General features: G+C 71.0%; 33 protein-coding genes and 1 pseudogene (2 of these 34 only partly in view). 24 read left to right on the top strand and 10 right to left on the bottom strand.

Annotated elements, in window-relative coordinates; all coding sequences use genetic code 11:
• The 11 genes from KGD87_RS17100 to KGD87_RS17050 all read left to right on the top strand — a co-directional run.
• Positions 1–7 carry the 3' end of a c-type cytochrome gene (locus KGD87_RS17100; protein WP_284668468.1) on the top strand. The gene continues 836 nt to the left of window position 1, outside the view, so the window shows 7 of its 843 coding nt (coding positions 837–843); its start codon lies beyond the left edge, outside the window; the stop codon is at positions 5–7.
• The gene (locus tag KGD87_RS17095) at positions 4–612 is read left to right on the top strand and encodes a respiratory nitrate reductase subunit gamma (protein WP_284668467.1); all 609 of its coding nucleotides are present in this window, start codon (positions 4–6) and stop codon (positions 610–612) included. Before KGD87_RS17100 ends, KGD87_RS17095 begins: the two co-directional genes overlap by 4 nt.
• 18 nt (positions 613–630) lie before the next feature.
• On the top strand, positions 631–1,248 hold the full coding sequence (locus tag KGD87_RS17090; RefSeq protein ID WP_284668466.1) for a cytochrome c3 family protein: 618 nt from the start codon (positions 631–633) through the stop codon (positions 1,246–1,248).
• A 12-nt stretch (positions 1,249–1,260) separates the two neighbouring features.
• The gene (locus KGD87_RS17085; RefSeq protein WP_284668465.1) at positions 1,261–4,233 is read left to right on the top strand and encodes a TAT-variant-translocated molybdopterin oxidoreductase; all 2,973 of its coding nucleotides are present in this window, start codon (positions 1,261–1,263) and stop codon (positions 4,231–4,233) included.
• Positions 4,230–5,678 (top strand): NrfD/PsrC family molybdoenzyme membrane anchor subunit, encoded by a 1,449-nt coding sequence (nrfD, locus tag KGD87_RS17080; protein WP_284668464.1) that lies wholly within the window; start codon positions 4,230–4,232, stop codon positions 5,676–5,678. Before KGD87_RS17085 ends, nrfD begins: the two co-directional genes overlap by 4 nt.
• Positions 5,675–6,196: a DUF3341 domain-containing protein gene (locus tag KGD87_RS17075; RefSeq protein ID WP_284668463.1), complete on the top strand. Its 522-nt coding sequence runs from the start codon at positions 5,675–5,677 to the stop codon at positions 6,194–6,196. Before nrfD ends, KGD87_RS17075 begins: the two co-directional genes overlap by 4 nt.
• Positions 6,193–6,762, top strand: a complete 570-nt coding sequence (locus tag KGD87_RS17070; RefSeq protein ID WP_284668462.1) for a c-type cytochrome — start codon at positions 6,193–6,195, stop codon at positions 6,760–6,762. Before KGD87_RS17075 ends, KGD87_RS17070 begins: the two co-directional genes overlap by 4 nt.
• Entirely contained in the window at positions 6,759–7,955 is a 1,197-nt protein-coding gene (locus KGD87_RS17065) for a hypothetical protein (RefSeq protein WP_284668461.1), read from the top strand. The genes KGD87_RS17070 and KGD87_RS17065 overlap by 4 nt, the downstream gene beginning before the upstream one ends.
• Before the next feature lie 127 nt (positions 7,956–8,082).
• Positions 8,083–9,156, top strand: a complete 1,074-nt coding sequence (locus tag KGD87_RS17060; protein ID WP_350102410.1) for an oxidoreductase — start codon at positions 8,083–8,085, stop codon at positions 9,154–9,156.
• A 123-nt stretch (positions 9,157–9,279) separates the two neighbouring features.
• The gene (locus tag KGD87_RS17055) at positions 9,280–10,575 is read left to right on the top strand and encodes a YecA family protein (RefSeq protein ID WP_284668459.1); all 1,296 of its coding nucleotides are present in this window, start codon (positions 9,280–9,282) and stop codon (positions 10,573–10,575) included.
• A 1,541-nt stretch (positions 10,576–12,116) separates the two neighbouring features.
• A complete protein-coding gene (locus KGD87_RS17050; RefSeq protein WP_284668458.1) occupies positions 12,117–17,624 on the top strand; it encodes a beta-ketoacyl synthase N-terminal-like domain-containing protein in 5,508 nt (1,835 codons plus the stop codon).
• A gap of 19 nt (positions 17,625–17,643) precedes the next feature.
• Here the strand turns inward: KGD87_RS17050 and KGD87_RS17045 are convergent, their stop codons facing one another.
• On the bottom strand, positions 17,644–18,861 hold the full coding sequence (locus KGD87_RS17045) for a cytochrome P450 (RefSeq protein ID WP_284668457.1): 1,218 nt from the start codon (positions 18,859–18,861) through the stop codon (positions 17,644–17,646).
• A 137-nt stretch (positions 18,862–18,998) separates the two neighbouring features.
• Here KGD87_RS17045 and fabD point away from each other — a divergent pair, with 137 nt between their 5' ends.
• On the top strand, positions 18,999–21,281 hold the full coding sequence (gene fabD / locus KGD87_RS17040; protein ID WP_284668456.1) for an ACP S-malonyltransferase: 2,283 nt from the start codon (positions 18,999–19,001) through the stop codon (positions 21,279–21,281).
• Positions 21,282–21,303: 22 nt separating this feature from the next.
• Here the strand turns inward: fabD and KGD87_RS17035 are convergent, their stop codons facing one another.
• The 5 genes and pseudogenes from KGD87_RS17035 to trhA all read right to left on the bottom strand — a co-directional run bounded on the left by KGD87_RS17035 (position 21,304) and on the right by trhA (position 41,296).
• Positions 21,304–22,941 (bottom strand): FAD-dependent monooxygenase, encoded by a 1,638-nt coding sequence (locus KGD87_RS17035; protein ID WP_284668455.1) that lies wholly within the window; start codon positions 22,939–22,941, stop codon positions 21,304–21,306.
• The gene (locus KGD87_RS17030; RefSeq protein WP_284668454.1) at positions 22,941–23,741 is read right to left on the bottom strand and encodes a hypothetical protein; all 801 of its coding nucleotides are present in this window, start codon (positions 23,739–23,741) and stop codon (positions 22,941–22,943) included. Before KGD87_RS17030 ends, KGD87_RS17035 begins: the two co-directional genes overlap by 1 nt.
• A gap of 43 nt (positions 23,742–23,784) precedes the next feature.
• Positions 23,785–39,825: an SDR family NAD(P)-dependent oxidoreductase gene (locus tag KGD87_RS17025; protein WP_350102560.1), complete on the bottom strand. Its 16,041-nt coding sequence runs from the start codon at positions 39,823–39,825 to the stop codon at positions 23,785–23,787.
• Positions 39,826–39,852: 27 nt separating this feature from the next.
• Positions 39,853–40,119, bottom strand: a pseudogene (locus tag KGD87_RS36945) (hypothetical protein); the annotation flags it as partial.
• Positions 40,120–40,642: 523 nt separating this feature from the next.
• Positions 40,643–41,296, bottom strand: coding sequence for a PAQR family membrane homeostasis protein TrhA (trhA, locus tag KGD87_RS17020; protein ID WP_284668452.1), 654 nt, complete (start codon positions 41,294–41,296; stop codon positions 40,643–40,645).
• Positions 41,297–41,461: 165 nt separating this feature from the next.
• Between trhA and KGD87_RS17015 the strand changes: the two genes are divergently transcribed.
• The 3 genes from KGD87_RS17015 (at position 41,462) to KGD87_RS17005 (ending at position 44,258) form a co-directional block, all read left to right on the top strand.
• Complete coding sequence (locus tag KGD87_RS17015) at positions 41,462–42,103, top strand: TetR/AcrR family transcriptional regulator (RefSeq protein WP_284668451.1); 642 nt, start codon at positions 41,462–41,464, stop codon at positions 42,101–42,103.
• 82 nt (positions 42,104–42,185) lie between these two features.
• Positions 42,186–43,592, top strand: coding sequence for a TrkH family potassium uptake protein (locus KGD87_RS17010; protein WP_284668450.1), 1,407 nt, complete (start codon positions 42,186–42,188; stop codon positions 43,590–43,592).
• A 9-nt stretch (positions 43,593–43,601) separates the two neighbouring features.
• A complete protein-coding gene (locus tag KGD87_RS17005) occupies positions 43,602–44,258 on the top strand; it encodes a potassium channel family protein (protein ID WP_284668449.1) in 657 nt (218 codons plus the stop codon).
• 14 nt (positions 44,259–44,272) lie between these two features.
• On the opposite strand, the gene KGD87_RS17000 is transcribed toward KGD87_RS17005, so the two are convergent.
• Positions 44,273–45,574, bottom strand: coding sequence for a DUF2254 domain-containing protein (locus KGD87_RS17000; RefSeq protein WP_284668448.1), 1,302 nt, complete (start codon positions 45,572–45,574; stop codon positions 44,273–44,275).
• A 48-nt stretch (positions 45,575–45,622) separates the two neighbouring features.
• Positions 45,623–46,342, bottom strand: coding sequence for a sulfite exporter TauE/SafE family protein (locus tag KGD87_RS16995; protein WP_284668447.1), 720 nt, complete (start codon positions 46,340–46,342; stop codon positions 45,623–45,625).
• A 49-nt stretch (positions 46,343–46,391) separates the two neighbouring features.
• Between KGD87_RS16995 and KGD87_RS16990 the strand changes: the two genes are divergently transcribed.
• The 9 genes from KGD87_RS16990 (at position 46,392) to KGD87_RS16950 (ending at position 56,483) form a co-directional block, all read left to right on the top strand.
• The gene (locus tag KGD87_RS16990; protein ID WP_284668446.1) at positions 46,392–48,848 is read left to right on the top strand and encodes a heavy metal translocating P-type ATPase; all 2,457 of its coding nucleotides are present in this window, start codon (positions 46,392–46,394) and stop codon (positions 48,846–48,848) included.
• Positions 48,845–49,036, top strand: a complete 192-nt coding sequence (locus KGD87_RS16985; RefSeq protein WP_284668445.1) for a cytochrome oxidase — start codon at positions 48,845–48,847, stop codon at positions 49,034–49,036. The genes KGD87_RS16990 and KGD87_RS16985 overlap by 4 nt, the downstream gene beginning before the upstream one ends.
• A 4-nt stretch (positions 49,037–49,040) precedes the next feature.
• Positions 49,041–51,416, top strand: a complete 2,376-nt coding sequence (gene ccoN / locus KGD87_RS16980; RefSeq protein WP_284668444.1) for a cytochrome-c oxidase, cbb3-type subunit I — start codon at positions 49,041–49,043, stop codon at positions 51,414–51,416.
• Positions 51,416–51,595: a cbb3-type cytochrome oxidase subunit 3 gene (locus KGD87_RS16975; RefSeq protein ID WP_284668443.1), complete on the top strand. Its 180-nt coding sequence runs from the start codon at positions 51,416–51,418 to the stop codon at positions 51,593–51,595. The genes ccoN and KGD87_RS16975 overlap by 1 nt, the downstream gene beginning before the upstream one ends.
• A complete protein-coding gene (locus KGD87_RS16970) occupies positions 51,588–52,136 on the top strand; it encodes a c-type cytochrome (RefSeq protein ID WP_284668442.1) in 549 nt (182 codons plus the stop codon). The genes KGD87_RS16975 and KGD87_RS16970 overlap by 8 nt, the downstream gene beginning before the upstream one ends.
• Before the next feature lie 22 nt (positions 52,137–52,158).
• Positions 52,159–53,586, top strand: coding sequence for a cytochrome c oxidase accessory protein CcoG (gene ccoG, locus KGD87_RS16965; RefSeq protein WP_284668441.1), 1,428 nt, complete (start codon positions 52,159–52,161; stop codon positions 53,584–53,586).
• Between the two features lie 388 nt (positions 53,587–53,974).
• Positions 53,975–54,328 (top strand): DUF2019 domain-containing protein, encoded by a 354-nt coding sequence (locus KGD87_RS16960; protein WP_284668440.1) that lies wholly within the window; start codon positions 53,975–53,977, stop codon positions 54,326–54,328.
• 191 nt (positions 54,329–54,519) lie between these two features.
• Positions 54,520–55,893, top strand: a complete 1,374-nt coding sequence (gene hemN / locus KGD87_RS16955) for an oxygen-independent coproporphyrinogen III oxidase (RefSeq protein WP_284668439.1) — start codon at positions 54,520–54,522, stop codon at positions 55,891–55,893.
• 11 nt (positions 55,894–55,904) lie between these two features.
• Positions 55,905–56,483: a hemerythrin domain-containing protein gene (locus KGD87_RS16950; RefSeq protein WP_284668438.1), complete on the top strand. Its 579-nt coding sequence runs from the start codon at positions 55,905–55,907 to the stop codon at positions 56,481–56,483.
• 72 nt (positions 56,484–56,555) lie between these two features.
• On the opposite strand, the gene KGD87_RS16945 is transcribed toward KGD87_RS16950, so the two are convergent.
• Positions 56,556–57,212: a proline and serine-rich protein 1 family protein gene (locus tag KGD87_RS16945; protein ID WP_284668437.1), complete on the bottom strand. Its 657-nt coding sequence runs from the start codon at positions 57,210–57,212 to the stop codon at positions 56,556–56,558.
• A 106-nt stretch (positions 57,213–57,318) separates the two neighbouring features.
• Positions 57,319–57,671, bottom strand: the 3' portion of a protein-coding gene (locus tag KGD87_RS16940) for a 2,3-bisphosphoglycerate-dependent phosphoglycerate mutase (RefSeq protein WP_284668436.1). Its footprint extends 256 nt past the window's final position; the window shows 353 of its 609 coding nt (coding positions 257–609); the start codon falls outside the window, past its right edge; it ends in the stop codon at positions 57,319–57,321.

Genomic DNA, 57,671 nt, shown 5'->3' with positions numbered 1-57,671 from the left:
GCCGTGAGTGAAGCCCTCTTCTCCGCCATCCCCTACGTGGCGGCGGGCGCGGCCGTGGCGGGCGTGGCGCGCCGGCTGATGGCACGCGCGCCCGCGAGCGCCCCCACGCCCTGGACGCCTTCGGGACGGGCCATCCTGGCGGGGGGCGTCGTCGTGGCCCTCAACCACCTGCTGGGGCTGCTGGCGCCGCGGGTGATGCAGGCCTTCAACGCGTCGCCGGGACGCCTCTTCACGCTGGAGGCGGTGAGCCTGATTGGCGCGCTGCTGCTCGCCTGGGGCCTGGTGGGCCTGACGCTGCGCCGCGCGCGGGAAGGGCAGTGGCGCACCGCCGCGCTGCTGGGGTTGCTGCTCTTGCAGTCGTGCTCCGGCCTCTACCTGGCGGTGGCGCTGCGCTGGGGCTCGGCCTGGTACGTCCATGTGGTGGTGCCGTACCTGCGCTCGGTGCTGGCCTTCCAGCCGGACGCGTCGCTGCTGGCGCAGGCGCCCTTCGTCGTCCAGTTCCACACCTTGTTCGGGATGGTGGTGCTGGCGCTGGCGCTCTTCATCCGCGCGCGGCCCGAGCCCGTCACCGCGCCCCTGCTCGTCACGCCTCGGGAGGAGACCGCCCGCTGACGCGGCGGCACACCCGTCATGAAAGACGCCTCGACTCGCTTTCCCTTCCGCGCCCTGGCCGCGCTCTTCCTGGCGGGCTGTAGCGGCCCGGTGAACAACCAGCAGGGCTACATGCCCGAGCAGCCCGTGGCCTTCTCCCACGCCGTCCATGCCGGGCAGTACGGCCTGGATTGCCAGTACTGCCACGTGGGCGCGGAGAAGAGCCGCCACGCCGGCGTGCCCTCCACCAGCGTGTGCATGAACTGCCACACGCAGGTGAAGACGGACTCGTCCGAAATCAAGAAGGTCGCGGCCGCGGTGGCGGAGAACAAGCCGCTGGCGTGGGTGCGCATCCACCGCCTGCCGGACCACGCGTACTTCAACCACGCCAGCCACGTGGGCGCGGGCCTGGAGTGCCAGACGTGCCACGGGCCCGTGCAGGAGATGGTGCGCGTGGAGCAGCAGGAGCGCATGACGATGGGCTGGTGCCTGGACTGTCACCGCGACACGGCGGCGAAGCAGGTGTCCGCGCCGCCGCCCTCCGCGCCCCGCGCTGGAGAGCTGTTGGCCCTGTCGTCCGGCGCGCCCGCGCCGGAGCCGCTGAAGGCCCCTCGAATCCTGCAGCCCCCCACGGACTGTTCGAGCTGCCACCGCTGAGGAGTCCCATCCATGTCCGACCCACTTCCCAAGTACTGGCAGAGCCTGGCGGAGCGCGCTGGCGACCTTGGCGCCTTCCCACAGGATGAGTTCACGGAGCCGCTGCCGGTGGGCGTCGCCGCCACGCCGCCGGATGCGAACAGCCGCCGTGACTTCTTCAAGCTGATGGGCCTGAGCGCCGCGGCGGCCATGGTGGCCTGCCAGCGCGCGCCGGTGCAGCAAATCATCCCCTACGTGGCGCGCCCGGATGAAGTCACGCCGGGGTTGGCGCTCTGGTACGCGTCCACCTGCGACGGGTGCGGCGCCCGGTGCGGCCTGCTGCTGAAGACGCGCGACGGCCGCCCCATCAAGGTGGAGGGGAACGACGAACACCCCGTGTCGCGCGGCGGCGTGTGCGCGGTGGGCCAGGCGTCGGTGCTGTCGCTCTACGACGCGAGCCGCGCCCGCTACCCCACTCGCGGCGCCACGCGCGTTGCCTGGACGGACCTGGACGCGGAAGTCACGCAGGCCCTGCGCGAGGCCACCGAGGCGGGGAAGGGCATCCGCGTGGTGTTGCCCTGGCACCTGGGCCCCACGGCGGAGGCGGCCGTGAAGCGCTTCCTGGCCGCGTACCCCACCGCGCGCACCGTACGCGACGAAGCCCTGGGCGAGCTGTCCGCCATCGCCGACGCCCACCGTGTCACGCACGGCGTGCGCGCCGTGCCGGACTACCGCTTCGACAAGGCCGCCGTCATCGCCAGCTTCGGCGCGGACTTCCTGGGGACGTGGGTGTCGCCCGTGGCCTTCACGCGGCAGTACGCGGAGTCGCGCGACGCGGCCCGGCGCCGGACGATGTCGCGGCACTTCCAGGTGGAGCCGGTGATGACGCTCACCGGCGCCGCCTCGGACCGCCGCTTCGTGGTGGCGCCTTCCGACCTGGCGCTGGTGCTGGCGGACCTGGTGCGGCGGCTGGCGGTGAAGGCGGGCCGGCAGGTGCCGGGACTGCCGTCGCTGCCGCCGCCCGCGCTGGACGAGGCCGCGAGGGTGGAGCTCGCGGACGCGCTGTGGGCCCAGCGCCAGGACGCACTGGTGGTGGCGGGCGGCGATGACGTGGCCACGCAGGTGCTGGCCAACACCGCCAACGCGCTGCTGGGCAACGAGGGCCGCACGGTGTCGCTGGCGGACGGCACGGTGCTGGACGCGGACGCGCTGCCCTTGGGGACGCTGTTGACGGAGCTGCGCGCGGGCGCCGTGGGCGCGGTGCTCTTCCTGGGCGCCAATCCCGTCTACAGCGACCCGCGTGGCGCGGAGCTGGCGGCGCTGCTGAAGGGCGTGCCGCTCACGCTGTCCACCAGCGACCGGCGGGACGAGACGGCCGTGCACGTGGGGCTCCATGCACCGGAGGCCACCGCGCTGGAGTCGTGGGGCGACGCGGAGGTGCGCCGGGGCGTCGTGTCCCTGCGCCAGCCCGCGGTGGCGCCGCTGCACGAGACGCGCAGCGGGGTGGAGTCGCTGCTCCAGTGGGCGGGCGTGCCCCAGCCGCACTACGACTTCCTCCGCGCGCGCTGGGAGGCGGAGGTCTTCCCTCGTGCGAGCGGCCTGGGGCAGGGCTTCAGCGCCTTCTGGGACGATGCCCTCCGCCGGGGCGTGGTGACGCTCAGCGCCGCTTCGGAGGAGGCACCGGCCTTCCGCGAGGACGGGCTGGCGGAGGCGCTGGCCGGCGTGGCCCGCCAGGCCGCGGAGTGGGAGCTGGTGCTGTACCCCACGGTGGCGCTGCGTGATGGCGCGCCCGCGAACAACGCCTGGCTCCAGGAGGTGGCGGACCCCATCACCAAGGTGACGTGGGGCAACCCGGCGTGCATCGCCCCGGCCCGCGCGAAGGCGCTGGGACTGAAGGACGGCGACGTCGTCCAGGTGCGGGCGGGGAGCGCGACGCTGTCGGTGCCCGTGCTGGTGCAGGCGGGGACGCACCCCTCCGTCATCGCGGTGGCGGTGGGCTACGGCCGCACGCAGGCCGGGCGCGTCGCGGACGGCATCGGCGTCAACGGCTACCCGCTGTCGGCGGTGGTGGACGGGCGCGCGCGGCGCGTGGTGCCCGGCGTCACGGTGCGGGCCACGGGCGAGCAGCAGCCCCTGGCGCTGACGCAGACGCACCACCGGCTGGAGGGACGGCCGCACGTGCGAGAGGCGGAGCTGGCGGCCTTCCTGGCCAACCCGCGCGCGGGCAACGAGGTGCAGGCGGGGCACGGCGGGGGAGGGCACGCGCTCTCCCTGTGGTCGGGCCACGAGTACAAGGGGCACCGCTGGGCGCTGGCGGTGGACCTGAGCGCCTGCACGGGGTGCTCGGCTTGCGTGGTGTCGTGCCAGGCGGAGAACAACATCCCCAGCGTGGGGCGCGACGAGGTGCTGCGCCGACGGGAGATGCACTGGATGCGCATCGACCGGTACTACCAGGGTGACGAGGCCAATCCCCAGGTCGTCCACCAGCCGATGATGTGCCAGCACTGTGAGAACGCGCCGTGCGAGACGGTGTGCCCGGTGCTGGCCACGGTGCACTCCAGCGAGGGCCTCAACCAGCAGGTCTACAACCGCTGCGTCGGGACTCGGTACTGCGCCAACAACTGCCCCACGAAGGTCCGCCGCTTCAACTGGTTCGACTACGAGCACGCCGAGCCGCTGGAGCGGATGGTGCTCAACCCGGACGTCGTGGTGCGCAGCCGGGGCGTCATGGAGAAGTGTTCCCTGTGCGTGCAGCGCATCCAGGAGTCCAAGGCCGCCGCGAACCGGGAGGGCCGCCCGCTGCGTGACGGGGACATCCAGACGGCGTGCCAGCAGAGCTGCCCGGCGAAGGCCATCCACTTCGGCGACGTGAATGACGCGGACAGCCAGGTGGCGCGGCTCGCGAAGGACGGGCGCGCGTTCCGGTTGCTGGAGGAGCTGAACATCGGGTCGTCCATCACCTACCTCACGAAGATCCGGAACACCGGGTCGGGAAGCGGCACATGAGCAACTCGCATCTGTCCCCGCTGCGTGAACCGCTCGTCACCGAGCCGCGCTCCCTGGGCCAGCTCACCGAGGAGATCTGCGCCCCCATGGAGCGGGCCCCTACGTGGAAGTGGTGGGTGGCCTTTGGCATCGCGGTGTCGGTGCTCGGAACGGGCGCCGGCATCGTCGCCTACCAGGTGGGCACGGGCATCGGCACCTGGGGCCTGAACAAGAGCGTCGGCTGGGGCTTCGACATCACCAACTTCGTGTTCTGGGTGGGCATTGGACACGCAGGCACGCTCATCTCCGCCATCCTCTTCCTCTTCCGGCAGAAGTGGCGCACCAGCATCAACCGAGCTGCGGAGGCGATGACGCTGTTCGCCGTCATGTGCGCGGCGCTCTATCCCATCATCCACCTGGGGCGGCCGTGGCTGGCCTTCTGGGTGCTGCCCTATCCGAACGACCGCGGCAGCCTGTGGGTGAACTTCCGCTCGCCGCTCTTGTGGGACGTGTTCGCCATCTCCACGTACTTCACCGTGTCCGCGGTGTTCTGGTACGTGGGCCTGATTCCGGACCTGGCCACGGTGCGCGACAGGGCGAAGGCGGGGCTGCGCAAGGCCGTCTTCAAGGTGATGTCGCTGGGGTGGACGGGCTCGCACCGGACATGGAGCCGCTACGAGACGGTGTACCTGCTGCTGGCGGGCCTGGCGACGCCGCTGGTGCTCAGCGTGCACACCATCGTCTCCATGGACTTCGCCACGTCGGTCATCCCCGGCTGGCACACCACCATCTTCCCGCCGTACTTCGTCGCGGGCGCGGTGTTCAGCGGCTTCGCCATGGTGCTGACGCTGATGATCATCACCCGCGTGGTGCTGGGCTACGAGCACCTCATCACCCTGCGCCACCTGGAGAACATGACGAAGATCATCATCGTCACGGGGGGCCTGGTGTCGCTGGCGTACGCGACGGAGTTCTTCATCGCCTGGTACTCGGGCAACCCCTACGAGCGCTTCGCCTTCATGAACCGCGCCTTCGGGCCCTACGCCTGGGCGTACTGGATCATGGTGACGTGCAACGTGGTGTCGCCGCACCTCTTCTGGTTCAAGAAGGTTCGCACCTCGCCCGTGGCCATCTTCGTCCTGTCGCTGGTCATCAACGTGGGCATGTGGTTCGAGCGCTTCGTCATCATCGTCACCAGCCTCCACCGCGACTTCCTGCCGTCGAGCTGGGCCATGTACACGCCGACGATGGTGGAGGTGGGCACCTTCATCGGGACCTTCGGCCTCTTCTTCACGCTGTTCCTGCTCTTTGTCCGCGTGCTGCCCATCATCTCCATCGGCGAGGTGAAGAGCGTGCTGGGCTTCGCTCGCGAAGGCCATGACGCCCAGCCGCACCTGCCCGCGAAGCCGGTCGCCGAGGAGGCGCACCCCGTGGCCATCGCCATTCGAAAGGATGCACCCGTATGAGCGCCCCGGTTCTCATCGGCTACTTCGACAGTGAGGCGCAGGTGCTCGACGCCACCCGGGCGGTGCGCGAGGCGGGCTTCGTCCTCCACGACGTGTACACGCCGTACGCGGTGCACGGGCTGGATGACGCCATGGGCCTCAAGCCCAGCCGCCTCACCTGGGTGTGCTTCGGCGCGGGCCTCCTGGGCTGCACGCTGGCGCTGTCGCTCCAGTACTACACCAGCGTGGTGAGCTGGCCCCTCAACGTGGGCGGCAAGCCGTTCAACTCGTTCCCCGCGTTCATCCCCGTGACCTTCGAGCTGACGGTGCTGTTCGCGGCGCTGGCGACGGTGGCGGCCTTCCTGGTGCGGGCGAAGCTCTTCCCCGGGAGGCGCCGCCCGGTGCTCCCGCGTGTCACGGATGACCGGTTCGCCATCGCGGTGGCGCCGCGCGAGGCCCCCTCGGAGCTGGACGCGGCCGAGGACCTGATGCGCCGCCACGGCGCGGTGGCGACGGACCTGCTGGAGGTGGCGTCGTGAAGAGGCTTCACGTGGGCGCGGTGGTGCTGGGGCTGGCCGTCACGGGCTGCGAGCAGGACGAGACGCGGCCCAACTTCGAATACGCGCCGGACATGGTGTCGTCCGTGCCGTTCGACACCTTCGCGGCCAACCCCGTCACCGTGGACGGCAAGACGTTGCTGGCGCCGGTGAAGGGGACGGTGCCGCGAGGCCACCAGCCGCTGCACCTGGCCGCGGGGCCGGAGGAGGCTGCTCGCGCGGGGCGGGAGCTTCAGAATCCGTACCCGGCCTCTCCGGAGGTGCTGGCGCGGGGAAAGGTGACCTTCTCGCGCTACTGCGGGCCGTGTCACGGCACGGAGGGCCTGGGCGACGGGCTCGTCACCGCGCGCTTCCCCATGCCGCCGTCGCTGCTGGCGGAGCACGCCCGGCTGCTCCCCGACGGGCAGGTGTTCCACATCATCACCCACGGGCAGGGCCTGATGCCGGCCCATGGCTCGCAGGTGGCTCCGGAGGACCGGTGGAAGATTGTCCACTACGTCCGGACCTTGCAGGACCCCGCGCGGACGGCGCGGAAGGACGTGCCATGAGTGCTCGACTGCATGAAGTGACCACCGCTCCGGCGGCTGGCTTCGAGGTTCCTCCCGCCGTGCACCGCGCGGCGCAGGTGCTGGCCGGCGTGGGCCTGGGCATCCTGGTGGCGGGCCTGGCCATCGCGCGCGAGCGGGCCCTGACGAGCCTGCTCACCAGCGGCTTCTACTTCCTGTGCCTGGGCCTGGGCGGCGCGGTGTTCCTGGCGCTGATGTACGTGGCGAACGCGGGGTGGTTCACCGTGTTCAAGCGCATCCCCGAGGCCTTCGCCGCCTACGTCCCCTGGGGCGCGGTGACGATTCTGGCGCTGCTGCCCTTCGTGTCCTCGCTGTACCCGTGGGCGAAGCCGGGTGTCATGGAGACGGACCACCTGCTGCACGAGAAGGCCGCCTTCCTCAACGTGCCCTTCTTCGCGGCGCGCATGGGGGTGGTGCTGGCGGTGTGGGTGGGCTTCACGTGGGTGTTGCGGCGCATCTCCCTGCGGCAGGACGCGGAGCGCTCGCCGGAGCTGGCCGGGCGCAACGTGAAGGTGTCGGCGGTGTTCCTGGTGCTCTTCGCGCTGACCTTCTGCCTGGCCGCGTTCGACTGGCTGATGACGTTGGAGCCGCACTGGTTCAGCACCATCTACGCGCTCTACAACTTCGCGGGCCTGCTCAGCTCCACGGTGTGTGCCATGACCATCGCGGCAATCCTGCTCCACCGCGCGGGCGCGCTGCCGCAGCTCAACACCAGCCACCTGCATGATTTGGGCAAGTTGATGTTTGCCTTCGCCACGTTGTGGGCCTACCTGTGGTTCTCGCAATACCTGCTCATCTGGTACGCGAACATCCCGGAGGAGACGGTCTACTTCGTCACCCGGCTGCACGGGACGTGGGCGGTGGCCTTCTACGCCAACGTCGTCCTCAACTGGGCGCTGCCCTTCGTGTTGCTATTGCCAAGGCCCGCGAAGCGCAATCCGTCTCACTTGCTGCGCGTGGCGGCCATCCTCCTGGTGGGGCGCTGGTTGGACCTGTACCTGATGGTGGTGCCCGGGCTTCAGCCGGACGGCGTGGCCGTGGGTGTGTTCGAACTGGCCGGCTTCGTGGGCATGGCCGCGCTCTTCACGCTGGCGGTGACGCGCACCGTGCGCTCTACGCCCATGTTGCCGGTGGGTGACCCGTACCTGGTGGAGAGCCTGCACCACCACACCTGAGCCCGTTTCAGAGAAAAGGAGCGGTGGGAGCCTCGGTGCCGAGGACTCCCCGGAAGCCCGCTCCCGACCGCGACGCCGCCCGTCCTCCTCGACGGGCGGCGTTGCCCTTTCCACGGTAGGGTGCGCCATGGCCTTTTCCTCTCCTGGACGCGCACCCCTCCGAGTGGCCTTGCTGGGCTTCGGCATCGCGGGCAGGTACATCCACACCCCGCTGCTTCAAGGCGTGGACGGGCTGGTGCTCCAGGTCGTGGCCTCGCGCCAGGAAGAGGCGGTGCGCTCCACGTTGCCGCAGGTCACCCGCTGCGACTCGCATGAGGCCGGGGCGACGCACCCCGACGTGGACCTGGTCGTCATCGCCACGGCGAATGACCTTCACGCGCCATTGGCGGAGGCCGCGCTCAAGGCGGGGAAGCACGTCGTCGTCGACAAGCCCTTCACCATCACCCTTGCCGAAGCCCGCGCGCTGCGGGCCCTGGCGGCGTCGCGTGGCCTGCTGCTCTCGGTGTTCCACAACCGGCGATGGGACACCGACTTCCAGGCGCTGAAGGCGCTGCTCGCGGAGGGCACGCTGGGCCACGTCGCGCATGTCGAGTCGCGCTTCGACCGGTTCCGTCCGGAGGTCCGCAAGCAGTGGCGGGAACAGGTGGTGCCGGGCGCGGGCGTGTGGTTCGACCTGGGGCCGCACCTCGTGGACCAGGCGCTGCATCTGTTTGGATTGCCTGAGTCCGTGGCCGGTACTCGCGAAGCCCTGCGCGAGGGCGCCTTCGTGGATGACTGGTTCCAGTACACGCTGGCCTATCCCCGGCGGCGGGTGGTGCTCCAGGCGTCCATGAGCATCGCGGCGATGACGCCTCGCTTCGCCGTGCATGGCTCACGGGGCTCGTGGCTCACGTTGGGCAGGGAGCAACAGGTTCCTCGTCTGGTGATGGGCGGCCCACCCGAAGGGCTCGCCTGGCACGACGCTTCGCTGCATGGGCAGCATGGCGCGCCCACCGTCGCTTCGGCAGGGGACTACCGGCAGTACTACGCGGGCATCCGGGATGCGCTCCTGGGCGGCGCACGCAACCCCGTGACGCCCATCCAGGCCGTGGCCGTCCAGGCGGTGTTGGAGGCGGGCATCGAGGCGCAGGCGAGCGGCCGTGCCCAGCCGCTGGCGCTCACAGCGGAGGAGCGCGCTGCCTTCGACGCGGGCGTGGATTGATTCGCGCGGCACGGGCAGTTCGGCGTTTTCGGTGCAGGCGCGCTTGATTCGCGCACAAGGGGATGCCTACTCCTAGCGGCGTCGTGGACTCTCCCTGTCGCCCGCGCGACCCCCGAGGACCCCTTGAGCTCGAAGAAGCCCGGCCGTAACGACCCGTGTCCCTGTGGCAGTGGCAAGAAGTACAAGGTCTGCCATGCCTCCGAGGACCGGGCTCGCGCCGCGCCTCCCGCCGCCCCGGCTTCGTCCGCGAGGGCCGACCTCGAAGCGGCGATGGAAGTGTTGGGCGACCCCGATGTGTCCAAGCTGTCAGGCGCCCTGGAGCGGCTGGCGGAGTTGCTGACGGACTGGGGCCCGGTGCCCAGCCTGCGCTTTGACGTGAAGGCGTTCTCCGAGCACGTGGGGAAGGAGCTGGCCCGGCTGTCCGAGAACGCAGACCAGGATGCCTCCAGCGCCCGGCGCGAGCTGCTGGTGGGGACGGTGCGCGCGCTGGGGACGCCCGCGTTCCTGGAGGCGCTCGGCGCCGCGCTGATGTCCAAGATGTCCACACCTGGATTGTCCGCCGAGGACCGGAGGGCGATTGGCGTGGGCACGCTGCTGGCCTCCGCGTCCAAGCGGATGGGCAAGGCCCGGCCGGAGGACATCCCCGTGCTGGACGTCGTCTTCGACGTGCAGTTCCGTGAATGGAGCGCCAGGCACAAGGAGCTGTCCCAGAAGTACGAGGCGCTGGTGAAGGGGCTGGAGGAGGAGTCCCTCTCCGATGAGGCCAAGGCCGCGCTTCAGCAGGCGCGCGGCGGTGACGTGGGCGCGTTGCTCAAGTACGTGCAGGAGGACCCGGAGCTGGCCGAGCGCATCGCCCGCGAAGCCAAGGAGCGCGCCGCCCGTGTGGAGGCGTGGCTGCGCGCGTCGACGTCGCCGGCCGTCTTCTCTCCCGAAGAGGAGCTCTGGCTCACCTGCGCGCTCTGGGAGCTGATGCAGGCGCTGAAGAACCTGCCCGCGGGCACGGAGCCCGCGGTGCGCAGGGAAGCGGTGACGGCGCTGATGCGGGCGGTGAAGGGCGCGCTGGACGACGACTTCCTCGCCGGGCTGCTGGACCGGCTGCGCGCGAAGGCGAAGGCCGCGGCGGCGGATGAGGACGTCCGCACGGCGTTCATGGATGCCGCCATCGCCTTCGAGGCGGAGCCCGCGCGGATGACGCTCGCCGCGCTGCTCACGGCGCGGAAGGAAGCCGAAGGGCGCTCGCCCGAGGAGATGGTGGCGCTGGCCGACCTCAAGGCGCTCACTGCCTGGACGCCGGAGTCCTTCGAGTCCTACCGCGCGTTGCTGCTGAGCATGGGCCTGCCGGTCGCCGCCGCGCGTGTCCAGCGCTGCCAGGAGTGGCTGAAGGGGCATCCGGTGACGCTGCGTCCCGAGCCGGCCTGAGTCAGGACGCCTCGGGTCGGCGACGGCACGGGGCGTCAACGGGGCGCACGGTGTTCGGGGCGAGCAGGTGCGTCGTGGGCTCTTTCGTCGTAGCGCACGGTGGGGACAGGTCTCCCAGCCGCCTTCCCAGGCGGGGCGAGGCAGGGGCCTGGCGCTCTTGGGCGGTGTCCTCTCCTTCATCCGCTCCTTCCTGGCCGCTGCCTCAAGCCCCTCACTCGCCACCTCCGCACCTGCTTGAGGGAGCAGAAATGGCCACAGTCTGGCGCCTGGAGTGAAGACTCCGTGGAGCATGCCTGCCGCACGACGCCTGGCAACACGCGACAGCGAATCACTGTCTTGTTTTATCAGCAGGGTGTGAATACACGCTCAAAGGGAGGCGCAGGCAAGCGCCAGCGGCAACGCCCATTCATTGGCAAGCCAATTTCAAGGGCGGCGCCTGCCCAGTGAGGGCGCTGGCATCGAACCGATGACGCCTGCATGCCGTCAATGGATGGAAGCAACCCGGCACGCCCAGGCACTCCGAAAGTCATCGCAGCCTTTGTGCAACATTCCTCAAAGGCTGTCCGATTGAAGGGTGACTTGCAATTGAGCGGCGCAGTCCACTAAACCCACTCAAAGCAAGAATCTAGACTTCGGAGATCCCCATGAGGTTCATTCCCGTTGTTTGCCTGACGCTCTCGCTGATTGCGTGTGGCTCGCCGGACGCCGTGCAGCGCGAGGACGCCTTGGAGGCGGTCACACACGAGGAAGCAGCGGCATCAGAAGAGGCGCGGAGTCGGGCGGAGTGCCCCGGCGCAGGAGACGAGGTGTCCGCTCAGGCATGCGTCAAGCGCTGCTCAGGGGGCCTGCAGGCGGGCCAGCACTGCAGCATCGACTCCAACTGTGGCAAGACGTGCTCGGGGGGCCTGCAGGCGGGCCAGCACTGCAGCATCGACTCCAACTGTGGCAAGACGTGCTCGGGGGGCCTGCAGGCGGGCCAGCACTGCAGTATCGACTCCAACTGTGGCAAGACATGCTCGGGGGGAACCTCCGCGGGCCGGGCCTGTAATACCGACGCCAACTGCCCCAATGGGCTCTGCAATTCGCACCTCTGCAATTCGCACCTCTGCAACTCGCACCTCTGCGTGACGTACTGCTGAGTCACTCGACTCGGCAACACCGCCTCCCCACGAACTGGGTGACGGTGCATGCGCGGTCGAGCTGGATGCGGATACTCCAGATTTGCGTCTTGGCGAGCCGGTCCACGAGCGACATCGGTAAAGGGCCCACGGGTGGCTGTGGAGGTCCCGGAGCCCGCGCGTCCAGCGCTGCCAGGAGTGGCTGAAGGACCATCCGGTGACGCCGCGTCCCGAGCCAGCCTGAGCGCTTCGTGGTTTGAGCCCCGGGCCTTGATGCCGGGCCCGGGTGGGTGCGCAGCTTCGAGCTTCCACGGATTGCACGTTGGAGATGGAGTTCACTATGCTCGAAAATTGACATTTCGGCTGGATTTCACCGGGGCATGGGGGTTGTTCGTGGGTGAGTACCGCAGCGCTGTGGGTGGAGTGACTGAGGGGGAGCGTCGTCCGGTTGCCATCGTTGGTGCATCGGGGCGGTTTCCAGGGGCGAAGGACCTGGAGACCTTCTGGGCCAACCTGAGCCAGGGTATCGACTCGGTGACCGAGGTGCCTCGGGAGCGCTGGACGTGGGGCGCCCCGCCGTTCGCCGCTTCGAGCGCGCGGGCGGGGTTCCTCGACGAGGTTGACCGGTTCGATCCGGGCTTCTTCGGCATCTCGAGGGAAGACGCCGCGGTGATGGATCCGCAGCAGCGCCTCGTGCTCATGCACTGCTGGAAGGCCCTCGAGGACGCGGGGCACTCCGTCCCTGTGCTGGAGGGCGGCGGCAAGGCAGGTCTCTTCGTCGGGATGCGCCCCTCGGACTACCTGCCCGGGCTGCACGAGCGGGGGCTGGTGGAGAACGCGCAACACCTGCTGGGCAATGACCCATCGATGGTGCTGCCGCGGGTGTCGCGGATGCTCGGCGTCCAGGGCGCGAGCCTCGTCGTGGACGCGGCCTGTGCGTCCTCGCTTGTCGCCATCCACCTGGCCTGCCAGCAGTTGCAGTCAGGCTCCGTCGAACTGGCGCTGGCGGGAGGCGTCTTCGTCATGGCCACCGCCCGGTTCCATCGCCTGGCGGCCGAGGTGGGCCTGCTCTCGCCGGGTGGACGGTGCCGGCCCTTCTCCCTGGAGGCGGATGGCTTCGTCCCCGCGGAGGGTGTCGGCGTGGTGGTCCTCAAGCTGCTGGAGCGGGCCGTGGCGGATGGGGATCGGATCCTCGGGGTCATCCGGGGCAGCGGCAGCGTCCAGAGCGGACGGCTTCCAGGCGCTCTCGTCACGAACGCGCTGGGCGCCGGTTGGGCGGACTTCATCCGCGACGTCCAACAGCAGGCGGACGTCGAGCCCGAGACGATTTCCTATGTGGAGGCGCACGGCAGTGGCATCCGCGGCGAGGATGACCAGGAGCTAGAGGCCCTTCGAGCAGTGTTCCATGAGCGGGCTCCGAGGGCGGGCTTCCGCGCCATCGGCTCCGTCAAGGGGAACGTCGGGCACGCCGTGCCCGCCGCGGGCATGGCGGGGCTCCTCAAGGTCCTCCTCGCCTTCGAGCATCAGCAATTGCCGCCCTCGCTTCACGCGGACGAGGCGGGCGACCACGAGCGCTTCACGACGACGCCCTTCGAGGTCAACACCCGGTCGCGGCCCTGGGTGAGCGAAGAGGGCGCACCCCGCCGCGCCGCCATCAACGCCTTTGGGATGGGGGGCACGGATTGTCACCTCGTCGTGGAGGAGGCGCCCCCGCTTCCGCCTCGCGTGGATGCGCCGGAGCGGCCGGCCTACCTGTTCTTCTTGTCCGCGCGAAGTGACGAAGCGCTCCGGCAGTTCGCGATGGACCTGGCGGAGCGGCTCGGTCAGGCCCTGGCGCGCGGCGATGCACCTCATCCCGGCGACGTCGCCTTCACCCTGGCCCGGGGCCGTGGCTCGCTGGAGCGGCGTGCCGCCTTCGTGGCGTCGGACCTCCAGGAGCTGTGTGAACTCCTGCGCCGCTTCGACGGTTCGTCCGGGATGAGGGAGGGGGGCCCGTTCTCTGCGGCGTCCCGGCGGGCGCTGCGGGAGATGAGCGGGCGGATGTTGCGTGAGCTGGGGCCGGAGCGCTCCCGCGCTGATTGGCGCGACACGCTCACGGTCGTGGCGGAGCTCCATGCGCTGGGAGTGGACGTCGACCGCTCCCTCTTGTTCTCGCGGGGGGTCTACCGGTGCGTCGCGTTGCCCACCCAGCCGTTCACGACCGAGCGCTGCTGGTTGGACCTGCCGCGTCCGGCGCGACTGCCGACACCCGTCCTGGCGCCAGTGGCGAGTGCGCCACTGGGGCGCTCCTCCGCGCCGGTGCCAGCCGTCGTCTCGACGCTGCCTGTCGTGCCGGCACTCGCCTCCGTGCCGACGTCACCTGTCGAGTTGGCGCTCCCCGCGCGTGGGAACTCCGAGGACGCATTGGCGGAGCCGCCGCGCGCCCCTGAGAACGCGCTCCTGCTCGGGATGGAGTGGCATGCCGTGGAGGCGCAGTTCGTCGATGAGGCCGTGGACCTGAGCGGGAACCTGGTCGTGCTGGTGAACGAGGAGACCCTCGACCTGGCCCGTGAGGCGCTCGCCTCGCTTGGGAATCCCCAGGCGTTCCTCGTGGCGGGCTGCGGTATCGGGCGCTCGGGGCCACATGCCCTGCTGGACTTCGACCGGTATGAGGCTGGCGTCCGGCTCGGGGAGGAGCTGAGCCAGCGACCCGGACGGCTCGCGGGCATCATCGACTTGTCGGACCTCCGCGCGGCGCCGCGGCAGGAGGACGAGGAAGAGGGCTCCCGGTTCGACTCGCTCGGGCGCATCGGGTTGTTGCAGATGCTGCTGAAGCGGAGCCGAGGCGAGTCCTTCCCGTTGCTGCATTTCACCCGAGGGCTCCGACCCTTCAGGGCCAGCGGTCCGCTGGACCTGGGAGGCGGGTTGATGGCCGCCCTGGTGAGCAAGCTCGGCGCGGAGTACGCGGGACTGCGGGCGCGCACCGTGGATGTGGAGCAACTGCCCGAGTCCGCGGAAGCGCTCGTGTCACTGCTTCGCCAGGAGTTGGAGGTCCACGACCCACGAGGCGAGGTCGCGCTCCGGAGCGGCGCGCGGTACTGCCTCTCCATGAGCCCGCTGACGGACACGGCGGGAGCCGCGCCGCTCATCTCCGCTGACAAGACGTATGTCATCACCGGTGGGGTGCGTGGCATTGGTCTGGAGGTCGCGAAGCACCTGGTGGCCCGGGGCGCCCGTCGGCTCGCGCTCCTGGGCGTTCGGCCGTTGCCGCCCCAGCACGAGTGGGTCGGGCTCCTCGCGAATCCCTCCACGGATGAGTCCCTCCGTGAGCGGCTCGCGCCCTTGCAGGCCTTGCTCTCACAGGGCGTCCAGGTGTGGGTCCACGTCGGCTCGCTGACGGACGCGGCGGCGCTGGAGTCGTTCTTCGGTGACGTGCGCGCGACGCTCGGGCCCATCGGTGGGTGTGTCCACTCCGCGGGCGCCGTGTTCTTCGAGCCGCCCTCGTTCAGCAGCAAGCCCTTGAGCCAACTCCGTGGGGTGCTGGAGCCGAAGGTCGATGGGCTCCGCGTCCTGGAGCGCGCGCTTCGCCGGGACGCGCTCGACTTCTTCGTGTTGTTCTCTTCTGTCTCTGGGGTGGCGCCCTCGTTGGCCGCCGGCATCGTGGACTACTCGGCCGCCAATGCGTTCATGGACCTGCTGTCCGAGCACCGGCGCGCACAGGGCCGTGACGCCTACCAGTCCATCATCTGGCCCAACTGGAAGGACGTGGGCATGGGGGAGGTGGGCAGCGCGGCCTATCGTGCGCTCGGCCTCGCGGCTCACTCCACCTCGGAGGGGCTCGCGCTGCTGGACGCGGCGCTCGCCTCCAAGCGAGCGGTGGTGCTGCCAGCCATCATCGAGCCCGCCCGCTTCGCCGTCGACGCGCTGCTTCAGCCGCGCGTTCGTCCCCTGCCTGCGCGCCTCGTGCGCGCCGAGTCCAGGGTGAGCCCGGCCGTGGTCCAGGTCTCGGCTGCCCCAGTGACGAGGCCTGCGCTCGTTGTGTCGCCCGCGTCTGTCGCAGCGCCTGCGCCCGTCGCGGCGCCCATGCCACAAGGCAACTCCGGCGACGCGCTCCGCGAAGAGGTCCAGCAGTGGCTTCAGCAGACGCTCGCGCACGTCCTGAGCCTCTCGCGCGACCAGGTCGGCGCGGACGCCGACTTCGAGACGCTGGGCCTGGACTCCATCCTCCTCATCGAGGTGATGACGAAGCTGGAGGACTGGCTGGGCGTGGACGTCGACCCTTCGTTGCCGCTCCAGTACCGGACCGTGAGGACGCTGGTGGAGCGGCTGGTGGACGCGTATCCGGAGGCCATCCGGGCGGTATGCGTCGCGACGAACCCGGAGGGCGTCACTCCGGAAGTTCGTCCTCAGGTGCCCGCGCAAGAGGCGGCCCGGCCACCGGAGGTGCCGCTTCCCCCGCGTGTCCCCGAGCCCGCCGTCCTGGCGGAGCCCGGAGCCCAGTCCGGGGGCGTGGAGCCCATCGCGGTGGTTGGCATGGCGTGCCACTTCCCGGGCTCCTCCGGCCTGGAGGCGTACTGGCGCACGCTCCGTGACGGCCTGGACCACATCACCGAGGTCCCCTCCTCACGCTGGCGCACGGAGGACCTCTACTCCAGCACGCACCGGCCCGGGCGGAGCGTGGGCAAGTGGGGAGGCTTCCTCCAGGGAATCGAGCACTTCGATCCGGACTACTTCCACATCGCGAAGGGGGACGCGCCCTGCGTGGACCCGTTGATGCGTCAGTTCCTGGAGGTCAGCGTCCAGTGCCTGCAGCACGCAGGCTATGCCCGGGAAGAGGTCGCGGGCAGGCGGGTGGGCGTGTTCGTGGGCTCGCGCATGAGCGGCTATGCCGCGCGCATGCCCGCGCCGACGCGCAACGGCGTCATCGGCTCAGGCCAGAACTTCATCGCGGCGCACGTGTCGCACTTCCTCGACCTGAAGGGGCCGGGCATCGTGGTGGACACCGCGTGCTCGTCCTCGCTGGTGAGCCTCCACCTGGCCTGCCAGAGCTTGTACTCCGGCGAGTCGGAGCTGGCGTTGGCCGGCGGGGTGGACATCCTGCTCGATGAAGGCGTGTACCTCACGCTCAGCGAGAGCCGCGCGCTGTCGCTCGACGGCAGGTGCAAGACCTTCGACGAGCGGGCGGATGGGTTCGTCCCGGGAGAGGGCGCGGGCGTGGTCCTGCTCAAGCCCCTGCGCAAGGCCCTGGCCGACGGGGACCGCGTCTACGGCGTCATCGACGCGACCGCCGTCAACAACGACGGACACACCATGGGCATCACCACGCCCAACCCCGCGGGGCAGCGCGCCGTCATCGAGGAGGCGCTGCGCCGGGGAGGCGTGGACCCGCGGACGCTGAGCTACGTGGAGGCGCACGGCACGGGGACCCGGCTGGGGGACCCCATTGAGCTCAAGGCGCTCACGGAGGTGCTCGCGCCGGCGGGCGCGCGTCCGGGCACCTGCGCCGTGGGCAGCGTCAAGAGCAACTTCGGGCACCTGCTGAGCGCCGCGGGCATCGCGGGCTTCCTCAAGGTGGTGCTCTCCCTGGTCCACCAGCAGTTGCCGCCCACGCTGCACTGCGCGACGCCCAACCCGCGCTTCAGCTTCGAGTCGTCACCGCTCTTCCCCAACACCGTGCTCCGGCCGTGGGAGCCCCTGGAGGGGGTGCGCCGCGCGGGCGTCAGCGCGTTCGGCTTCGGGGGCACCAACGCCCACGTCCTCGTGAGCGAGGCCCCCGCCCAGCAGCAGCCTCGGCGCGAGCCACGCCCCCCCGTGGTCTTCTCGCGCGAGCGCTACTGGCTGGAGGCGCCTTCCCGCCGCGAGGCGCCAGCGCCGGCGCCAGCGCCACGCCCAGCAAGCGCGCCCCGTCCCCGGCGTCAGCTCGTCGCCCTGGAGCTGGGCGCGACGGGCTGACGCGGAGGCGCCGGGCGTCTCAGTCCCAGCAGATGGGGAACGTGGACAGGCCCCGGAAGCTGAGGTTCATGTTCCAGTCCTCGGCGGCGCTCTTCGGCCGGACGTTGGGAATCCGGCGGAAGAGCGTCTCGAAGGCGACGGGAATCTCCGCGCGCGCGAGGAAGGCGCCCGGGCAGACGTGGATGCCCGTGCCGAAGCCCAGGTGCGGGTTCTTCTCACGGCTGAGGTCCAGCGTGTCCGGCTGGTCGAAGACGGCGGGGTCGCGGTTGGCCGCGGCCACCATGGGCATGACGCCCTGGCCCTTCAAAATCTGCTTGCCGCCGAACTCGAAGTCGCACGCAGCGACGCGCGTGGGCGCCTGGGCGGGGGAGGTGAAGCGGTAGAGCTCCTCGGCCGCGGCCCGGTTGATTTGCGGGTCGCGCTTCAGGCGCTCCCACTGCTCGGGGTGCTTGAACACCGCGAGCAGGCCGGTGCTGATGACGTTCTGCGTGGTGGTGTGGCCGCCCGCGAGCAGGAGGACCATCTGCGCCACCACCTCCTCCAGCGTGAGCTTGTTCTCCTCCCGCCAGGCCTTGACCATGTAGGAGATGAAGTCCTCGCGCGGGCGCTCGAGGCGGTCGTTGATGGCGCGGGTGATGTAGTCCGTCATGCCCAGGAGCGCGTCCTGGCCCTTCAGCATGATGTCCAGGTTGTCGATGCGGCCCGTGGCGTGGGCCAGGTCCACGCTCCACTGCTTGAAGGTGGGCAGGTCGCCGCGGTCCATGCCCAGGATTTCCACCGCGAAGAGCAGGGCGGGGAGCGCGTATGCGTAGTCATTGACGAAGTCCATCTCGCCCTTGTCATGCACCTGGTCAATCAGCCACTCCGCGGTCTGCCGGGCGCGCTGGTGGATGTCCCGGACGTTCTCCGGGCGGAAGGCCTGGTTGATGAGCCCCCGCAGCCGCTTGTGCTCGGGGTTGTCCTTCATCACGGCCCACATCGAGAAGTGGGTGATGATGGGGCGCAGGTGCTGCATGAAGTCGTCCCGCACCACGAACGTCTCACTGCTCTGGCTGGAGAAGCGGGTCGCGTCGCGCAGGGCCGTCTGCACGTCCTCATGGCGCGTGATGAGCCAGTGGCGGGTCTCCTCGCTCCAATACACAGGCTCCTGCTCACGCAGTTGCTTGTAGAAGGGGTAGGGATTGATGTGGAACTCAGGGGCCAGGATGTTGACGTGCAGCTTCTGCGCTTCGCTCATGGTGTTGCTCTCCCGTTGCGTGGAGGGTTGGGGCGCGTGGTGCGTCCGTGATTGGATTTATGGATGTGTTTCATGATACACGAAATGTCTGACTGCAAGGATTGAAATCCAGACTCGTGGGTTGGGGTGTGAAGCCGATGACGACATACATGTTCCCCGGACAGGGCTCTCAGGCGCGCGGGATGGGCCGTGAGCTGCTTTCCCGGCACCCGGCCTTGCTGTCCCAGGCCGACGAGGTGTTGGGGTACCGGCTGGCGGAGGTGTATCAGGACGAACGGTTGGACCAGACGCAGTACACCCAGCCCGCGTTGTTCGTCGTGAACGCGCTGTCGTGGCTGGAGCAGCGGGAGCGGCACGGCCGGGATCCGGACCACGCGCTGGGGCACAGCCTGGGGGAGTACAACGCGCTGTTCGCCGCGGGCGCCTTCGACTTCCGGACGGGCGTCCTCCTGGTGCGCCGGCGTGGTGAGCTGATGGGACAGGCGCGCGGCGGTGGCATGGCCGCGGTGCTGGGCCTGTCCGTCGAGCGCATCGCGGAGGTGCTGGAGCGGCTGGGGGTGAGCAGCCTGGACCTGGCCAACGACAACACGCCCAGCCAGCAGGTGTTGTCCGGGCCCCGGGAGGACCTGGAGCGCGTGGCGCCGGAGCTGCGCGCCGCGGGGGGCAACGTCGTCCTGCTCAAGGTGAGCGCGGCGTTCCATTCGCGGTACATGCGCCCGGCGCGGGAGGCCTTCGCGGCCTTCCTGCGGGAGTTCACGTTCGCGCCCTTGCGCTTCCCGGTGGTGTCCAACGTGGAGGCGCGTCCCTACGACGAGGCCCGGCTCCCGGAGCTGCTGGCGCGGCAGATCGACTCGCCGGTGAAGTGGACGCAGAGCGTGCGCTACCTGCTCGGCCTGGGGGAGCAGACGTTCGAGGAGGTGGGGCACGGCCAGGTCCTCGCGGGGCTGCTGCGGCGCATCCGCGAAGCGAAGCCGGCTGCTCCCTCGGTGGCGGAGGTTCCGGCGCCGGCGCCGCGTGAGCCCTCGCCTCAGTCCGTGCCCGCCGCCGCGCCCGCGTCCGCCGCCGTGCGCGCGCAGGCGCTGGGGAGCCGGGCCTTCCGGGAGACCTACGGCGTGCGGCTCGCCTACGTCGCGGGCTCCATGTACAAGGGAATCTCCTCCCGCGAGCTGGTGGTGCGGATGGGGCGCGCGGGCCTGCTGGGCTTCTTCGGCACCGGCGGCGTGGCGCTCGCTCGCGTCGATGAGGAGGTCCTCGCCATCCAGGCCGCGCTGCGCCCGGGCGAGGCCTACGGGGTGAATCTGCTGCACAGCCTCGACCGTCCGGAGCGGGAGGAGCAGCTGGTGGACCTCTTCCTGCGCCGGGGCGTGCGCAACGTCGAGGCGTCCGCCTTCATCCGCGTCACGCCGGCGCTGGTCCGCTTCCGCGTCACCGGGCTGCGGCGGCGCGAGGACGGCCGCATCGAGGCGCCGAACCGGCTCATCGCCAAGCTCTCCCGGCCCGAGGTCGCCAGGGCCTTCATGAGCCCTCCGCCCGCCGACATCCTGGAGGCGCTGGTGCGCGCTGGCCGGGTCTCCGAGGAGGAGGCGCGGCTCGCCAGGTCGATGCCCATGGCCGAGGACCTCTGCGTGGAGTCCGACTCCGGAGGCCACACGGACCAGGGCGTCGCCAGCGCGCTGCTGCCCGCGGTGGGGCTCCTGAGAGAGCGGATGATGGCCGAGCACGGCTACGCCACGCGGATCCGCGTGGGCGCCGCGGGCGGCATCGGCACGCCGCAGGCGGCGGCAGCGGCCTTCATCATGGGGGCGGACTTCATCGTTACGGGCTCCATCAACCAGTGCTCCGTGGAGGCCGGCACCAGCGAGCCCGTGAAGGACCTGCTGGAGACGCTGGACGTGCAGGATGTGACGTGCGCGCCCGCCGGGGACATGTTCGAGCTGGGCGCCAAGGTCCAGGTGGTGCGCAAGGGCCTCTTCTTCCCCGCCCGGGCCAACCGGCTGTACGCGCTCTATCAGCAGCACCCGTCGCTGGAGGCGCTGGACGCGCAGACGCGGAGCCAGCTCGAGACGAAGTTCTTCCGCCGCGGCATCGAGGAGGTCTGGGAGGAGACGCGCCAGCACTACCTGCGCGTCGCCCCGGAGGTGGTGGAGCGCGCCGAGCGCAACCCGCGGCAGAAGATGGCCCTCGTCTTCCGCTGGTACTTCGTCCACACCTCCCGGCTGGCCCTGCGCGGCAGCCCGGAGCAGCGCACGGACTATCAAATCCACTGTGGGCCGGCGCTGGGCTCTTTCAATCAGTGGGTACAGGGGACGCCCCTGGCGTCGTGGCGCAACCGCCACGTGGATGAGATGGCCGTGAAGCTCATGGATGCGACGGCGGAGTGGCTGGAGCAGCGGTTCCAGGGGTTCCGCGCGGGGCCCTGAGGCGCGGCCCCGCGCGGGGCCTTCAGCACAGGAGGGCCTGGAAATAGGCGTCCAGGCTCTCGGGTGCGTCCAGGGCGAAGCGCGCGGCGATGTGGGCATCGGGGCGAATCAGCACGCCGCCCGCGCGCTTCGCGCCCAGCGCCCGGTGGGCGTGATGCCGGACATCCGCCCAGGCCTTGCCCAGGTTCGCGGGGTCGAAGCCCGAGGCCGCCTGTCCGCCGAGGACGAAGTGGATGTGCAACTGGTCGCCATGCCGCTGCTGCGCATGGCGTGCCAGTGCGCGCATTCGGTCCGGGTCGGGGCGCTCGCCGCCCAGGACGAGGAGGGTGTGGCGGTCGGGCCGGAGCACCGCGTGGATGGAGGTGGGGTGCTCGGCCTCCAGGCGGAAGTGGGGCACGCGGTCCCCGGGCTCGGCCTGACCGCGCTTGAACGCGGCTTGGGCCGCGCGGGCACCTCGCGGGTCCACCGCCGCCTGCGTCACCGGGCCGCGGCGGTAGTGCACGCCGAGCTGCGAGGTCTTCAGGACGTTCTTCAGGTTCAGCGCGGGCAGGTTCAGCAGCCGCAGTTGCTTGCGCGCGAGGTAGCGGAGGACGGGGTTCGCCCCGAAGACGAGCAGGGTGAGCCGGTCGTTCTCCGCGAACATCGACACGGCGGCGGGGTGGCGCTCCCCATGGTAGCTGTCGAGCAGGCACGCGCGCGCCTTGCCACGCACCGCGAGCGCGAGCTTCCAGGCCAGGTTGATGGCGTCCAGCACCCCCGTGTTGAGGCCCTGGGCGGCGATGGGGGTGTTCACGTGGGCCGCGTCGCCCGCCACGAAGACGCGCCCCACCCGGTATTGCGACACGAGCCGCTGGCTCGGCTGGTACTGGGTGAGCCAGAGCGGGTCCTCCAGCTTCCAGTGGCCCAGCCCCAGCGGCGTCATGATGGCGCGGAACTCGTCGAGCGTGGGCGCCTGTCCCTTGAGCGGCGAGTCGGGCGGGCGCGCGGAGATGAGCCGGTAGTAATCGTCACCCAGGTTCAGCACCACGAAGGGGAACCGGTCGAGGATGAAGCCGTGGCGCTCGTCGCGGGCCAGCGACATGTTGGGGATGCGCACGTCCGTCATGATCCAGTTGTCGTCGTAGCGCGCCCCGGTGAAGGGGAGGCCGAGCACGGCGCGGACCTGGCTGTGGCCACCGTCGCAGCCCACCAGGAAGGGGACCTGGACCTCCTCGGTCACCCCTCCGGCCCGCGCCAGCCGGGCCGTCACCCCCGAGTCGTCCTGGCGGAAGTCCTCCAGTCGCGTGTCGCGCTCCACGACGACGCCCCGGTCGCTCAGGGCCTGGACCAGCTCCCGCTCCGTGCGTCCCTGGTGCAGGTGCAGGTAGAAGGGGAACTCGCTCTCCAGCCTGTCATAGCGGAGCACGGTGGCGCGCTGGGTGCCCGCGTACATGTTCATGACGGGGTTGGCCACGCCGGCCTGGAGCAGCCGGTCCGCGACGCCCAGCATCTGGAAGATTTCCAGCGTCCTCGGTTGGAGGGTGACGGCCTTGGACTCGCCGGAGAACGAGGGCTGCTTGTCGATGACGCGCACCCGGATGGCTTGCTGGTCGAGCGCCAGCGCGAGGCACAGGCCCACCGGGCCCGCCCCGACAATCAGGACATCGGTCGAGCGCGTCATCACGTGGGCTCCGGGGCGAGGTGGGCCTTGGGCAGGCCCGCGAGGAAGGAGATGCGCGAGCCCATGAAGCCGGGCACCTGGCGCAGGTCCCAGTCGTAGTGCTCATGGCCGTCGACCTGGGCGATGAGGTCTCGCCACTCGTCGAGGTGGTAGGCGCGCAGGTGCGAGACGACGCCGTCGACGAAGAAGCAGAACGCGCCCACGGGGACCACCACGCCCAGCAGCGTGCGCCGGAGGCTGAGCGGCCAGATGCCACCCAGGCTCAGCCACGCGCTCAGCAGCGGCGTCGCCGCGCAGAAGCGCAGGATGGCGAGCGGCTCACGCTGCACGGGCTCCATGAAGACGATGGGCTGCCGCTTGCCCACCGCGTCGGTCAGGATGCCCCGCACCTGCTCGGGCTGGAAGTGGTGCACGGCGTTGACGACGAGGCGCAGGCCCTCCAGGTGCGCGGGCACGTCCAGCACGTCCACCGACTCCGAGACGTGGCCCACGCGGCCCGCGCTCTCCCGCTCGACTTCGGCGTACAGCTCCGCGGCCGGGTACTTGTCCGAGAGCTGGATGCGGACGTCCTCCCGGCCCAGGTGCCTGGACAGCGCGAGCATCAGCCCACCATCCCCCGCGCACAGCGCCTGGATGGCGGTGAGCTTGCGCTGCCGCAGCAGCTCGCCGAGCAGGTCGAAGGCGCTGTCGTACATCCGCAGCCGCACCGACATGTGGTGCAGGAACTCCCGGATGGTCTTCCGCAGCGGCGAGGGCAGCCACGGCAGGTCGTTGAACTCGAAGAGGTGGGCGCGTTGCATGGGCGTCGTCCGGGAGTGGCGTGAGGCTCGGTGGATGGAAGGTTCAGAGCGCGGTGGCGAGCCGCTCCAGGAGCCAGTCCTGGGCCTGCTCCGCGCGGAGGAAGAAGTGGTCGCCAGGGGTCACCTGGCACTGGAAGCCGCCCTGGGTGAGCGCCCGCCAGGCTCTGGCGGCGTCCTCGGTGATGCGGTCATCGGCGGCGCCGTGCAGGGCGGTGATGGGGAAGTCGAAGGGCGGCTCGGGCTGGTAGCGGTAGCCCTCCATCAGCTTCAGGTCCGCGAGCATCATGGGCAGCAGGGCCCGGGCGAAGTCGGCGTCCTGGTCCGCCAGCACCCGTCCCTCGGCCGTGCGCAGGGCGATGTCGAGCAGGGGCGCGAGCGGCTCCCGCGTCGAGGGCGCGGGAATCCCGTCGAAGCCCGCCGCCCGGAAGCGCCGCTGGAGGTCCTCCAGGAAGGGGCCCGGCGCCAGGAAGGGCGCGCTGGCGCCGCCCACGAGGAGGTGGCGCGGCTGGGGCAGCCCCTGGGCGCGCAGCCGGCTCGCGACGAGGTAGGCCAGCAGCGCGCCGAGGCTGTGTCCGTAGAAGGCGAAGGGCAGGTCCAGCCGGGGCCGCAGCGCGTCCACGAGCCGCGGCAGCAGCAGGTCGAGCTGGTGGATGGGCGACTCGTGGATGCGCGTCTCCCGTCCCGGGAGCTGGAGCGGCCACACCTCGACGTGCTCGGGCAGCCGCCCCCAGTCGCGGTAGAGCGAGGCGCCGCCGCCGCCATAGGCGAAGCAGAACAGGCGCAGGGCGGGCTTCGCGCGGCGCACGACGTGGGTGAACCACGCGTCCGTCGCCGGGAGCACCGCCGTGGCGGAGGCGGGCGCGAGGTCCTTCAGCAGGGTGGCGCTGAGCTGCTCGATGCTCGGCCCTTCGAGCAGCAGCTCCGCTGGGACGCGCAGCGACAGTCGCTCCTCGATGTCCCGCCGTAGCGCCAGCCCGGTGATGGAGTCGAAGCCCAGCTCGCGCAGCGGGCGCCCCGCCGGAAGGGCCGCGGGCTCCAGGTCGAGGAGCCGCGCGGCGCACTCGCTCAAGAACCGCGTCACCCAGGCGCGCCGGGCGTCCGCGTCCAGTCCGTCCAGGGGCGTGGCCGCCGCGGGCGGCGCGGCCGACGGTGACTCCTGGAGGGCCTTCTCGAGCGCCTCCACCCGCGCGGCGTCCAGCAGCCGCACCCGGTGCCCCCGGGCCTCGGCGACCTGCCGCCCCGCGCCGTCGAGGAGCCGGAGATGGCCGGTGAGGCAGCCGCTCGCGTCAGGCGGCTCCGGGAAGGTGAGGTGGCACCACAGCGTGTCGTCCGCGGGGGCGTGGTGGAGCTGGAAGGACTCCCAGCCCACCACCATGAACCGCATCCGGTCCTTGAGATACTCGGCGCCCGCCACGGCGCAGAGCTGGGCGCACGCGTCCAGGACGCCCGGGTGGAAGCCCAGGCCCCTGGCGACGCCGGCCATGCGGGGCTGGGGGCGGAACCGGGCCACGGCCTCGCCGGCTCGGAACCACACCGCGTCCACCCACTTCACGCTCTCTCCAAGGTCGAAGGACAGCTCGGAGAGCCGCTGGTAGAAGGTGGCGCCCTCCCAGCGCGTGCCGCCCTCCAGGTGGGGGCGGGTCCATGGCGTCTCCGGTGTGGCCGCCGCGCGCTCCAGCTCCGCCTGCATGTGGAGCGTCCACTCGGCTTGTGGAGAGGGACGGCTTTGGAGCAGGAGCCGCGCGCGCTCGCCCTCCTGGGGTTCCACCACGAGGCGCAGCTCGCGCTCCTCGCCGGGCTCGACGTGCAGCGCGACCCGGTAGCGCACGTCCCGCAACGAGAAGGAGGGCAGGCCCAGGTGCTGACGCACGGCGCGGGTCAGCAGCTCCTGGAGGTGCCCGACGTGGGCGATGCCATGGTTGTCGCCCAGGTCCGGCAGCCGCGCGTGGCTGAGGCGGTAGGTGAACTCGCGCTCGGGACGCGCGGAGGGCACGGGCACGCCGTCGAACACGTCGTGTGTCGCGGGGGCCTCCGGCGCCACGGGGGACGTGTCCCGCAGCCAGTAGGGCTTGCGCTGGAACGGGTAGGTGGGCAGCACCTGCTCCGGGCGGGGAAGCCCTTCGGTGAAGGTGCGGCGCTCCGGCGCGAGCCCGCGCGCATGGAGGCGTGCCACGCAGTCCAGCAGCGCCCACCAGGGCGCGTGCGCCGACGTGGCGTCGAGCCAGGGCTGGCCCGTGTCGCCCAGCGCCACGACGAGGCGGTGCTCCGCGTCGTCGAGTCCCGCGCGCGCGACGTGCCAGTCGCCCGTCGCCTCATGGGACGTGCTCCAGGTGCCGGGCTGCGTCGCCGCCTCCGCGTCGAGGGACGCTGGCGCCCGCGTGGACAGCACGCGGCAGCGGGGCGCGGACAGCCGCTCCGCCGCCAGCGGGAAGGGGGCGTGCAGGCCCAGGTCACGCAGCAGGCAGCGCAGCGCGTCCCGGAGCTCCATCACCCCGGCCTCGCAGGCCGCGAGGTAGATGCTCCCGCCATCCGCCAGCAGCGCGTCCGGGCGGTAGCCCCAGTGCTCCAGGAGCCGGAGGAGGGCGAACCGGGCCTGGAAGGCGGTGAGCTCGCGCGTCACCAGGGCGCGCGCGTCGCCGCCCAGCAGCTCCGCGGCCATCGCGCCCACGGCGTCATGGGCCGCCGCGAAGACGGGCTCCACCGGGTACACCGCCGCGACGGTGGAGGCGAGTTCGCCCCCATGGGGAAGGGCGAACGCGAGGCGCGGGGCGTCGCCCTGCTCGACGATGCCCAGACGAAGTCCTTCGGCCTCACGTCCCTCGGCGAGCGCCTGGAGCCCGGCCGACAGCGCCGCGCCATCCGCGGCCACCACCACGGCGCGGTGCTCCAGGTGGCTGCGCGAGGCCATGGCGGCCGCGCACGTCGCGGCGAGCGCGGGCTCCGGCGTGCTGGCCAGGTGCGCGCGCCAGCCGTGGGCCAGCGCACGCAGCGCGGTGTCGTCCCGGGCCGAGAGGGGCAGGAGGTGCACGGGCCGCTCGCGCGAGGGCGCTGGCCGGGACGTTGAAGCGGGGGGCTCGCCCACGATGACGTGGACGTTGGTGCCCGAGAAGCCGAACGCGCTCACGCCCGCCATCCGGTCCTCGCCCTCCCACGGCAGGGTGTCCCACGGGAGCCGGGCCCGAGCGCGCTCCAGGCGGAGGAGCGGGTTGAGCTGACGGAGGTGGGGCTGCTTCGGAATCCTCCGGTGTTGGAGGCAGAGCACCGTCTTGATGAGGCCGGCGATTCCGGCGGCGGCCTCGAGGTGTCCCAGGTTGGCCTTGACGGCGCCCACCGTGAACGCCTCCGAGTCCGCCGGCCGCTGGCCGTAGACGGCGCCCAGCGCCTGCATCTCGATGGGGTCCCCCAGCGACGTCCCGGTGCCATGGGCCTCCACGTAGGAGACCTGCCCGGGCTCCCGTCCCGCGGAGGCCAGCGCCTTGCGAAGCAGGGCCTGCTGCGCGAGCCCGTTCGGGACCGTCAATCCGCTGCTGGCGCCGTCGTGGTTGGCCGCCGAACCCAGGAGCACGGCGAGCACCGGGTCACCGTCCCGCAGCGCATCATCCAGCCGCTTGAGGACGACGACGCCACCGCCCTCGGCGCGGCCGTAGCCGTCCGCGGCGGCGTCAAACGTCTTGCAGCGGCCATCTGGCGCCAGGGCCCGCAGCCGGCACAGCGAGACGAACGGGTAGGGCGACACCAGGAGGTTGACGCCGCCGGCCAGGGCCACCTCGGACTCGCCCTTGCGCAAGCTGTCGCACGCGAGGTGGACGGCCATGAGCGACGAGGAGCAGGCCGTGTCCACGGTGAGGGCCGGTCCCTGCAACCCCAGCCGGTGCGCGATGCGGCCCGAGGCGATGTTGGTCGCCATGCCCGTGGCGGTATAGGCGCCGAACTGGCGCGCGTCGCGCAGCAGCAGGCCGTACTCCGCGGTGCCCATGCCCACGAAGACGCCCACGGGCCGGCCCGCGAGGCTGTCGGGGGCGAGCCCGGCCCGCTCCAGCGCCTCCCAGGACACCTCGAGCAGCAGGCGCTGCTGGGGGTCCATGTCGCTGGCCTCCCGGGGGGAGATGCCGAAGAGCCGCGCGTCGAAGAGCGACGGCGCCTCGCGCAGGAAGCCGCCCCGCCGCACGTAGCTGCCGCCGGGGGCGTCGGGGTCCGCGTCGAAGAAGGCGTCCGCGTCCCAGCGCTCCCGGGGCACGTCGACGATGGCGTCCCCCCCGTCCATCAGGAAGCGCCACAGGGACTCGGGGCTGTCGCACCCGCCGGGGAAGCGGCAGGCCATGCCGATGATGGCGATGGGCTCGCGGGCCACGTCACGGGTGGCGGGCGCGGGCCGCGCTTCGGTCGCTCGTGCCGGTGCCTGGGGCGCGGGCGCTGGCGGGGGCTCCGGCGGTGGGCAGGGGGCGATGCCGAAGCGCTGGACGATGGTCTCCCGGACGCCGTGGAAGACGACGCACTGCGAGCCCTCCAGGCGCAGCCCCTGCTCGAAGGTCTCCCAGCCCAGCGCGGAGGGCAGGGGCGTGAGGCCCCCGCGCCGCTCCATGAAGCGCAGCGTCTGCGCATCCACGCGCATGCCGCCCTCGGCCCACAGCGGCCAGTTGAACGACACCGTGCGTCCGTGCCGCTCACCGCGCGCCCGGCGCGCTTCACGCTCGTCGGCGAAGGCGTCGAGGAAGGCGTTGGCGAAGGCGTAGTCGCTCTGCCCCACGTTCCCGGTGATGGCCGCCGTCGAGGAGAACAGGGCGAAGAAGTCGAGCGGCAGGTGGCGGCTGGCCTCGTCCAGGTAAAGCGTCCCGCTCACCTTGGGAGCCAGCACCGCGTCCAACTGCTCCCTGGACTTGGCCGGAACGAGCGCGTCACGGGTGGCCCCCGCCGCGTGGATGATGCCGTTCAACGCGCCCAATTGCGCGTGGGCCTCGTGGACGACCCGCGCGGCGGAGGACGGCTCGCCGACGTCGCCACGCACGTACACCACCTTCGCGCCAGTCGCGTTCAGGGTCTCCAGCCGCTGCCGCCGGGCCTCGTCCAGCTCGCTTCGGCCGACGAGCGCGACCCGCGCCTGCCGCGTGCGGACCAGGTGCTCGGCCAGGAGCAGGCCCAGCCCGCCCGCGCCGCCCGTGATGAGGTACGCCCCGCCCTGCCGCAGGGGAGAGGGCCGCGTCGCATCGGCGGAGAGCGGCGCCAGTCCGCGCACCTGCCGCTGGCCCGCCATGTAGCGGACCTCGAGGTCGCCCTGCGTGCTGTTGGCCAGCGCCAGGCGCGCGACCTCGGACGGCGCGCGAAGCTCCAGCGCCACCGTCTGGAGCACCAGCCGCGGCGTCTCCAGGCCGAGCGCGCGGGCGAACCCCGCGATGGCGGCATGGGACGGCGCGGGCACCCCGTCCACCGTGGCGTGGAGGTAGCCCAGGCGGACGGTGCCTTCCGTCTTGTGCGCGAGCAGTCCCTGCGCGAGCCCCAGCACCTGCGCGAAGCCGTGAAGCGGCTCCTGTGCGGAGGCCGCGTCGAGCGCGGTCAGGAGGAAGACGTGGCTGGGCTGGATGCCCCGCCGTGCCAAGGACGCGAGGAGCTGCCGCACCTGCTGGGCGTCCGACACGTCCAGGGTCGGCTCCGCGCCGTCCTCCGAGAAGTTTGCTCCCGGGCGCGCGTGCACCACGGGCGCCGCGAGGCCCCGAGCCTGGAGCCGCGCGAGGAAGGCCTGGGCGTGGGCCGCGTCTCCCCCCACGAGCAGGACGCCCAGGGACTGGGGCTCCTCCGTGGACGAGGTGATGGGAGCCCCGCGCCAGACCTGCCGAGCGAGGACGACCTCCTCTGGCGCCGCGCGAGGTTGCACGGGCGCGGGCTCGACTTCGGTGGGGAGCCGTTCGAGCAGGAACCCCGCAAGGGCCCGCAGGGTGGGGTGGTCGAAGGCCAGCGTGGGGTACAGGTCCATGCCCAGCTCGCGCTCCAGGTGCTCCACGAACTGCATGGCCTGGACCGACTCCATCCCCATGTCGAAGAAGCCTTCTTCGGCGGAGGGCCGCGTGGACGGCGGATAGGCCAGGATTCGCGCCACGCTCTCTCCGAGCAACTGGACGAGGAGCGCGTGCCGCTCGGCACCGGGGACGGCCAGCAGGCGCTGCCGCATCGTCGCGCCCGGAGGAGGCTGTGACTCAGGGGCGGGCGTGGGGGGCGGCGGCGCGGACACGTCCGGCGACGGCTCCGTGCTCTCTATCCAGTAACGCTCTCCCGCGAAGGGATAGGTGGGCAGGGACACCCGGCGGGGCGGGTGCTCCCGATAGAGGGCCTCCCAGGGCCAGGGCGTTCCTTCGACCCAGGCGCGCGCGATGGCCTCGTGCTCGTTCCGGCCCATGAGCTCCAGCAGCGCGGCCTCGGTGGGGGAGACGCCCGGCTGGGACGTCTCCGCGACGGTCGCCGTGAAGAGGCCCGGCGCGCGCGGCGCCGTGGGGTCCGCCGCCTGCGCCGCGAAGGTCCGCAGTCGCTCGCGGCAGGTGGCCAGGTCCTCCGCCACGAAGGCGAGCCGGGAGGCCATGGCCTCCCGCCCTCGCTGGAGCGTGAAGGCGAGGGACTCCAGCGCGTCCGCTCCCCAGGTGTGCTGGGCGTCGAGGGCGTCGAGGAGCTGGCGGGCCCGCGCGCGCAGCCGCTCCGGGGTGCGCGCGGAGAGCACGATGACGGCGGGACGGGGAGGGCGGCTGGCGCGAGGAGCGTGCGCGCCCTCCCAGGACTCGACGATGAGGTGCACGTTGACGCCGCCGGCGCCGAAGCTGCTGATGCCGGCGCGCAGGGGCTCGCCGGGCCGGGCGCGCCAGGGCGTGGACTTCCGCTGGACGTGGAAGGGCGTGCTGGCGAAGTCGATGTGCGGGTTGAGCTTGTCTCCGTGGATGAGGGTGGGCGCCAGGCGGCGGTGCTTCATCTGGAGCAGCACCTTGTGCAACTGGCTGATGCCCGCGGCGGACTCCAGGTGGCCGATGCTGGCCTTGACCGAGCCGACGGCGCAGAAGCCCCTGTCCCCCGTGTGCTGGCTGAAGGCGTCCGTCAGCCCGGTGACTTCGATGGGGTCGCCCAGGCTGGTCCCCGTGCCGTGCGCCTCCACGTAGCTGAGCGTGCGGGCGTCGACGTCCGCGCGCCGCAGGGCCTCGAGGATGACCTCTGCCTGGGCCACGGGGTTGGGCACGGTGTAGCCGTGGGTCTTCCCGTCGTGGTTGTTCGCGCTGCCCTTGATGACGCCGTGAATGACGTCGCCGTCACGGAGTGCCAGCGCCAGGGGCTTGAGCAGCACGGCGCCCACGCCCTCGCCCGGGACGTACCCGTCGCCCCCCTCGGCGAAGCTGCGGCAGCGGCCGTCGCTGGACGCGAAGCGGTTGGCGCAGAGCATCACGTACTTGCTGGGGTGCAGCGACAGGTTCACGCCCCCGGCGATGGCCGCTTCGCAGGCGCCGGAGCGCAGGCTCTCGCAGGCGAGGTGGACCGCGTTGAGCGATGACGAACAGGCCGTGTCCACCGTGAGGCTGGGGCCGCTCAGGTTGAGCGCGTAGGAGACCCGGTTGGCGATGGAGAAGGTCTGCGTGTTGAGCGGGATGCGGTGGCCGCGCGCCCACTCCTGGGCGCCCAGCAGGGCGTACTCGTTGTAGGTGACGCCCACGAACACGCCCACGGGGGCGCGCGGGGTGCCCGCGCCGGGCCTCGCCAGCCCCGTCCGCGTGTAGCCCGCGTCCTCCAGGCAGGCCCAGGCCGTCTCCAAGAAGAGGCGCTCCTGCGGGTCCATGTAGCGAGCGACCAGCGGGGAGATTTGGAAGAAGGCCGCGTCGAACCGGTCCACGCCTTCCAGGAAGCCGCCCCACCGGGCGTAGATGGAGCCGGGCTGACGGCGAGAGGCGTCGAACAGCGGCCGGTAGTCCCAGCGCTCCGGCGGAATCTCCTCGATGCAGTCGCGGCCCGCCTCCAGGTTGCGCCAGAAGCGCTCCAGGTCCTCCGCCTGGGGATAGCGTCCGCTCATGCCGATGACGGCGATGTCCATCGTCGCGGGACTGGCCGCGGGTTGCTGCCGGGGCACCTCGCGCCGGGGCGCGGGAGCCGTCACCCGCGGCGCGGCGGGCGGCGTGTTCCGCTCGGCCACGAGCCGCTGGACGCCGTCCGCGTGTTGCTCGCACAGATAGGAGGCCAGCTCCGCGAGGTTCTTGTACTTGTAGAACAGCGTGATGGGGAGCTTGCCGAACGTGAGCTCCAGCTTCTGGTGGACCTCGGAGATGAGGATGGAGTTCATCCCGTAGCTCTCGAAGTCGGCCGTGGGCTGGAGGTGCTCCGCGTCCAGCCCGGCCGTGGTCGCCAGCGCCTGGGTGAGGATGTGGAGCGCCGCGTCCTGGAGCGCCGCGCCTGCCAACGGACCGGGGACGTATGCCGGTGCCGCTTCGATGACCTGGGCGGGCTCCGATGCCGCGCGCTCCACGTAGAGCCGGTCGGCGGGAGCGGGCAGCAGCCAGTGTCGGGAGCCGGTGAAGGGATGGCCCGGCAGGGACACGCGGCGGCGCGGGCGAGGGAAGAGCCGCGACAGGTTGTCGAGCGCCCCACCCACCCAGAGGCGGGCGAGCCGCTCCAACTCGCCGCCCGACATCAGGGCCTCCAGGAAGGTGGCCCCGGCGGTGCCTCCGAGCAGCAGGTCATTCCATCGCGTGGCCTCCGCGCGGCCGGCGTGGACCTGCGTGGTGTCGCCACGCTCCAGCCAGGCGTCGAGCCGCGCGGTGAGCTCGTCGAGGCTGTGCGCCACGATGGCCAGTCGCTCGTCCAGGACCTCGCGCCCCACCGCGAGGGTATAGGCCACGTCCTCCAGGCGCGGGGGCTCCGGGCGGCGCAGGGCGGCGCGCAAGCGGCTGGCGGCGGCGCGCAGCGTGGTGGGCTCCCGTGCGGACAGCACCACCAACTGCGGGCCCGTGACGGCTTCGGGTGAGGGCGCCGCAGTCCGGTACTCTTCCAGGACGACGTGCGCGTTGGTTCCACCGAAGCCGAAGGAGCTCACGCCAGCGCGGCGTGAAGCCTCTTCGCCCCCGGGCGCGGGCCAGGGGCGGGTGTGCGCGTTGACGTAGAAGGGGCCGCCCTCCAGCCGGAGCTCGGGGTTGGGCGTCTGGAAGTGGAGGCTCGCGGGCAGGGTGCGGTGCCGCAGCGCCAGCACCACCTTGAGGACCCCCGCGATGCCCGCGGCTGTCTCCAGGTGCCCGATGTTCGTCTTGACCGAGCCGAGCGCGCAGTGCGGCCGGGCGGAGGGCGGACGGTCCCAGCGCTGAGAGAGCCGCTCGAAGGCGATGCGCAGGCCATTGACCTCGATGGGGTCACCCAGGCGCGTGCCCGTGCCGTGCGCTTCGATGTAGCCGACCGTGGCGGGGTCGACCTGGGCATCCTCGTAGGCCGCCACCAGCAGCTCCGCCTGGGCGGTGGGGTTGGGGGCCGTCAGCGCCTGCGCCCGGCCACCGTGGTTGATGGCCGTGCCCCGGATGACGGCGTGGATGGTGTCCCCGTCCGCCTCCGCGCGCGACAGGGGCTTGAGGAGGAGCGCGCCGAGCCCTTCTCCCCGGACGTAGCCGTTGGCGCGGGCGTCGAACGTCTTGCAGCGGCCGTCCTCGGCCAGCATGCCCGCGCGGCTGAACGCGAAGTAGAGGTGCGGGCTGAGCAGGAGGTTGACGCCACCGACGAGCGCCAGCTCGCTCTGGCCCGAGCGCAGCGACTGCACGGCGTGGTGGATGGCGACCAGGGAGCTGGAGCAGGCGGTCTCCACCGGGAGGCTGGGGCCGTGCAGGTCGAGCAGGAAGGAGAGCCGGTTGGGAAGGACGGAGTGGGCCTTCCCCGTGGCGGTGTGCGCGTCCGCCGCGACGCCGAAGTCCCGGAGCAGGTCGTGGTAGTCGGTCGTGCCGATGCCCACGAACACGCCCGTCTTCGTCCCCGCGAGCGAGCTGGGCCGGTAGCCCGCGTCCTCCAGGGTGTTCCATGCGAGCTGGAGGAAGAGGCGGTGCTGGGGGTCCATCAGCGCCGCTTCGCGGGGGGTGATGCGGAAGAAGGCGGCGTCGAAGTGCTCCACCTCGTTGATGAAGCTCCCCCACTTGATGTGGGTTCGATTCGGTTCGCTCAGGGGATTGCCTTCAAGGGCGCGCCAGTCCCAGCGCGTCGGCGGAACCTCCTCGATGAGGTCGGTGCCCTGCTCAAGGTGCCGCCAGAAGGTGTCGAGGTCGGGCGAGCGCGCGAAGAGGCCACCCATGCCGATGATGGCGATGGGCTCCGTCCCAGCGCGCGCGGCGCGGGGCGCGGGCGCAGCAGGTGCGGGCCGCTCCGGCGTGGGGGCGCGTGGCGCCGGAGCGGGCTCGGGGGGGCGGGCCTCCGGAGCGGGTGTGCGGGGCTCCAGGGTGGGGCGCGGCTCCTCGGGTGGGCGCCCGGCCATGAAGCGCGCGGTCAGCGCCGCGGCGTGCTCGGTGAGCAGGTGCTCGACGAGCGAGCCAAGCCGGTCATGCTCGAAGAGCATCGACGCCGTGAGGTCCACGGCGAGCTGTTCGCGCAGCCTGCCGGCGAGCTGGGTGATGGAGACGGAGTCGAAGCCGAAGTCCCGCAGGTCCGTGTCGAGCTCCACGTCCGCGGCGTTCATCTTGAGGACGGAGGCCGCGGCCTCGACCACGAGGGCGCTCACCTGCTTCCCCAGGTCCGCGTTCGCGGTGGGGCGCGGAGGGGGCGCCCTGAGGGGCTGCGTGGCGGGAAGTGGCGGGGCGGGCGCCGTGCAGGGGGCCGCTGGGGCCAGGGCCTGACAGAGCGCGCGCACGGAGGCGTGTTCAACGAGCTCGCGCGGGCTCGGGGCGCGCGTCAGCCGTGGCGCCAGCCGGGCGGCGAGCTCGGCCAGGGAGGCCGCGTCGAAGCCATGGTCCTCGAGGCTCGCGTCGAGGTCCACGTCTTCCCGGCGCACCTCGAGGACCTCGGCGATGGTCGCGAGGAGGTCGTTCGTGACGTCCGGCGCGACGGGCGCCGTCCTCACCTCGAAGGCGCGGTCGATGCGCTCGACGTCGCCCTCGACGATGGCCATCACCGGCTCGGTGGCGTGCAGTGCTCGCACGAAGAAGTCGAGCCCCTCGCGGGTGCTCAGTGGCTTCATGCCCAGCGTGTGCAGCAGGTGCGCCTCAATCTGGGCGTCCACGTGCATGCCGCCCTCGCGCCACAGGGGCCAGGTGATGGACAACGAGCGCCCGTGGCGCTGGCCCCGCCGCACCTGCTCCAGGCGCCCACGGGCGAAGTGGTCGAGGAAGCGATTGGCGAAGGCGTAGTCCGTCTGCCCCACGTTGCCGATGACGCCCGCCAGGGAGGAGAACAGGACGAAGAAGTCGAGCGGCAGGTGCCGGGTCGCCGCGTCCAGGTGGAGCGCGCCCAGGAGCTTGGGCTGGAGGACCGCCGCGATGTCCTCGCTGCGCTTCTGGGCGACCATGGCGTCGCGCAGCACCCCCGCCGAGTGGATGATGCCGTGGAGGGCGCCGAAGCGGCCCACGGCCTCGCCCACCAGCGCCTCCACCGCGTCTGCCCGCGAGACATCCGCCTGCCGGTACACGGCCTCGGCGCCCAGGCTGGCCAGCTCCCGGAGCTGGTCGCGCACGGTGTCGTCCTCGGGCGCGCGCCCGGCCAGCACGAGCCGCGCCCGGACCCGCCGGGCCAGCCACCGCGCGAAGAGCAGGCCCAGCCCGCCGCGGCCTCCCGTGATGAGGTAGACGCCACGCTCCCTCAAGAGCGGCGCGTCGTCCGGGACGGCGAGCGGTGACAGGTGGGTCCGGCACAGCCGCGCGCGGCCCTCCGCGCTGATGCGGACCTCGTCATCCGGCGCCTCGGGAGGTGACAACTCCTGGAGCAGCAGGGCCGCGGAGACGGCTGGCGCCTGGGACAGCTCCACGGTCCGGTAGCGCAGCGCGCGGTGCTCCCGGTTGATGGACTTGCAGAACCCCGAGAGCGCGGCGTGCTGGGGCGCGGCGCTCGCGGGCCCCTGGTAGACGCACAGCAGCCGGAGGGACGGCACGGGCCGTGCCTTCAGCCAGGCCTGGGTGAAGGCCGTCAGCGCGTGGATGCCCTGCGCGAGCGCCGTGTCCAGGTGCTGTGCGGTGAGCTCCAGGGGCGGGTGACGGGCCCAGGCGTGGATGGCGCGGGCGGGGAGCCCCCCTTCCTGCCGGAGGGCCTGGAGCAGGCGCTCAGCGTCCTCGACCCGCGCGGGGTCGACTTCGTAGACGCCGTCGCCGGCCGCACGGAAGCCCGACCCCGGCTTCACGAGGAACACGGGCCCGGAGACCAGGCGCCGGAGCGCATCGCGCAGAAGAGCGTCGTGGTCGAAGACCAGCAGCGGCCCCCCGGGCTCGGAGGCGGCGCCTTCCAGGGGCTCGGGCACCCAGCGCTCGCCCAGGACGCGGGTGGGGGCCTGCTTCTTCTGCCCAGGGACCTCCCGGACGCGGAAGTCCTCCAGTCGGACGAGCACCTGTCCCGTCACGTCGGTGAGGCAGAGGTCGAAGGTCTCCACGTCCTTGCGCCGCCCCGTGCGCGTGACATGGACGAGGCACTCCAGGGGCACGGGTTGGTGGAGGTGGACCGCGCCCAGGGAGAAGGGCAGCCAGGACGCAGGGCCCCCCGCTTGCTCTCCGGCTGACAGGAGGCCCACCACGGCCTGGAGCGCGCCGTCGAGGAGGGCCGGTGGGAGCACGACGTCGGGTGACGTGGCCGCGGCGCCAGGCTGCCGCAGCGTGGCCAGCGCCTCGTCCCGGCCCACGTGGAGCTGCTGAAGCGGGCGCAAGCTCTCGCCGTACTCAAGCCCATGTGTGCTCAGGAGCGCGTAGCAGTCCCGCGAGGACAGCACCCGCGGGCAGCGCGACCGGAGGGCCTCGGGCTCCAGGCGGAGGGGCGGCTGCGGCGTGGCTTCATCTTGGCGCTGCAGCCGCCCCTGTGCGTGGAGCGTGCCGTCCGCGCCGACGAGACGAAAGCCCATGTGGCCGCCGTCCTGCTGGAGCGTGAGGGAGACCTCGAGCGCCGCGGCCCCAGGCGCCAGCATCACGGGACTTGCCCAGGTGATGTCGCGCAGGGCGCTGACAGGCCCGGCGCCGGCCAGCCGCGCCGCGCCCAGCGCCATCTCCAGGCACGCGACGCCAGGGAGGACTTCTCGCCCACCCACGCGGTGGTCGGCGAGGAGCGGCGTTGTCGCCGGGAAGGTCGTGGTGAAGCGCACGGCCTCCAGCGTGGAGGTGTTGTGTCCCAACAAGGGATGCAGGCGCGTCGCCGGCTGCGTCGTGGCCGCGGGCGTCGTCCTGGGAAGCCAGTACGAGCGGTGGGCGAAGGGATAGGTCGGCAGCGGGGCCCGGCCCGGCGCGCCCTCGGGATAGAGCTCCGCCCAGTCGATGTCCGCGCCCTCCACCCAGCGCGCCGCCAGCGCTCTCAGCGCCGGGACATCCTCACCCTGGGGTGACACCTTCACCCGGGACTGTTCGGCCCGGAGCCTTCCCTGGAAGCAGTTGTCGGGAGGGGCCCGTCCGTCCAGGAAGCGCCGCAACTGCTCACGCAGGTCGTCCTGGCTGGTGGCGACCAGGGCCAGCCGCGCAGCCATGGCCTCATTGCGCGTCTGGAGCGAGTAGGCGAGCCGCGCAAGGCTCACCGCGGGCCCCGTCGCCTCCGGCGCGGCCTGCCGGTCGAGGAAGCGGAGGATTCGCTCCGCGTACGGACGGAGCTGCTCCTCCGCGCGCGCCGACAGCACCACGAGCCGGGGGCGCTCACGCGCCGCGGGAGGAGACGGACGCGGCAGGTGCTCCTCGACAATGACGTGGGCGTTGGCGCCGCCTGCGCCAAAGGAGCTCAGCCCCGCCCGCCTGGGGATGCGGTGTCCCTCGACGCCCGCGGGGGCGGGCCAGGCGCTCAGCTCCCGCTGCACGCGGAAGGGCGTGGCCTGGAAGTCGATGAAGGCATTGAGCCGCTGCGCGTGGAGCGAAGGGGCCAGTTGCTGGTGCCGCATCTGGAGCAGGACCTTGGTCAGCCCGGCCATGCCCGCGGCGGCCTCCAGGTGCCCGACGTTCGACTTCACCGAGCCGATGGCGCAGCGCCAGCCCGGCGCCGTCCTCCGCTGGAAGGCCTTGCCCAGGCCGGAAATCTCGATGGGGTCGCCCAGGCTCGTCCCCGTCCCATGGGCCTCGATGTACCCGAGCGTCTGTGGCTCCACGCCCGAGCGCTCCAGCGCCTCGGCGATGAGCGTGGACTGCGCGTCGGGGTCGGGCACCGTGTAGCCGTTGGCGCGGCCTCCGTGGTTGACCACGGTCGCGCGGATGACGCCGTGGATGTAATCCCCGTCCGCCTCCGCCCGGGACAGGGGCTTGAGCAGGACGGCGCCCACGCCCTCGCCTGGGACGTAGCCGCTGCCCCCCTCGCCAAACGCGCGGCACCGCCCATCCTGGGCAAGCATCCGGAGCTCGCTCAGGAGCACGTACTTGCTGGGGTGCAGCATGAGGTTGACGCCGCCAACCAGCGCCTGTTCGCACTCCTCGCGCCGCAGGCTCTCGCAGGCCAGATGCAGCGCCGTCAGCGAGGAAGAGCACATCGTATCCAGGGCCAGGCTGGGCCCACGGAAGTCAAAGAAGAAGGAGACCCGGTTGGCGATGGAGGCGGCGAACGAGGACGGCGAGAGCGGGTTGCCCTGGAGGGTTTCCTCCAGGCCGAGCAGCGCGTACTGCCCCCACATCACGCCCACGAACACGCCCACCTTGCGGCCGCGCAGGGCGCGTCCCGCGTAGCCCGCGTCTTCGAGCACCTGCCAGGCCGTCTCCAGGAACAGCCGCTCCTGCGGGTCCATGAGCTCCGCCTCCCGCGGCGACAGGTTGAAGAGCCGGGCATCGAACCGGTCAATGCCTTGAAGGAAGCCCCCCCACTGGCTCTGCGTGGTTCCCGGACGGCTGGTGGACGGGTCGAACCAGGGCGCGTGGTCCCAGCGCTCCGGAGGAACCTCGGTGATGCAGTCCTTCCCGGCGCGGAGGTTCTCCCAGAACGCCTCCAGGTCCTCGGCCCGGGGGTAACGGCCCGCCAGCCCGATGATGGCGATGGGCTCGTCCCGGGAAACGCGAGCGGAGGGGGCGGGGGAGGGCGCCGCCGCCAGGGCCGGAGGCAAGTCGTCCCGCGGTGTCGCGGGCAACGCGAGCCGCTTCGACGTCTGCGCTCCGTGGTTTTTTTCGAGGTAGTCCGCCAGCTCCCGCGGGGTGCTGTGCTCGAACAGCAGCGTGGGGTAGAGCTTGACGTCGAGCTCCTGCTCGAGCCGCCGCACGAGCCGCAGCAGGTGCGCCGAGTCCAGTCCCTGCGAATAGAAGTTCTCCGAGTCGTCGAGCGCGCTGGCGGCGACCTGCAGCTCCGTGGCGAGCAGGCCGCGCAGGTAGTCGAGCACGGAGGGCGCGGGAGCGGCGGGTTGCACCTCGGCGGCCCGCGCGGGCTCCCTGCTCTGGGGCGCCTGCAGCCGCGAAATCAGGCCTTCGGAGCGGATGCGCTTGGTGGACAGCTTGCGCAGGGCCGCGATGCGCTGGCCATCGGCCGCGTAGAAGTCGAGGTCACTGTGGAAGAGGTCGTCCGCCACCAGCCCGGTGCTGTCCTGGCGCACGTGAACGAACACGCGCTCACCCGGCGCGTGGCCCGCGCGGAACGACTCGATGTGGATGGGAATGAAGGGCTGTAGCGCCAGCTCTGGCCGCTGCTGCATGTAGAGGAACGGCAGCAGGGTGGCGCTGTCCAGGAAGACGGGGTGGAGGTGGAAATCCTCCAGGTGCTCGAGCGCGGCCGCGCTCAGGTGCAGCGCCCCCAGCACCTCGCGCTCATGGAAATAGAGCTGGCCCTGCCCCTTCATGAACTCGAGGTGCTCGATGGCCGCGCCGCGCGCATACGCATAGGCGTCATCCACGTCCGATATCCGCTCGGCCTGGCGCATCAGGTGGGCGACGTCGAGCCGCCCTTCGAGAGGCGCGTGGGCGACGTGGACCTCGCAGCGGAAGTTCTCGGTCGGCGCTCCCAGGGACTCACCTGTGGCGGACACGGGCCAACTGGTCGCCACCACCTGCCAATGCGTCGCCCCGGTCTCCAGGGAGGTGAAACACAGGCGGATCCTCCTGCCGGACCGTTCCGTTGTGGCGACGGGCTCGATGAACAGGATGTTTCGCAGCTCCAGCGTGGTCGTATCGAGCCCCTGCGCTTTCAGGGCGCGGAGGACCAGATCAAGGAAGACGACGCCTGGCATGATGCGAACGCCGTGGACACGGTGATCCCTGACAAGTGGATCCTCATGGACGACCGTGGTGCTGCACTCGAACTCTCGTCTCGGAGGCTTCACGCTTGATACGGATGATACATGTTGAAGTCACTGTATCAACAGCCCGGGTTTATTTATCTCATGTCTGCGTAGCTGTATCTCTCCATGGGTTCTTGAGGTGTGGGAAATGCGTGTGACATCGCGAGTTACATTTCGCGTTTGAGACAAGCGCATGTGACATCGCGAGTTACATTTCGCGTTTGAAACAAGCGCATGTGACATTGTGAATTACTTTTGACGGGTGGTTTGAGGCCGCTCCGTCCACCGGCTCCGCCAGGAGCGGCGCCATCATCGTGTGGCCGGGGGCCTCGGGCCGCGCGCGGCGGCCTCCGGCGGGCGTGTCCAGCTCGCCCCCGGTCCTGGAGGCGGGCCTGGTTGCGCAGGGGCGCGTCGACGACGGAGTCCCCCAGGGTCCGGTCGTCATCCGTGCCGACGGTGAAGCCCGGCCCGCGAGGAACCGGGCGCAGGCGTCGGAGTCCCTGCGTGGCCCGGCCGTCGCGGGGTTGAGCTGGATGACGACGCCATTGTCCTGGCGTCGCTCTGCCTACGCCGTCGCGGCGCGGACGAGCCTCAGGACGACGGTGAAGTGGAGCCCCGCGCCGACCAGCGTCAAGGCGTGGAACACCTCGTGGTAGCCGAAGACGCCGGGCAGGAGGTTTGGCCGCTTCAGGGCATACGCGATGGCGCCCGCCGTGTAGGCGACGCCTCCCGCGAGGATGAGCGTCAGGTCGCTGCCCGAGAGGGCCTGCCGGGCTTCATCGAAGTAGGGCACCAGCGTCCAGCCGACCGCGACGGCCAGCGCCGCCGTCACCACCTTGGGCGCCTGTATCCAGAACAGCGATTGGAGGACTCCGGCGAGCGCGCCCGCCCAGATGAGGAGCAGCAGGCCGTCGCCCGCGGCCCCGGAGATGCCCAGCAGCGCGACGGGCGTGTAGGTGCCCGCGATGAGGATGAAGATGGAGGCGTGGTCCATGCGCCGCATCCATGTCCTCCCACGCGTGGACCAGTTCACCCGGTGGTAGGTCGCGCTGACCGCGAACAACACCACCAGGCTGAAGGCGAACACCGCGGCCGCGGCCGCGGCCCGGTCCGTCGGCGCCATCGAGACGAGCACCAGGCCCGCCCCCAGCGCCCCCGGGGCGGCGAACTGATGCAGGACGCCGCGCAGCTTCGGCTTCTCCGCGACCTGGGCGCTCAAGACCGGACCCGCGCTTCGAGGATGGCGAGGACGTTGAGCGCGGCTGCGTCGGGCAGGACGGCTCGGCGAGAGACGGGATACATGAAGGGCTCCAACTCCACCGGAGAGTTTCCAGTTGGAAGGTTACGGTCGGGTAAGTTACTGTTGGGTAGGTTCGAGGTCAACGTGGCGACGAAGAAGAGACTGTCGGGTGCCGACCGCCGGGCCCAGTTGATGGCGGTGGGGCGAGGCGTGTTCGCCTCGAAGGGCTACGAGGCGACCTCCATCGAGGAGGTGGCCCATCAGGCGGGCGTGTCGAAGCCCATCGTCTACGAGCACTTCGGCGCGAAGGAGGGGCTCTACGCGGCCATCGTGGACCGGGAGATGGATGACCTGGTGACGCGCGTGTCGGAGAGCATCGCCACGGGCACGCCCCGCGAGCGGTTCGAGCGGGCGGTGCTGGCCTTCATGACGTACGCCAAGGCGGAGCCCGCGGGCTTCGCGGTGATGACGCGCGACTCACCGCTGGCGGCTGGACGGCGGGGCCTGACGCGCGTCATCGACGACCTGGCGCTGCGGGTCTCGGACATCTTCAAGGTCGAGTTCGAGCACGCCGGCTACGACCCCAAGCTCGCGCCCATCTACGCGAACGCGCTGGTGGGCATGGTGACGCAGGTGGGGCAGTGGTGGGCGGAGGACGGGCGCTCCTTCTCCATTGACCATGTCGCGCGCCACGTCGCGGCGCTCGGGTGGATGGGGCTGCGGCACCTGCCGAAGGCGCCGGCGGCGTCGAGCGGGCGGCGAGGCCCGAAGCGACGCGGCGGGTGAGGGCCGCCGCGCGGCCCGCCCTGGGTCCGCGCGCGGGAAACTGGTGGATTCCTCCGACTTGGAGGATGGTCCGCATTGCTCCGTGGACTCATTCCTTCGTTCCCCCTTCCGTTGGCTCTGGCTGCGCTGGTTCTCCATCTCTCCGGCGATGCTGCTGGCGCTCTCCTTCGCGGTCCTCATCGCGGTGGGGACGGCGGGGTTGCTCTTGCTCCCGGCGCTGTATACCGGTCCGCGCCTGGGCTTCCTCGATGCGCTCTTCACCATGACCAGCGCGGTGTGCGTGACGGGGCTCTCCGTGGTGGACCCCGCGACGGCCTTCACCCGCTGGGGGCAGCTGTGGCTGCTCGTCTTCATCCAGTTGGGCGGACTGGGGCTCATTACCCTCACCACGCTCGTCATCGGCGCGTTGGGCCGGCGGCTGTCCCTCCGCAGTGAAGTCATCGTCGGCGCGCCCATTGACTACACGCACCGGGAGAATGTGCTGTCCCTGACGCTGCGCGTCGCCCGCTTCACCCTGGGGGTGGAGGCGCTGGGGGCGCTGCTGCTGTGGCTGCTGTGGCTGCCGCGGTTCGGCTGGAAGGAGGCGGCCTGGCACGCCGTCTTCCACTCGGTCAGCGCCTTCTGCAACGCCGGGTTCTCCACGTTCAGTGATTCGATGGTGGGCTTCAACCGGGCGCCCCTCACGCTCCTGGTCATCTCCCTCCTCATCATCCTGGGGAGCCTGGGCTACCTGTCCAGCGAGGAGGCGCTGCGCTGGTGGCGCAGCCGGGACCAGCGCTCGCGGCGGATGAGCGTGCACACCTTCGCGGCGCTGCTCGTCACCGGGGTGTTGCTGGTGGGCGGCACCGTGCTCTTCGCGCTCTTCGAGTGGCGGGGGACGCTGGCGCCCCTGGGCTACGTGGACCGGGTGGCCAACGCCTGGTTCATGTCCGCCACGGCGCGCACGGCGGGCTTCAACAGCGTGAGCTACTCCGAGGTGAGCAACGCGAGCGGCTTCTTCACCATCCTGCTGATGGTGGTGGGCGGCAGCCCTGGCTCCACGGCCGGAGGCCTGAAGACGACGACGCTGGCGGTGCTGGCCGCGCTCGCCTTCACGCGCATCCGGGGCCGCCGGCACGCGGAGCTGCATGGACGCGCCATCCCGGAGGGCACCATCGAGCGCACCGTGTCGCTGGCCCTCATCGCCTTCGGGCTGATGACCGCCGCCGTCTTCGTGCTCAGCTTCACGGAGGCGCGCGGGGCGGAGTCGGTGCAGGCCGCGCGCGCCAGCTTCCTGCCCGTGTTCTTCGAGGTGGTCAGCGCCTTCTGTACGGTGGGGCTGACCATGGACGTGTCGCCCTCCCTGAGCGTGGCGGGCAAGCTGCAAGTCATCGGGCTGATGTTCGTGGGGAGGCTGGGGCCGCTGTCCTTCTTCGCGGCCCTCAGCCTGCGCGCCCGGACGCACCTGCGGCACGTGCGCCCCGCCCAAGAGGACCTCATCGTTGGTTAAGGAGCACGGATGAAGCGCATCATCGTGGTGGGTCTGGGCAACTTCGGCTCGGTCCTCGCCGTGCGCCTGCATGAGCAGGGGCATGACGTCATCGCCATCGACCCACGCCCGGCGGTGGTCGACGCCCTGGGCTCGCGCGTGTCCAAGGCCATGGTGGGAGACGCCACGCAGCGCCAGGTGCTGGAGGAGGTGGGCGCGCGGGGGGCGGACGCCGCCATCGTCTCCACGGGAGAGGACCTCTCGGCCAGCATCCTCGCGCTGCTCGCCCTGCGGGACACGGGCATCGAGGACATCTACGTGAAGGTCCGCTCGGATGACCACGCGCGCATCGCGGACGCACTGGGGGCCACCGAGAGCATCTTCCCCGAGCGGGAGAGCGCCCTGGGGCTGGCTAGCCGCATCACCAGTGGCCGGCTCCTGCAGTACGTGCAACTGGGGCCGGAGTTCGGGCTGCAGGAGATGCCCGTGCCGGAGGAGTGGTATGGCAAGAGCCTGCGCGCACTGGCCCTGCCGCAGCGCTACCGCGTGCATGTGGTGGCCGTGCATGACGTGCTCCAGGACCGCATGCTCCCGGTGCCGGACCCGGACCGGCTGCTCACCCCGTCTGACGCGCTGCTCGTCGCGGGTGAGCCCTCCGCGCTCGAGGCGGTGGCCGCGTTGCGCTGACGCCGTGGCCCGGCTCAGCGCGGCCCATGGCCCTGGGGTCCGGCGCGCCGGGCCTCCTGCGCGACCCGCGCATCCCCGAAGCCCCGGGTGACGTTGGCGTCGAGCAGCGCGCGCTGGCGCTCCAGCTCCTCGCGCCGGAAGTCCGGCGCCACGCGCAGCAGGTCCTCCAGCAGGAAGCGCAGGCGGCGGGCCACCTGGATGGAGCCCTCCCCATATTCGCGAATCTCATCCATCGATAGCCGCACGTAGTCGTTGAAGTCAGGGCGCGGGCAGATGAGCCGCGGGACGCCCTGGTCGTCCAGCCGGCGGAGGCTGGGGAAGTGCCGGAAGACCAGCCTGCGCAGCAGGTCATGGAGTTGGTCAATGGCCTGGACGGCCGTGGACGGGTCGTTGGTGCCAGGAGAGAGGGCGCGCTCCGCGATGTCGACGAGCTGGCGGAACCCGAAGGCCGTGTCCTGCTGGAGCGTGCGCTCGCGGCCAACCTGGACCGAGGACAGGGCGGTCTCGAGGTCGAGCGACCCGGCATCACCCCACACTTCGAAGAGCGCGCTGCCATGGGGCACGAAGTCGCCCATCATCGGCACCACCACCATCGTGACATCGGCCCGCTGGGCGCACCGCAACAACTGCTCCTCGTCCAGGGTGACGAGCACCCCGGAGCGGCCCGCATGTGGCACCACGAGCGAGGGCATGCCCTGGGGGCGCTCCAGCGGGGCATCCGCGGCGTCATGGCCGACGCCCTCCGGGTACATGCGCTCCAGCGTCTCGCACGTCTCGTCGCGAATCCGCCCGAGGATGACCACGGCGCGGATGGACTGGGCCACGTGGTGGATGAAGAAGATGAAGGTGCCCACGCTGATCAGCACGAACACGACGGCGAGCCAGACGGAGAGCGACGGGACGTGGCTCTCGATGTCCAGGTTCTCCGAGGTGCCCCGCACGCTGCGCATCGCCAGCAGGGCGTAGACAAAGGTCCCCACGAAGATGCCGAGGGACAGCTGGCTCTTCCGGTCCCGGAGGAAGGTGCGCAGGATTCGGGGCGAGAACTGGTTGCTGGCCTGCTGGAGCACCAGGATGGTGACGGAGAAGACGAGGCCGGCGAACGTCATCATCGACGAGGCCACCGCGGAGAGCACGGAGCGCGCGCCCTCGGGGCCTCCCTGGAAGAGGTACCAGGTCTGCTCGTCCTGCGGCAGGCGGGCGTCTATCGCCTCGGCGAGCTGCGACAGGCCGATGGAGGCGAACACGCAGAGGCCTGGGACGAGCCAGTAGCTGGTGGCCAGGCGTTCAGCGAAGGGTGTGAGGCTTGGCTTCATGATGGCTGTCGGGCGTGCCCCCGGACACAAGCTGGGCATGCGCCTCGCTCAATGACAACTGGCGCCGCCGGGATTCACGCTCACTGCCCGGTAGATGAGCAGCGCCGCCGCCACCAGCGGCACTGCCCGTTGCAGCACGAACGAGACCTGCTTCGGGCACTGCTTCCACAAGGCCGCCTGGAGCTGCGCGCCCAGCAGGGCAGGCAGGCCGCCGAGCGCGAAGGCGCCCAGCACCAGCGCGCCGCCCGGGAACGAGCCGCTGGCCAGCGCCACCGCGAAGACGCCGTAGAGCAGACCGCAGGGCAGCAGCGGCGTCACCGCACCCATTGCGCTCGCGCGGCCCGTCCACGAAAACTTTGCGCCCCAGCGCGTCACCCGCCGCGCGAGGTTCGCCATGCCCGGCAGCGGGCGCAGGCGCTTCCCCAACTCCAGCGCGGACGCGATGAGGGCCGCGGCCATCAACCACGGCAGGTAGGGCCGCGTGGAGACGGCCAGCGCCTGGGTGACGCCGCCGCCCATCATGCCCAGCGCGCCGCCCACGAGGGCATAGGCGCCCAGGCGCGCTCCCTGGTAGGCGGCGACGGCCTTGCTCCGCTCCGGGCCTTGCGCGCCGGGCAGGCCCGCGCAGGCCAGCGGTCCACACATGAGGAGGCAATGCACGCTCCCCGTGAGCCCCACCACGAAGGCGCCCAGTGCTCCGGCGATGACGGTGGGGGTGGGGCCGGTGGTGTGCAGCAGCGAGGCGAGCGCGGCCGGTTCGAGCGACATGAACGCGGTGCATCGCAACAGGCATGCCGTTCGCAAGGTGACATCGTGAATGCCTGCCTCCACGCCATCGGAGCCTGCTCCAGCCGCCTGTCTCCACTGCGGCAGTCCCGTTCCCTCCGGGAGCGCGGCGCGCGACTTCTGCTGCGTGGGGTGCGAGGCCGTGCACGGCCTGCTCGTGGAGCAGGGGCTCACGCGCTACTACCAGCTCGCGCAAGGAAAGACGGCGCCGGCGCCTGAGCCACGCAAGGAACGCGCGTTCGCGTGGCTGGAGCCGCTCATCAGCCGCGCCGAGGCCATTCCGGGCCCCCTGTGTGCGCTCGAGCTGGACGTGCAGGGCATTCACTGCGCCGCGTGCGTGTGGCTGATGAACGAGCTGTTCCGCCGGCATCCGGGCGGGGCGGGCCTGACGGTGGACCCGGCCCTGGGCAAGGCGCGGATGCTGTGGCGGCGCGGCGCCTTCGATGTGGCGGAGTTCCTGCGCGACGTGGAGGGCTTTGGCTACCGCTTCGGACCCAGCCGCAAGCGCCCGGAGCGCGCGAGCCTGGACCTGCCCATCCGGCTGGGCATCTGCGCCGCGCTGTCGATGAACGTGATGTTGTTCTCGGTGAGCTTCTATGTGGGGCTCACGCCGGAGGACGGCGACGTCTTCCGCCTCTTCACGCGGCTGAGCCTGTGGCTGTCGTCGGCTGTCGTGGTGGTGGGCGGCTGGCCCTTCTTCCGCTCCGCGCTCCAAGGCTTGCGGCGCGGCGTGTTGCACCTGGACCTGCCCATCGCCCTGGGCATCCTGCTGGTGTTCGGCATGTCGCTGGCGCAGGCGCGCGGAGGGCGCGGCGACCTGGCGTACTTCGACACGCTCAACACGTTTGTCACGCTGATGCTGGTGGGGCGGTGGCTCCAGCAGCGCGTGCTGGAGCGCAACCGGCGCTTCCTGCTGGATGACGACGGGGCGGAGGGGCTCTTCGTGCGCAGGGAGGAGGGCGCACGGCTCGCCACCGTGCGCGCCGCCGAGGTGGCCGACGGCGACGTGCTGGTGATTGCGCCGGGGGACCTGGTGCCCGTGGACGCGGTGCTGCTCGATTCGGGCGCCCGCGTGTCCACGGATTGGATGACGGGCGAGCCTGGCGAGCGCGCGGTGGGGCAGGGGGGGGCGCTGCCCGCGGGCGCGTTCAACGCCGGGCGCGAGGCCATGCGTGTCCAGGCGAAGCAGGCCTTCACCGACTCGCCGCTGGTGGCGTTGCTGCGCCGCGCGCCCACCTTGGCGGGTGGACATGCGCTGCACACCCGCTTCTGGGACCGCGTGTCGCGCCGCTGGGTCGTCACGGTGCTCTTCGTCTCCGCGTTGGGGCTCGCGCTGTGGTGGCCCGCCGGGCCGGACAAGGCGCTGGAGGTGGCGGTGGCGCTGCTGGTGGTGACGTGCCCGTGCGCCATCGGCATCGCCACGCCGCTGGCCTACGAGCTGGTCCAGGCGCGCCTGCGCCGCGGCGGATTCTTCATCCGGAGCACGGACCTGCTGGACCGGCTGCCGCGCGTGCGAAAGGTGCTCTTCGACAAGACGGGGACGCTGACATTGGGGCGGCTGGAGCTGGTGGACCGCGCCGCCGTGGCGGGGTTGGCGCCCGCGTCGCGAGACCTGGCCTTCGACCTGGTGTCGCGCAGCAACCACCCCGCCAGCCGGTGCCTGGCCGCCGCGCTGCTCCGGGAGGGCGCGCGCTTCAACCCGGAGGCGCGTGTGGCGGAGCTCGCGGGCCAGGGATTGGAGTTGAATCGAGACGGCGTGCGCTGGCGGCTGGGCCGCGCGGACTGGGCCACCGAGGCGCGGACGGTGGACGCGCCGCGAGTGGAGGTACTCCTGTCCGGTTCGGGGCTCGCGGCGGGCCCGGTGCTCACGCGGGACGGCGTGCCGGTGGCCTTCTTCCAGCTCCGGGAGTCGGTCCGTCCCGACGCGCGCCGCGAGGTCCAGGCGCTCCAGGACGAGGGCCGCGAGGTGTGGCTCATCTCCGGGGACAGCCAGGGCCGCGTGAGTGAGATGGCCGCCGCGCTGGGCATTCCCACCCAGCACACCCTGAGCGGCCAGCGTCCGGAGGACAAGGCCGAGGCTGTCGCGAAGCTGGACGCGGCGGACACGCTGTACCTGGGGGACGGCGTCAACGACAGCCTCGCCTTCGAGCGAGCCCTCTGCGCGGGAACGCCCGCCATTGACCGGCCGGTGATACCGGGCAAGAGCGACTTCTTCCTCATGGGCGAAGGCCTGAGCGCCATCCGCGAGGCACTGCGATGGTCGGCCCGGCTGCGCCAGGTGGTGCGCCGGCTGCTGGTCCTGGCGGTGGGCTACAACGGGGTCGCCGTCTCTGTGTGCCTGGCCGGTTGGATGACGCCACTGCGCGCCGCCGTGGCCATGCCCGCGACCAGTCTGGCCACCGTGCTCTTCACGGTGTGGTGGCTGTCCGCCTCACGCGAGCGCGCCGTCGCCACGCCCACGCCGCCGCTGCGGGAGGTGCCGGTATGAATGTCCTCGTCCTTCAGGTCTTCGTGAGCCTGATGCTCGTCGCCAGCTCGGTGCTGCTGTTCGTCTACAGCGTGCGCCACCGCGACCACGAGCACGCCGACCGGCTCTCGCTCTTCCCGCTCGAGGACGACAGCGCCGCTCCGGCGCCGCGTACCCCCGAGCCCCCGTCCTCCGCTTCCCAGGAGTGAAGCCGTGCATCAGCAACGAATCATCTATGACGACACCACGGTCCGGCGCTTCATCATCGCGTCGGTGCTGTTCGGCATCGTGGGCATGGCGGTAGGGGCGCTGGTGGCCAGTCAGCTCGCCTGGTGGCAGGCGAACCTGGGCATCCCCTATACGACGTACTCCCGCTTGCGTCCGCTGCACACGAACGCGGTCATCTTCGCCTTCGTGGGCAACATGATGTTCGCGGGCATCTACTACTCCACGCAGCGGCTGTTGAAGACGCGCATGGCGTCGGACCTGCTGTCGAAAATCCACTTCTGGGGCTGGCAGCTCATCATCGTCGCGGCGGCGATTTCGCTGCCCCTGGGCATCACCACCTCCAAGGAGTACGCGGAGCTGGAGTGGCCCATCGACGTGGCCATCGCCGTCATCTGGGTCGTCTTCGCCATCAACTTCTTCTGGACGCTGGCCAGGCGCCACGAGAAGAACCTCTACGTCGCCATCTGGTTCTACATCGCGACCATCGTCACGGTGGCGGTGCTGCACATCGTCAACAGCCTGGCGCTGCCGCTGTCGGGGCTGAAGAGCTACTCCGTCTTCGCGGGCGTCCAGGACGCGCTGGTGCAGTGGTGGTACGGCCACAACGCCGTCGCCTTCTTCCTCACCACGCCCATCCTGGGCATCATGTATTACTTCCTGCCCAAGGCGGCGGAGCGGCCGGTGTATTCGTACCGGCTGTCCATCATCCACTTCTGGGCCCTGGTCTTCATCTACATCTGGGCCGGCCCGCACCACCTGCTCTACACGGCGCTGCCGGACTGGGCGCAGTCGCTGGGCATGATTTTCAGCGTCATGCTCTGGGCGCCGTCGTGGGGCGGCATGCTCAACGGCCTGCTCACGCTGAAGGGCGCCTGGTACAAGCTGCGCGAGGACCCCGTCCTCAAGTTCCTCATCGCGGGCGTCACCTTCTACGGCATGGCCACCTTCGAGGGGCCGCTGTTGTCCATCAAGTCGGTGAGCGCGCTGGGCCACTACACGGACTGGATTGTCGGCCACGTCCACAGCGGCGCGCTGGGGTGGAACGGCTTCATGGCGGCCGGCATGTTCTACTGGCTGGTGCCCAGGCTGTACGGCACGAAGCTGCACTCGCCCAAGGCGGCGGACGCGCACTTCTGGCTCGGGACGGTGGGCATCCTCCTCTACATGGTCTCCATGTGGATCAGCGGCGTCACGCAGGGCCTCATGTGGCGCGCGGCGAACCCCGACGGCACGCTGCTCTACCCGAACTTCGTGGAGACGCTGCTGGCCATCCGGCCCATGTACATCGTCCGCTTCGTCGGCGGGTCCATGTACCTGGTGGGCTTCATCATGATGGCGTGGAACCTGTGGAAGACGGCCCGCGCCGGCAAGGCCGTGGACGGAGAGGCGACCGTCGTCGTGGAGCCGCCCGCCCCCGCGCCCGTGCCCGCCAGGGCCCCGACGCCCGGCTGGGTGCAGGTCGTCACCGGCCGGCCGCTGGTGTTCGCCATCGCCATCCTCACCGTGACGATGTTCCTCGGGTGGGCGAAGCCGGTGCGCGCGGTGGTGCTCCTGGGCGCCATCATCGCGCTGGGCGAGTTCGCCTGGATTGTCACCCGCAGGGACCGTGAAGCGGGCCGGCCGTCGTGGTTCGGCCTCATCGAGGGCCGGCCGCTGGCCTTCACGGTGCTCACGCTCATCGCCATCCTGATTGGCGGTGTGGCGGAGCTGCTGCCCACCATCATGCTCAAGCAGGCGGTTCCGGCGCACGGTCAGGCGCAGGATCCGTACTCGCCGCTGGAGCTCCAGGGCCGCGACCTCTACGTCCGCGAGGGCTGCTACACCTGCCACTCGCAGATGATTCGCCCCTTCGTGGCGGAGACGCAGCGCTACGGCGACGTGTCCCGCGCGGAGGAGTTCATCTACGACCACCCCTTCCAGTGGGGCAGCAAGCGCACCGGCCCGGACCTGCACCGGCTGGGCGGCAAGTACCCGAACCTCTGGCACTACACGCACATGATGGACCCCAGGGCGACGAGCCCCGGCTCCAACATGCCGCCGTACCCGTGGCTGGCCGAGCAGCGCATCGTCGTGAAGGACGCGCCGAAGAAGCTCGCGCTGATGCAGCGGCTGGGCGTTCCGTACTCCAACGCGGACGTGGACGGCGCCGAGGCGCGCCAGAAGTCGCAGGCGGAGGGCATCACCGCGGACCTGGCGGCGCAGGGCGTCCAGGTGGCGTGGGATTCGGAGATGGTGGCCATCATCTCCTACCTCCAGCGCCTGGGACGTGGGCCGCAGGACCTGCCCGCGCCGCCGGAGAAGTCGCCCGCGCCGGCGGCGCGTCTGCCCGCCGCCACCATCGCCAGTGAGGAGGGCCGCTGATGTACAAGCAATTCTATCAGGGGATGTCGCTCACCGAGCTGCCCCTCTTCGCCCTGGTCCTGTTCATCGCGGTGTTCCTCGGCGTCGTCGCCTGGGTGTTCGTGGCGCGGCGCAGTGGGGACTTCGACGCGCTCGCGCGGATGCCGCTGAGCGAGCAGGGGGAGGCCGGCCATGAGTGACAAGTCGCTGTTGCACTCCGTCTATGACGGCATCGAGGAGCACGACAACCACCTGCCCAACTGGTGGCTGTTCATCCTCTGGACGTCCATTGTCTTCAGCGCGGGCTACTGGTTCTGGTACCACATCGCCGAGGCGGGGCCCGGACAGCTCGGAGAGTACGCCGCCGAGTCCGCGGAGGTCGTGAAGCGCGCGTCGGGCAACACCCCGGCGTCCGACGACATGCTGCTCGCGCTGGCCAAGGACCCGGCCTCCCTGGAGCGTGGCAAGCAGGTGTTCCAGGCGAACTGCGCGGCCTGTCACGGCGCGCAGGGACAGGGCTCCATCGGTCCCAACCTGACGGACGCGTACTGGATGCACGGTGGCGGCCCCATGGCCATCCACAAGGTCGTGGCGGCCGGCGTGGTGGCCAAGGGCATGCCCGCGTGGGAGCGCACCTTGGGGGCCGAGCGCGTCAAGGCCGTCACCGCCTACCTGCTCACGCTCAAGGGCACCGACGCGCCCGGCGGCAAGGCGCCGCAGGGCGAGCCCGAGCAGCCGTAGCTCACGGAGAGGAAGGCAGCCCATGTCTGCGGAACCGCGGCGGGATGGCCCGCGTATCGACCAGCTCACGTCCATCCACGCGGATGGCTCGCGGCTGGCGCTCCACCCGGCGGACGTGCGCGGCCGGTTCATCACCCGGCGGCGGGTGGGCTTCGCGGTCCTCATCGCCGTCTATCTGGCCCTGCCACTGGTGGAGGTGGGGGGCCACCCGGCGGTGCACCTGGACGTGGCGGCGCGCCGCTTCTATCTGTTCGGTGGCACGTACAACGCGCAGGACTTCTGGCGCGTCCTGTTCCTGCTGACGTCGGTGGGCTTCGGCCTGCTGTTCTTCACCGCGTGGCTGGGACGCGTGTGGTGCGGCTGGGCATGTCCCCAGACGGTGTTCCTGGAAGCGCTCTATCGCCCGATTGAACGGTTCTTCGATGGGCCTCGGGAGCGGCGGCTGAAGGTGGCTCGGGAGCCCTGGACACCCGCGCGGGTGGTGCGGGCGGTGCTCAAGCATGGTGCGTACGCGGCCGTGTCGATGCTCATCTCGCACGCGGCCCTGAGCCTCTTCGTCTCGGCGGGTGGGCTCGTCGCGATGGTGTCCGAGGGCCCGGTGGCCTCGCCAGTGGCCTTCACCTGGGCCATGGTCGTGACGGGCGCGCTGTACTTCAACTTCGCGTGGTTCCGTGAGCAGCTCTGCGTGGTGGTGTGCCCCTATGGCCGGCTCCAGTCCGCGATGCAGGACCGGGACTCGCTCATCATCGGCTATGACACGCTGCGCGGCGAGCCTCGGGGCCGGCTGCTCAAGGTTCCTCCTGGCGCCACGGCGCCTCCGCGCGGCGACTGCGTGGACTGCTTCAGGTGCGTGGCCGTGTGCCCCACGGGCATTGACATCCGCAATGGCTTGCAGATGGACTGCCTGGCGTGCGCGCAGTGCGTGGATGCGTGCGACGGCGTCATGGACAAGCTGGGCCGGCCGCGAGGACTCATCCGTTTTGACTCGCTCAACGGCCTGGACGGACAGCCGCGGCGGGTGCTCCGGCCCCGGCTGTTCATCTACGGCGCATTGATGCTGGTGGCGGTGGTGGGCCTCACGCTGAGCCTCGTGCGGCGCGTGCCCTTCGAGGCGAACCTGCTGCGCTTTCAGGGCATGCCCTACGTTGTCGAGCAGGGCACGGTGCGCAACCAGTTCGAGCTGCACCTGGTGAACAAGAACCCCTCCGAGACGGTGCTCACCATTCGCGTGGACAGCCCCGTGCCCGCGAAGGTGGTGTTGCCGCAGGCGCAGGTGACGCTCGGCTCGCTGGAGAGCTTCCGTGTGCCGCTGTTCATCACCGTGGACCGGAGCGGCACGGAGCTGCCGTTCCACTTCACCGTCGAGGTGGCGGACGCGGCCTCCGGGGAGGTGAAGCGCATGGAGGCCCGGTTCCTGGGGCCCGCCATCAGTCATATGGAGGCTGACTGAAGCGTACGCATCGAGAGCAGTCATGGCTGGGGAGGGAGGCTGCTTGTGAGGCTTTGCATCGGCTGGAAGGCGTCTGGCGGACCGGGGCTTCGCGGACCAACGACTGTATGCCGTGTTGGCGCGGGCGGGCTTCGAGTACGTGGCGCGCATTCGCAAGGACGTGAGGGTGGAGGTAGATGGGGGCCACCCGCGTCCGGCGGGCGGCCGCGTGGACTCTGGCCATCGGCCACGCCAAGAAACCCCGGCGCTTCTTGTGCGAAGGTGGACGCTGAAGTATTCGAGGAGGCACTGGCTCGCTTGCTGCTGGAGTGCCCCTGACGCTCCGTGCTTCGCGGCAAGGCTGGCTGGTACGCGCCTCCCACGAGAATGTCGTGAATGGGGTCTGGCCATGACGAAATTGGAAATACTCGTCGAGGAGTTCGCCCAGAATGTCGCCGCGCAGACGGAGGAGATCGCTCAGGGGAGTGCCGCCAAGGGAAATCGTCACGCGAAGCGGTACATCAAGGCATTCGATAAACTATGCACATACGGGGACGCTGGGAGAGATGCTCTGGCTGAGTTGTTCACCCACCCACGCGCCGATGTGAGAGTGATGGCATCGGCTTTCCTGCTGCGACATCGGACAGCAGCGGCGAAGGCCGTGTTGGAGGAGGCCGTGCGGGGCCGGGGGCTGGCGGCGCTTGAAGCTCAGCAGACCCTGACGCACTGGGAAAATGGCACCTGGGCGCTGGACCCGGGATGAACGCCGCCGCTGCATGATGCCGCCAAGGAGCCTCCCTCCACCGAACCCACTACACACGATTCGGGACTTGCCCCGCAGCGTTTGCACTGGACACAGCCCCTGCCGCAAGGTTTGCACTCCTTGTTCTATGTGCCGCCCGAAGTCCGTCCAGGGAACTCCTGGCACGAGGCTTGGAATGGCGAAGCGGTGAGATGGAGTCCTCCCGCCAGGAAGTCCCCACGCCGCCCGAAGCCCTGCTGTGCCGGTATGACGTCTCCGGCCCTCGCTACACCAGCTACCCCACGGCGCCGGCGTGGCGGCAGGACTTCGGTCCGGAGCACCTGGTGGAGCGGCTGGAGCATGCCGGCACCCGGGAGCGCGCCGAGCCGCTGTCGCTCTACGTGCACCTGCCCTTCTGCCGCAGCCTCTGCTGGTACTGCGGCTGCAACGTCGTCATCAGCCGGGACAGGGCCGCCGCGGACGTGTACCTCGACCACCTGGAGCTGGAGCTGGACCTGGTGGTGCAGCGGCTCGGCGCGCGGCGCTCCGTGTCCCAGATTCACTGGGGCGGAGGCACGCCCACCTTCCTGGATGAGCGGCAGCTCGAGCGGCTGTGGACGGCGCTCACCCGTCGCTTTCGCATCGCGCCGGACGCGGAGGTGGCCATCGAAGTCCACCCGGCCGTGACGACGCCCGGCCAGCTCACGCTGCTGCGGAGCCTGGGCTTCAACCGCGTGTCCATGGGCCTGCAGGACTTCGATGCGCGCGTGCAGCAGGTCACCAACCGCCTCCAGTCCCCGGAAGAGACGCGGGCGCTGCTGGAGCACGCGCGGCTGCTGGGCTTCAAGGGCGTGAACTTCGACCTCATCTACGGCCTGCCCCACCAGGACGCCGAAGGGTGGGCCCGCACGCTGGACACGGTGTTGGCGATGCGGCCGGACCGGCTGGCCGTCTACTCCTTCGCGTTCATGCCCGACGTGTTGAAGCACCAGCGGCGCATGCCGGCGGAGGCCCTTCCGAGCGGGCGCGCCAAGCTGGAGCTGTTCCGCGCCGCCTACGCGGCGTTCGTGTCGGCGGGCTACCGGCCCATTGGCATGGACCACTTCGCGGTGCCCGAGGACGAGCTGGCGCGCGCGCAGGCCGAGCGCCGGCTGGGCCGCAACTTCCAGGGCTACACCGTCACGGCCGCCTCGGACGTGGTGGCCATTGGCAGCACCGGAATCAGCGACGTGGACGGCGCGTATGCGCAGAACGTCCGCGCGCTGCCGCGCTACTACGAGCGCATCTCCCAGGGCTGTCTGGCCACGGAGCGGGGCCTGTCGCTGACGGCGGACGACCAGCGGCGCCGCGCGGTCATCACCCGGCTCATGTGCAACTTCTGGGTGGATTTGGGGGCGGACGGCGCCGACTACTTCGCGCCGGAGCTGGAGCGGCTGCGCGCGTTCGAGGACGACGGCCTGGTGACGCGCACCGGCTCGCAGTTGGAGCTGACGCCCATGGGGCGGCTCTTCGTCCGCAACGTGGCCATGGTGTTCGACGCGTATCTCGCGGGGACGGAGCGCCCCCGCTTTTCCCGCACGGTGTGAAGGGGTCGGTCATGAATGCATTGGACGTGTTGAGCCAGGAGCACCGCCACATCCAGCGCGTGCTGGCGGTCCTGGAGCGGGCGGTGACGAAGGGCCGCGAAGGGGAGTTCGTCTCGGCCTCGCTGTTCCTGCGCGCCGCGAACTTCTTCCTCACCTTCGTGGACGGCAGCCACCACGCGAAGGAGATGGTGCTCTTCCAGACGATGGTGGCGCACCGGCTGCCGCTGGCGCCCGGGCTGCTGGCCCAGGTGTCCGGCGAGCACGGCACCGGCAGCGAGCATGCGGTGGCCATGCTCTGCGCGGCGGAGACGATGCTGCGCGGCGGGGGGACAGACCCCGTGCGCATGCTCGACGCGGCCGACGACTGGCTGCGGCTGTACCGGGGGCACACCGGGGTGGAGGAGGCGCAGGTGTTTCCCATGGCGCGGCGGCTGTTGCCCGCGGAAATCCTGGACCGGATGCGGACGCGCTTCGCCCGAATCGAAGCGTCGCATGGCTCGCTGGCGGAGGCCGCGGAGGCCATGGAGCGCGCCTTCACGCCCATCCCGGCGGGCCGCCTCTTCCCGCGCGGACCGGTGTGCTCGTTCTAGAACGCGACGGGCGCCGCGGGAGCACTTCCCGCGACGCCCGGAGTCTGCTGCCTGTCTGACAGCCCGCGCGGCTCAGTGCTGCGCGAGAATCTCGTCCAGCCGCTTCTTGTCGCTGGAGAAGGAGAAGTAGCTGTAGAGCGTGTGGCCGTTCCGCGGGTCCAGGATGTACGGCCGCAGCTCGCGCACCACGGCCAGCTTGTCCTGGGTGAACTGGAAGTGGCTCAGCAACTGCCCCACCTGGGAGACCAGGAAGTAGTGGTGCTGGGCCGCCGAGACGAGCACGCGCATCTTGTCCTCGGCGAAGGACTGCCGGGAGATGGAGTCATTGATGCGGCGCAGCTCGCTGTCCGAGATGGGCCGCACCACCGGCTGCGGGGGCGGGGGCGGCGGGGGCGGCGGGAGGACGGTGGCCAGCAGCGGCGCCCGCTTCACCACCTCCTGCACGGAGTCCAGCGTCTCCCTGGCGGCGCGGAACTTGTTGCGCTCCTGCCGGTTCATCCGCTGCTCGGCCTCCTTCAGCAACTGCTCCAGGCGGGCCAGGCGGACATTCAGCTCCTGCCGGTCCACGACCACCTGGGCGCCGGAGTGGTGCGGCGGGTGGTGCGGCTGCGGCGCCGGCATCGGCTGGCCCGGCGGCGGGCGGGGCGGACGGCGCAGGTCCGCCTGGGCGTGGGCATCCAGGGCGGGAAGGGCGAAGAGGAGAGCGAGGGAGGTGATCAGGGCCTTCATGGGGAGCGTCCTTTCGTGTGCTCGAACAGTCTGACGCGCCGGGGCCGGTTGCATTCAACCGGAAACGGTAGGGCGTGCAGCGTAGCCCCCTGTGCCTTCGCAGGAGTCAGGGGGACGCGGTGCGCTTGGACAGTACCTCACCGTCCGGTGACATCTCGTAGACGAGCGGCACCCCGGTGGCCAGCTCCAACCCCACGACCTGCTCCCCCGTGAGCTTGTCCAGCTTCATGACCAGGGCGCGGTTGGAGTTGCCGTGGGCCACGACGAGCACGTTCTTCCCCTGGCGCAGGTCCCCGGCGATGGCTCGCTCATAGAAGGGCAACACGCGCTTCGCCGTCATCTCCAGGGACTCACCGTTGGGCGGCGGCACGTCGAAGGAGCGGCGCCACTCCTTGATTGGCGCGTCCCCCCAGCGCTTCGCGGCATCCGCCTTGTCGAGCCCCTGAAGGTCGCCGTAGC

The organism is Myxococcus sp. SDU36 (genome assembly GCF_030168875.1).
GTDB lineage: Bacteria > Myxococcota > Myxococcia > Myxococcales > Myxococcaceae > Myxococcus > Myxococcus vastator.
Note: the sequence above shows the minus strand (reverse complement) of the source record. Positions and strands in the feature narration are given on the sequence as shown.

Coding starts and splice junctions, on each gene's coding strand:
- KGD87_RS17085 (WP_284668465.1), top strand. CDS start 1,261: ATGTCCGACCCACTTCCCAAGTACTGGCAGAGCCTGGCGGAGCGCGCT.
- KGD87_RS17035 (WP_284668455.1), bottom strand. CDS start 22,941: ATGACGCGCTCGACCGATGTCCTGATTGTCGGGGCGGGCCCGGTGGGC.
- KGD87_RS16995 (WP_284668447.1), bottom strand. CDS start 46,342: ATGTCGCTCGAACCGGCCGCGCTCGCCTCGCTGCTGCACACCACCGGC.
- KGD87_RS17005 (WP_284668449.1), top strand. CDS start 43,602: ATGAAGCGCATCATCGTGGTGGGTCTGGGCAACTTCGGCTCGGTCCTC.
- KGD87_RS17075 (WP_284668463.1), top strand. CDS start 5,675: ATGAGCGCCCCGGTTCTCATCGGCTACTTCGACAGTGAGGCGCAGGTG.
- KGD87_RS17065 (WP_284668461.1), top strand. CDS start 6,759: ATGAGTGCTCGACTGCATGAAGTGACCACCGCTCCGGCGGCTGGCTTC.
- KGD87_RS16970 (WP_284668442.1), top strand. CDS start 51,588: ATGAGTGACAAGTCGCTGTTGCACTCCGTCTATGACGGCATCGAGGAG.
- fabD (WP_284668456.1), top strand. CDS start 18,999: ATGACGACATACATGTTCCCCGGACAGGGCTCTCAGGCGCGCGGGATG.
- KGD87_RS16950 (WP_284668438.1), top strand. CDS start 55,905: ATGAATGCATTGGACGTGTTGAGCCAGGAGCACCGCCACATCCAGCGC.
- KGD87_RS16960 (WP_284668440.1), top strand. CDS start 53,975: ATGACGAAATTGGAAATACTCGTCGAGGAGTTCGCCCAGAATGTCGCC.
- KGD87_RS17045 (WP_284668457.1), bottom strand. CDS start 18,861: ATGAGCGAAGCGCAGAAGCTGCACGTCAACATCCTGGCCCCTGAGTTC.
- KGD87_RS17060 (WP_350102410.1), top strand. CDS start 8,083: ATGGCCTTTTCCTCTCCTGGACGCGCACCCCTCCGAGTGGCCTTGCTG.
- KGD87_RS16945 (WP_284668437.1), bottom strand. CDS start 57,212: ATGAAGGCCCTGATCACCTCCCTCGCTCTCCTCTTCGCCCTTCCCGCC.
- KGD87_RS16985 (WP_284668445.1), top strand. CDS start 48,845: ATGAATGTCCTCGTCCTTCAGGTCTTCGTGAGCCTGATGCTCGTCGCC.
- KGD87_RS17000 (WP_284668448.1), bottom strand. CDS start 45,574: ATGAAGCCAAGCCTCACACCCTTCGCTGAACGCCTGGCCACCAGCTAC.
- KGD87_RS16990 (WP_284668446.1), top strand. CDS start 46,392: ATGCCTGCCTCCACGCCATCGGAGCCTGCTCCAGCCGCCTGTCTCCAC.
- ccoG (WP_284668441.1), top strand. CDS start 52,159: ATGTCTGCGGAACCGCGGCGGGATGGCCCGCGTATCGACCAGCTCACG.
- hemN (WP_284668439.1), top strand. CDS start 54,520: ATGGAGTCCTCCCGCCAGGAAGTCCCCACGCCGCCCGAAGCCCTGCTG.
- nrfD (WP_284668464.1), top strand. CDS start 4,230: ATGAGCAACTCGCATCTGTCCCCGCTGCGTGAACCGCTCGTCACCGAG.
- KGD87_RS17090 (WP_284668466.1), top strand. CDS start 631: ATGAAAGACGCCTCGACTCGCTTTCCCTTCCGCGCCCTGGCCGCGCTC.
- KGD87_RS17030 (WP_284668454.1), bottom strand. CDS start 23,741: ATGCAACGCGCCCACCTCTTCGAGTTCAACGACCTGCCGTGGCTGCCC.
- KGD87_RS16975 (WP_284668443.1), top strand. CDS start 51,416: ATGTACAAGCAATTCTATCAGGGGATGTCGCTCACCGAGCTGCCCCTC.